Annotated in this window: 61 protein-coding genes, 4 tRNA genes and 1 pseudogene (2 of these 66 running past the window's edge); 14 read left to right on the forward strand and 52 right to left on the reverse strand. The window is 42.6% G+C overall.

The window, feature by feature from the left end:
- On the reverse strand, window positions 1-863 hold the 5' portion of the coding sequence (gene gndA, locus KFT32_RS01700; protein ID WP_211745362.1) for an NADP-dependent phosphogluconate dehydrogenase. Its footprint begins 550 nt before the window's first position; only the first 863 of its 1,413 coding nucleotides appear in the window; it begins with the start codon at window positions 861-863; its stop codon lies beyond the left edge, outside the window.
- Between the two features lie 267 nt (window positions 864-1,130).
- Window positions 1,131-1,730: a hypothetical protein gene (locus tag KFT32_RS01705; protein ID WP_211745363.1), complete on the reverse strand. Its 600-nt coding sequence runs from the start codon at window positions 1,728-1,730 to the stop codon at window positions 1,131-1,133.
- 331 nt (window positions 1,731-2,061) lie between these two features.
- On the opposite strand from KFT32_RS01705, the gene KFT32_RS01710 reads away from it, so the two are divergent.
- On the forward strand, window positions 2,062-2,694 hold the full coding sequence (locus KFT32_RS01710) for a YktB family protein (RefSeq protein WP_211745364.1): 633 nt from the start codon (window positions 2,062-2,064) through the stop codon (window positions 2,692-2,694).
- A 103-nt stretch (window positions 2,695-2,797) separates the two neighbouring features.
- Window positions 2,798-4,273 (forward strand): aminotransferase class I/II-fold pyridoxal phosphate-dependent enzyme, encoded by a 1,476-nt coding sequence (locus KFT32_RS01715; protein ID WP_211745586.1) that lies wholly within the window; start codon window positions 2,798-2,800, stop codon window positions 4,271-4,273.
- A 150-nt stretch (window positions 4,274-4,423) separates the two neighbouring features.
- Here KFT32_RS01715 and KFT32_RS01720 read toward each other — a convergent pair whose 3' ends face one another.
- The 6 genes from KFT32_RS01720 to KFT32_RS01745 all read right to left on the reverse strand — a co-directional run bounded on the left by KFT32_RS01720 (window position 4,424) and on the right by KFT32_RS01745 (window position 7,192).
- The gene (locus tag KFT32_RS01720; protein WP_211745365.1) at window positions 4,424-4,723 is read right to left on the reverse strand and encodes a DUF1292 domain-containing protein; all 300 of its coding nucleotides are present in this window, start codon (window positions 4,721-4,723) and stop codon (window positions 4,424-4,426) included.
- Window positions 4,724-4,840: 117 nt separating this feature from the next.
- Window positions 4,841-5,398, reverse strand: a complete 558-nt coding sequence (locus tag KFT32_RS01725; RefSeq protein WP_211745366.1) for a copper amine oxidase — start codon at window positions 5,396-5,398, stop codon at window positions 4,841-4,843.
- A 155-nt stretch (window positions 5,399-5,553) separates the two neighbouring features.
- Window positions 5,554-5,748 carry a hypothetical protein gene (locus KFT32_RS01730; protein ID WP_211745367.1) on the reverse strand — a complete coding sequence of 65 codons (195 nt, stop codon included), beginning with the start codon at window positions 5,746-5,748 and terminating at the stop codon, window positions 5,554-5,556.
- A 213-nt stretch (window positions 5,749-5,961) separates the two neighbouring features.
- A complete protein-coding gene (locus KFT32_RS01735) occupies window positions 5,962-6,201 on the reverse strand; it encodes a DUF3892 domain-containing protein (RefSeq protein WP_211745368.1) in 240 nt (79 codons plus the stop codon).
- Window positions 6,202-6,351: 150 nt separating this feature from the next.
- Window positions 6,352-6,795: a GNAT family N-acetyltransferase gene (locus KFT32_RS01740; protein WP_211745369.1), complete on the reverse strand. Its 444-nt coding sequence runs from the start codon at window positions 6,793-6,795 to the stop codon at window positions 6,352-6,354.
- A 181-nt stretch (window positions 6,796-6,976) separates the two neighbouring features.
- Entirely contained in the window at window positions 6,977-7,192 is a 216-nt protein-coding gene (locus KFT32_RS01745; protein WP_211745370.1) for a hypothetical protein, read from the reverse strand.
- Window positions 7,193-7,325: 133 nt separating this feature from the next.
- On the opposite strand from KFT32_RS01745, the gene KFT32_RS01750 reads away from it, so the two are divergent.
- Window positions 7,326-7,398 (forward strand) — tRNA-Val (locus KFT32_RS01750).
- A gap of 147 nt (window positions 7,399-7,545) precedes the next feature.
- On the opposite strand, the gene KFT32_RS01755 is transcribed toward KFT32_RS01750, so the two are convergent.
- Together KFT32_RS01755 and KFT32_RS01760 are read right to left on the reverse strand one after the other, a co-directional pair.
- Entirely contained in the window at window positions 7,546-7,737 is a 192-nt protein-coding gene (locus tag KFT32_RS01755) for a MerR family transcriptional regulator (protein ID WP_211745371.1), read from the reverse strand.
- Window positions 7,730-8,203, reverse strand: a complete 474-nt coding sequence (locus KFT32_RS01760) for an ArpU family phage packaging/lysis transcriptional regulator (RefSeq protein WP_211745372.1) — start codon at window positions 8,201-8,203, stop codon at window positions 7,730-7,732. Before KFT32_RS01760 ends, KFT32_RS01755 begins: the two co-directional genes overlap by 8 nt.
- Before the next feature lie 44 nt (window positions 8,204-8,247).
- On the opposite strand from KFT32_RS01760, the gene KFT32_RS01765 reads away from it, so the two are divergent.
- A complete protein-coding gene (locus KFT32_RS01765; protein ID WP_211745373.1) occupies window positions 8,248-8,496 on the forward strand; it encodes a hypothetical protein in 249 nt (82 codons plus the stop codon).
- On the opposite strand, the gene KFT32_RS27555 is transcribed toward KFT32_RS01765, so the two are convergent.
- The 3 genes from KFT32_RS27555 to KFT32_RS01775 all read right to left on the reverse strand — a co-directional run bounded on the left by KFT32_RS27555 (window position 8,488) and on the right by KFT32_RS01775 (window position 10,664).
- Window positions 8,488-8,766 (reverse strand): hypothetical protein, encoded by a 279-nt coding sequence (locus KFT32_RS27555; protein WP_349304838.1) that lies wholly within the window; start codon window positions 8,764-8,766, stop codon window positions 8,488-8,490. The genes KFT32_RS01765 and KFT32_RS27555 overlap by 9 nt on opposite strands.
- 108 nt (window positions 8,767-8,874) lie before the next feature.
- Window positions 8,875-9,276, reverse strand: a complete 402-nt coding sequence (locus KFT32_RS27560) for an ATP-dependent DNA ligase (RefSeq protein ID WP_349304839.1) — start codon at window positions 9,274-9,276, stop codon at window positions 8,875-8,877.
- Between the two features lie 200 nt (window positions 9,277-9,476).
- Window positions 9,477-10,664 carry a Kelch repeat-containing protein gene (locus KFT32_RS01775; protein WP_211745374.1) on the reverse strand — a complete coding sequence of 396 codons (1,188 nt, stop codon included), beginning with the start codon at window positions 10,662-10,664 and terminating at the stop codon, window positions 9,477-9,479.
- A gap of 452 nt (window positions 10,665-11,116) precedes the next feature.
- On the opposite strand from KFT32_RS01775, the gene KFT32_RS01780 reads away from it, so the two are divergent.
- From KFT32_RS01780 to KFT32_RS27135, 4 genes and pseudogenes are all read left to right on the forward strand, one after another.
- Window positions 11,117-11,314, forward strand: coding sequence for a helix-turn-helix domain-containing protein (locus KFT32_RS01780; RefSeq protein WP_349304840.1), 198 nt, complete (start codon window positions 11,117-11,119; stop codon window positions 11,312-11,314).
- A 14-nt stretch (window positions 11,315-11,328) separates the two neighbouring features.
- Complete coding sequence (locus tag KFT32_RS01785) at window positions 11,329-12,168, forward strand: site-specific integrase (RefSeq protein WP_211745375.1); 840 nt, start codon at window positions 11,329-11,331, stop codon at window positions 12,166-12,168.
- Window positions 12,144-12,323: pseudogene (locus KFT32_RS27645) on the forward strand (hypothetical protein); the annotation flags it as partial. The gene KFT32_RS01785 and the pseudogene KFT32_RS27645, both read left to right, overlap by 25 nt.
- Window positions 12,324-12,335: 12 nt before the next feature.
- Complete coding sequence (locus tag KFT32_RS27135) at window positions 12,336-12,473, forward strand: hypothetical protein (RefSeq protein ID WP_249344830.1); 138 nt, start codon at window positions 12,336-12,338, stop codon at window positions 12,471-12,473.
- 481 nt (window positions 12,474-12,954) lie between these two features.
- On the opposite strand, the gene KFT32_RS01795 is transcribed toward KFT32_RS27135, so the two are convergent.
- Entirely contained in the window at window positions 12,955-13,227 is a 273-nt protein-coding gene (locus tag KFT32_RS01795; protein ID WP_211745377.1) for a hypothetical protein, read from the reverse strand.
- A gap of 368 nt (window positions 13,228-13,595) precedes the next feature.
- Between KFT32_RS01795 and KFT32_RS01800 the strand changes: the two genes are divergently transcribed.
- From KFT32_RS01800 to KFT32_RS01810, 3 genes are read left to right on the forward strand one after another with little or no spacing between them, the layout of a single operon-like run.
- Window positions 13,596-15,041 carry a spore germination protein gene (locus tag KFT32_RS01800; RefSeq protein WP_211745378.1) on the forward strand — a complete coding sequence of 482 codons (1,446 nt, stop codon included), beginning with the start codon at window positions 13,596-13,598 and terminating at the stop codon, window positions 15,039-15,041.
- Window positions 15,038-16,195 carry a Ger(x)C family spore germination protein gene (locus KFT32_RS01805; RefSeq protein ID WP_211745379.1) on the forward strand — a complete coding sequence of 386 codons (1,158 nt, stop codon included), beginning with the start codon at window positions 15,038-15,040 and terminating at the stop codon, window positions 16,193-16,195. Before KFT32_RS01800 ends, KFT32_RS01805 begins: the two co-directional genes overlap by 4 nt.
- Window positions 16,196-16,214: 19 nt before the next feature.
- Window positions 16,215-17,327, forward strand: coding sequence for a GerAB/ArcD/ProY family transporter (locus tag KFT32_RS01810; protein WP_211745380.1), 1,113 nt, complete (start codon window positions 16,215-16,217; stop codon window positions 17,325-17,327).
- Between the two features lie 8 nt (window positions 17,328-17,335).
- On the opposite strand, the gene KFT32_RS01815 is transcribed toward KFT32_RS01810, so the two are convergent.
- The 11 genes from KFT32_RS01815 to KFT32_RS01865 form a co-directional block, all read right to left on the reverse strand.
- Window positions 17,336-17,653 (reverse strand): SurA N-terminal domain-containing protein, encoded by a 318-nt coding sequence (locus KFT32_RS01815; protein WP_211745381.1) that lies wholly within the window; start codon window positions 17,651-17,653, stop codon window positions 17,336-17,338.
- 90 nt (window positions 17,654-17,743) lie between these two features.
- The gene (locus tag KFT32_RS01820) at window positions 17,744-17,905 is read right to left on the reverse strand and encodes a hypothetical protein (RefSeq protein ID WP_211745382.1); all 162 of its coding nucleotides are present in this window, start codon (window positions 17,903-17,905) and stop codon (window positions 17,744-17,746) included.
- Window positions 17,893-18,432 (reverse strand): accessory gene regulator B family protein, encoded by a 540-nt coding sequence (locus KFT32_RS01825; protein WP_211745383.1) that lies wholly within the window; start codon window positions 18,430-18,432, stop codon window positions 17,893-17,895. The genes KFT32_RS01820 and KFT32_RS01825 overlap by 13 nt, the downstream gene beginning before the upstream one ends.
- A gap of 129 nt (window positions 18,433-18,561) precedes the next feature.
- Entirely contained in the window at window positions 18,562-18,690 is a 129-nt protein-coding gene (locus KFT32_RS01830; protein WP_211745384.1) for a YjcZ family sporulation protein, read from the reverse strand.
- A 110-nt stretch (window positions 18,691-18,800) separates the two neighbouring features.
- The gene (locus tag KFT32_RS01835) at window positions 18,801-19,205 is read right to left on the reverse strand and encodes a WGxxGxxG family protein (protein WP_211745385.1); all 405 of its coding nucleotides are present in this window, start codon (window positions 19,203-19,205) and stop codon (window positions 18,801-18,803) included.
- Between the two features lie 240 nt (window positions 19,206-19,445).
- The gene (locus tag KFT32_RS01840; RefSeq protein ID WP_211745386.1) at window positions 19,446-19,871 is read right to left on the reverse strand and encodes an LSm family protein; all 426 of its coding nucleotides are present in this window, start codon (window positions 19,869-19,871) and stop codon (window positions 19,446-19,448) included.
- 15 nt (window positions 19,872-19,886) lie between these two features.
- Window positions 19,887-20,555: a uracil-DNA glycosylase gene (locus tag KFT32_RS01845; protein ID WP_211745387.1), complete on the reverse strand. Its 669-nt coding sequence runs from the start codon at window positions 20,553-20,555 to the stop codon at window positions 19,887-19,889.
- A gap of 92 nt (window positions 20,556-20,647) precedes the next feature.
- Window positions 20,648-20,733 (reverse strand) — tRNA-Leu (locus tag KFT32_RS01850).
- Window positions 20,734-21,013: 280 nt separating this feature from the next.
- Window positions 21,014-22,312 carry a glycosyltransferase family 2 protein gene (locus KFT32_RS01855; RefSeq protein ID WP_211745388.1) on the reverse strand — a complete coding sequence of 433 codons (1,299 nt, stop codon included), beginning with the start codon at window positions 22,310-22,312 and terminating at the stop codon, window positions 21,014-21,016.
- A 165-nt stretch (window positions 22,313-22,477) separates the two neighbouring features.
- Complete coding sequence (locus tag KFT32_RS01860; protein ID WP_211745389.1) at window positions 22,478-23,353, reverse strand: GGDEF domain-containing protein; 876 nt, start codon at window positions 23,351-23,353, stop codon at window positions 22,478-22,480.
- 212 nt (window positions 23,354-23,565) lie between these two features.
- Complete coding sequence (locus KFT32_RS01865) at window positions 23,566-24,063, reverse strand: hypothetical protein (protein WP_211745390.1); 498 nt, start codon at window positions 24,061-24,063, stop codon at window positions 23,566-23,568.
- Between the two features lie 525 nt (window positions 24,064-24,588).
- Between KFT32_RS01865 and KFT32_RS01870 the strand changes: the two genes are divergently transcribed.
- Window positions 24,589-24,819 (forward strand): hypothetical protein, encoded by a 231-nt coding sequence (locus tag KFT32_RS01870; protein WP_211745391.1) that lies wholly within the window; start codon window positions 24,589-24,591, stop codon window positions 24,817-24,819.
- 185 nt (window positions 24,820-25,004) lie between these two features.
- Entirely contained in the window at window positions 25,005-25,226 is a 222-nt protein-coding gene (locus KFT32_RS01875; RefSeq protein WP_211745588.1) for a DUF2905 domain-containing protein, read from the forward strand.
- 10 nt (window positions 25,227-25,236) lie between these two features.
- Here the strand turns inward: KFT32_RS01875 and KFT32_RS01880 are convergent, their stop codons facing one another.
- The 9 genes from KFT32_RS01880 to KFT32_RS01920 form a co-directional block, all read right to left on the reverse strand.
- On the reverse strand, window positions 25,237-25,536 hold the full coding sequence (locus KFT32_RS01880; protein WP_211745392.1) for a hypothetical protein: 300 nt from the start codon (window positions 25,534-25,536) through the stop codon (window positions 25,237-25,239).
- 13 nt (window positions 25,537-25,549) lie between these two features.
- Window positions 25,550-25,750, reverse strand: a complete 201-nt coding sequence (locus tag KFT32_RS01885; RefSeq protein ID WP_211745393.1) for a hypothetical protein — start codon at window positions 25,748-25,750, stop codon at window positions 25,550-25,552.
- A 131-nt stretch (window positions 25,751-25,881) separates the two neighbouring features.
- On the reverse strand, window positions 25,882-26,484 hold the full coding sequence (locus KFT32_RS01890; protein ID WP_211745394.1) for a type 4a pilus biogenesis protein PilO: 603 nt from the start codon (window positions 26,482-26,484) through the stop codon (window positions 25,882-25,884).
- Complete coding sequence (pilM, locus tag KFT32_RS01895) at window positions 26,465-28,000, reverse strand: pilus assembly protein PilM (RefSeq protein WP_211745395.1); 1,536 nt, start codon at window positions 27,998-28,000, stop codon at window positions 26,465-26,467. The genes KFT32_RS01890 and pilM overlap by 20 nt, the downstream gene beginning before the upstream one ends.
- Before the next feature lie 12 nt (window positions 28,001-28,012).
- On the reverse strand, window positions 28,013-28,762 hold the full coding sequence (locus KFT32_RS01900; RefSeq protein ID WP_211745396.1) for a prepilin peptidase: 750 nt from the start codon (window positions 28,760-28,762) through the stop codon (window positions 28,013-28,015).
- 128 nt (window positions 28,763-28,890) lie between these two features.
- The gene (locus KFT32_RS01905; RefSeq protein WP_211745397.1) at window positions 28,891-29,343 is read right to left on the reverse strand and encodes a prepilin-type N-terminal cleavage/methylation domain-containing protein; all 453 of its coding nucleotides are present in this window, start codon (window positions 29,341-29,343) and stop codon (window positions 28,891-28,893) included.
- Window positions 29,344-29,387: 44 nt separating this feature from the next.
- Complete coding sequence (locus KFT32_RS01910; RefSeq protein WP_211745398.1) at window positions 29,388-30,593, reverse strand: type II secretion system F family protein; 1,206 nt, start codon at window positions 30,591-30,593, stop codon at window positions 29,388-29,390.
- On the reverse strand, window positions 30,593-31,636 hold the full coding sequence (locus tag KFT32_RS01915; protein WP_211745399.1) for a type IV pilus twitching motility protein PilT: 1,044 nt from the start codon (window positions 31,634-31,636) through the stop codon (window positions 30,593-30,595). Before KFT32_RS01915 ends, KFT32_RS01910 begins: the two co-directional genes overlap by 1 nt.
- A gap of 17 nt (window positions 31,637-31,653) precedes the next feature.
- Complete coding sequence (locus tag KFT32_RS01920; RefSeq protein WP_211745400.1) at window positions 31,654-33,321, reverse strand: GspE/PulE family protein; 1,668 nt, start codon at window positions 33,319-33,321, stop codon at window positions 31,654-31,656.
- Window positions 33,322-33,711: 390 nt separating this feature from the next.
- Here KFT32_RS01920 and KFT32_RS01925 point away from each other — a divergent pair, with 390 nt between their 5' ends.
- On the forward strand, window positions 33,712-38,187 hold the full coding sequence (locus KFT32_RS01925) for a choice-of-anchor A family protein (protein ID WP_211745401.1): 4,476 nt from the start codon (window positions 33,712-33,714) through the stop codon (window positions 38,185-38,187).
- A 76-nt stretch (window positions 38,188-38,263) separates the two neighbouring features.
- Here KFT32_RS01925 and KFT32_RS01930 read toward each other — a convergent pair whose 3' ends face one another.
- From KFT32_RS01930 to KFT32_RS02010, 18 genes are all read right to left on the reverse strand, one after another.
- The gene (locus KFT32_RS01930) at window positions 38,264-39,997 is read right to left on the reverse strand and encodes a hypothetical protein (protein ID WP_211745402.1); all 1,734 of its coding nucleotides are present in this window, start codon (window positions 39,995-39,997) and stop codon (window positions 38,264-38,266) included.
- Window positions 39,998-40,005: 8 nt separating this feature from the next.
- Entirely contained in the window at window positions 40,006-40,566 is a 561-nt protein-coding gene (locus tag KFT32_RS01935; protein WP_211745403.1) for a PulJ/GspJ family protein, read from the reverse strand.
- On the reverse strand, window positions 40,550-41,131 hold the full coding sequence (locus KFT32_RS01940; RefSeq protein WP_211745404.1) for a PulJ/GspJ family protein: 582 nt from the start codon (window positions 41,129-41,131) through the stop codon (window positions 40,550-40,552). Before KFT32_RS01940 ends, KFT32_RS01935 begins: the two co-directional genes overlap by 17 nt.
- Before the next feature lie 221 nt (window positions 41,132-41,352).
- Window positions 41,353-41,426 (reverse strand) — tRNA-Ile (locus KFT32_RS01945).
- A gap of 53 nt (window positions 41,427-41,479) precedes the next feature.
- Window positions 41,480-41,553, reverse strand: a tRNA-Met gene (locus KFT32_RS01950).
- A 69-nt stretch (window positions 41,554-41,622) separates the two neighbouring features.
- Window positions 41,623-41,787, reverse strand: coding sequence for a hypothetical protein (locus tag KFT32_RS01955; protein WP_211745405.1), 165 nt, complete (start codon window positions 41,785-41,787; stop codon window positions 41,623-41,625).
- A 199-nt stretch (window positions 41,788-41,986) separates the two neighbouring features.
- A complete protein-coding gene (locus tag KFT32_RS27390; RefSeq protein WP_283246398.1) occupies window positions 41,987-42,118 on the reverse strand; it encodes a hypothetical protein in 132 nt (43 codons plus the stop codon).
- 31 nt (window positions 42,119-42,149) lie between these two features.
- Entirely contained in the window at window positions 42,150-43,622 is a 1,473-nt protein-coding gene (locus KFT32_RS01960; RefSeq protein WP_211745406.1) for an ABC transporter substrate-binding protein, read from the reverse strand.
- Between the two features lie 23 nt (window positions 43,623-43,645).
- The gene (locus KFT32_RS01965; RefSeq protein WP_211745407.1) at window positions 43,646-44,500 is read right to left on the reverse strand and encodes an ABC transporter ATP-binding protein; all 855 of its coding nucleotides are present in this window, start codon (window positions 44,498-44,500) and stop codon (window positions 43,646-43,648) included.
- A gap of 1 nt (window position 44,501) precedes the next feature.
- Window positions 44,502-47,429 (reverse strand): ABC transporter permease, encoded by a 2,928-nt coding sequence (locus tag KFT32_RS01970; protein ID WP_211745408.1) that lies wholly within the window; start codon window positions 47,427-47,429, stop codon window positions 44,502-44,504.
- A complete protein-coding gene (locus tag KFT32_RS01975) occupies window positions 47,429-48,535 on the reverse strand; it encodes a permuted SH3 domain-containing protein (protein ID WP_211745409.1) in 1,107 nt (368 codons plus the stop codon). Before KFT32_RS01975 ends, KFT32_RS01970 begins: the two co-directional genes overlap by 1 nt.
- Window positions 48,498-49,211, reverse strand: a complete 714-nt coding sequence (locus KFT32_RS01980) for an ABC transporter ATP-binding protein (RefSeq protein ID WP_349304844.1) — start codon at window positions 49,209-49,211, stop codon at window positions 48,498-48,500. The genes KFT32_RS01975 and KFT32_RS01980 overlap by 38 nt, the downstream gene beginning before the upstream one ends.
- A gap of 316 nt (window positions 49,212-49,527) precedes the next feature.
- On the reverse strand, window positions 49,528-50,169 hold the full coding sequence (gene pyrE / locus KFT32_RS01985) for an orotate phosphoribosyltransferase (RefSeq protein ID WP_211745411.1): 642 nt from the start codon (window positions 50,167-50,169) through the stop codon (window positions 49,528-49,530).
- Window positions 50,169-50,900: an orotidine-5'-phosphate decarboxylase gene (gene pyrF, locus KFT32_RS01990; RefSeq protein ID WP_211745412.1), complete on the reverse strand. Its 732-nt coding sequence runs from the start codon at window positions 50,898-50,900 to the stop codon at window positions 50,169-50,171. Before pyrF ends, pyrE begins: the two co-directional genes overlap by 1 nt.
- Before the next feature lie 112 nt (window positions 50,901-51,012).
- The gene (gene carB / locus KFT32_RS01995; protein ID WP_211745413.1) at window positions 51,013-54,231 is read right to left on the reverse strand and encodes a carbamoyl-phosphate synthase large subunit; all 3,219 of its coding nucleotides are present in this window, start codon (window positions 54,229-54,231) and stop codon (window positions 51,013-51,015) included.
- A gap of 1 nt (window position 54,232) precedes the next feature.
- Complete coding sequence (carA, locus tag KFT32_RS02000; protein ID WP_211745414.1) at window positions 54,233-55,375, reverse strand: glutamine-hydrolyzing carbamoyl-phosphate synthase small subunit; 1,143 nt, start codon at window positions 55,373-55,375, stop codon at window positions 54,233-54,235.
- Between the two features lie 100 nt (window positions 55,376-55,475).
- Window positions 55,476-56,798: a dihydroorotase gene (locus KFT32_RS02005; RefSeq protein WP_211745415.1), complete on the reverse strand. Its 1,323-nt coding sequence runs from the start codon at window positions 56,796-56,798 to the stop codon at window positions 55,476-55,478.
- A 120-nt stretch (window positions 56,799-56,918) separates the two neighbouring features.
- Window positions 56,919-57,509 carry the 3' portion of an aspartate carbamoyltransferase catalytic subunit gene (locus tag KFT32_RS02010; RefSeq protein ID WP_481856291.1) on the reverse strand. It continues 321 nt past the right edge of the window, so the window shows 591 of its 912 coding nt (coding positions 322-912); its start codon lies off the right edge, out of view; it ends in the stop codon at window positions 56,919-56,921.

Raw genomic sequence — 57,509 nt, forward strand, 5'->3', positions numbered from 1 at the left:
AAACGGGAGAATACCGATTCGGTAATCATAGACAATGGCACACCAAGATCCAATGCGCTTTGGCTCGTCCATTTTCCTGTACCTTTTTGTCCTGCTGCATCCATGATAACATCTACCATTGGTTTGCCTGTTTCTTCATCATATTTGGAGAAGATATCAGCAGTAATTTCAATCAAGTAACTATCAAGCTCGCCTTTGTTCCACTCAGAGAAAATTTGATGGAACTCTTCTGCAGTAAGACCAAGTACGTCTTTCAGCAAGTGGTATGCTTCACCAATTAGCTGCATATCTCCGTATTCGATACCGTTGTGTACCATTTTTACATAATGTCCAGCACCATCTGGACCGATATATGTTGTGCAAGGCTCTCCATTAACTTGAGCCGCAATAGAAGTTAAGATTGGTTTTACCAGTTCATAAGCACTTTCCTGTCCGCCTGGCATAATGGATGGACCTTTCAGTGCGCCTTCTTCACCACCGGAAACACCTGCGCCGATGAAACGGAAACCTTGCTCTTCCAGTTCCTTGCTGCGACGAACGGTATCAGGGAAGTAAGCATTACCACCATCAATGATGATGTCTCCTTTATCCAAATGAGGAACAAGCTGCTGAATCGTCGCGTCTGTCGCTGGTCCTGCTTGAACCATGATCAGAATTTTACGAGGAGATTCAAGGGATTCTACAAACTCTTCAATAGAGAAAGTCCCTTGCAAATTTTTACCCTCTGCTTCTTTCAGAAGGTCATGCGTTTTCTCCGGAGAACGGTTAAACACAGACACCGTAAACCCCTTGCTTTCGATATTCAGGGCTAAGTTTTTGCCCATTACAGCTAGGCCAATAACACCAATTTGTTGTTTCGCCAATATGTTCTCCATCCTTTGCTACGTTATTTTTTGCCTAATCTTTTGTTACTAGAGCCGTCCAATTAAGGTACTTGTCCACAAGTAGACAATACAAAGCATTCCTTAATATATGTAAGCAAAAGAAGGACGCCCTAACATTAATCCTATTCTAACGCTTTTGCTATTGGAAGTGAACCCCTGCAGAAGTGTAAACAAGGATAAAACACCTCTTTTCATGAGGTGTTCATCAAATACTCATATAAAATATAGTATGGTTCTCTTCGCCATTTACCATTCAAGCATTAACATCCGATCCTGCATTTGTTTCAAATAGTTACGGCAAGTCTCCGCTTTTGCTTCGTCTCCGTTATGGATTGCGGTATGAAGCCGTTCAAGTTCATCATCCACTTCCATCTGCAAAAGCAGCAGCCTCATCTCTCCTTCCCTTGAAGAGAACATTTCTTCCATTTCTTCTATGGTAGGAGTCGGACCCTTCTGGTAAATGACCCTTTGCTTAAATCCCGTTACTTCTACCAGGCGAATGACTTCGCCGAACAATATATTTTCAACAACGATGATGTGGTCCTTAAACCTGCGGACAACCGCATGGCCTCGTGTGTCTCCGATTAATTTTTCTATGAACTCGGCAAGTTTAGCATCTTTAATAATATAGTCACCAATCAGCTTGTAGTCGCCTGTTCGCATGAGTTGAAATTTCAATTTGACCAATTTACGACCCGTTCTCACGGATAAAATAAATAAACTTTCATCTTCACTCCAATACAGCGAATATCCTTCCTGAATCAAGTCTTTGATGAGCTGTTGGATATGCCGACGGTTAAACCGGAGCTCTAGATTGCAGTATTCCACTTCATAGCTCTTGTTCACGGCACTTCCTCCTCCATGCCGGATGATGATCCGGAGTCTTATTATGATGACTTGCCGCCATGGCCCTTATGATCTACGTTCCACCATAAGTCGGCTTACCCTATTTTATACGTTTTCAAGGGTAAGGGTACGTAGTTATTTGACCATTTTTAGACATGAAATCTTCATGAACAAAACAGCTAAAGGACAGGGTATAGTGAAGTGCGAACTGAGGTACCTGTGTTATAATGAGTCCCGTATTGTTTTTGTATCCTATTATATTGGCCAGCGATAAGGTTCATGCTTATATATATAAAACTTGTCCATCGCATTCTAAGGAGGAATAAACCAAATGACTACACTAACCTACCCTTCATTTACATCTGAAGATTTTGATGTTTTTGATATACCGGGCCTAGAACCCCGTATGGAATTATTAATTGATCGAATCCGTCCAAAACTAAATGAAATCGGCACAGAAACAGCTCCTTTTCTAAGCAATCTTGTCGGAGAGGAAATGTTTGTTCATGTTGCTAAGCATGCACGCCGTACCGTGAATCCCCCAAATGATACTTGGGTGGCGATAGCTAATAACAAACGTGGTTACAAAGCTCATCCTCATTTTCAGGTAGGCATGTTTGGAACTCATGTATTTGTCATCTTCGCCATCATTTACGAAAGTAATAATAAAGAAGTTTTTGCAGAAGCCTTGTCCAGGCAGATCGAGGATGTTCAGGAGCAAATCCCTAATCATTTCTACTGGTCAACCGATCATATGGTACCGGAAGGAACCCTTCATAAGGACCTCTCAAAGGCTGATTTCGAGAAGATGGCTGAACGACTAAAAACCGTTAAAAAATCAGAAATCTTATGTGGTTTGCGAATTGAACAGGATGATCCATTGCTCCGTGATGGAGAAGCTTTTGGGCAGAAGGCTCAGGAAGTTTTTTCACAGCTTGCGCCGCTTTATAAAATGGCTTTTTAATGAAGTGACTTTCATCACAAAAAATTCGTTACATTCCCTTTCCATTTTGCTATACTCATTTAGGTTTGATTATTTCTAATAGAGAAAGGTTGTGACAGAATCCATGGATCACCGTCGTACGCCGCTTTTTACTGCCCTCAAAACACACGCGGCTAACAATCCGGTACAGTTTCACATCCCTGGTCACAAAAAAGGACTTGGAACGGACTCTGAATTCCGCGAATTTATAGGGGACAATGCCCTTTCCATAGATTTGATTAACATCGCGCCGCTTGATGATTTACATCAACCGACAGGTGTCATTGAGGAAGCCCAGATGCTTGCAGCTGACGCTTTTGGTTCGGACTATACGTACTTTAGCGTACAAGGGACAAGCAGTGCTATTATGACCATGATTCTGTCTGTATGCGGCCCTGGTGAGAAAATCATCGTACCGCGTAACGTACACAAATCGGTTATGTCTGCCATCATTTTTTCGGGTGCAAAACCTGTTTTCGTCTCTCCGGTGAGTGATGAGAATTTGGGTATTGATCACGGTATTACAGTAGGCTCGGTTCGCCGTGCTCTAGAGCGTCATCCCGACGCTAAAGCTGTGCTTGTTATTAATCCTACGTACTTTGGGGTATGTGCCAATCTGAAAGAAATTGTGGATCTTGCTCACAGTTACCAAGTTCCTGTACTTGTCGATGAAGCACATGGGGTACTCATTCATTTTCACGAGGATCTTCCGATGTCTGCAATGGAAGCGGGAGCTGATATGGCAGCGACTAGTGTCCATAAACTTGGTGGTTCCATGACGCAAAGTTCTGTACTAAACCTAAACACCAAACATGGATTTGTGAATCCGCAGCGAGTTCAAACCATCATTAGTATGCTGACGACTACTTCAACTTCCTATATCTTGCTCTCTTCCCTTGATACGTCCAGACGTAATCTTGCGCTCAATGGACATTCGATGGCTCAAAAAGCGATTGAACTTGCTGAATATGCGAGACGTTCGATCAATGATGTGGAAGGGTTGTATTGCTTTGGAGCAGAAATTCTCGGTGGAGAAGCGACGTATAGCTATGATCCGACCAAAGTTACGGTCCATGTACGTCATCTAGGCCTCACCGGATACGATACGGAGAACTGGCTTCGTGAGCACTATAATATTGAAGTGGAAATGAGCGATATGTACAATATCCTCTGCCTGATTACTCCAGGAGATAATGATGATACGGTAAATACGCTGCTTGATGCGCTTCGTGAGTTGTCCAAAACTTTTTATAACGTCAACACAGCGAACGATCTGATTGTCAAAATCCCAGAGATTCCACAGCTGATGTTAACACCGCGCGAGGCATTTTATGGGGATACGGAAGTGATTCCTTTTAAAGAATCCGCAGGACGCATTATTGCTGAATTTATTTATGTATACCCGCCTGGTATTCCTATCCTTCTTCCAGGAGAAGTTATTTCCCAAGAGAATATTAACTATATTACGGAGCACGTTGAAGTAGGATTGCCTGTCAAAGGTCCTGAGGACCGCTACATTACGAATGTAAAAGTAATTGTAGAAGCAGATCCAATCTTCTAGTCGATCTCTTTCTCTTACATTTTATTTATACGTTAGGGACTTGTTTAGCTTACTGCTGAACAGGTCCTTTTTTGAACAATCGCTCGCATTGATTCCGGGCAAAAAAAGAAAAGCCTCTTCATTCAAGAGACTTTTCTTGCTTCAACCTTCTTATTCCTGCTCTTCAACCATTTTGTTAAATGCAGCTTCTACACGTTTCCACTCATCTTCATCTTCGATCTGGTAAAGGGATACTTCATCGTTCTCTTCTTCAAAGCGAAGAATAAGACCGTCCTCTTCCGGATTGTTGCGCTCAACGAATACAGCGTATTCCTTATCGTCAACATCAAAGGTTTGTACCAAAATCATTTCAACCTCTTGACCGTTCTCATCTTCAAAGATAAGCACCTGAGGTTCGTGGTCGTGATCGTGATTGCAGTTCTCATCATGTACGTGGTTATGATCGCTCATTTCATCTATACCTCATTTCATCTATATTTGTGTTGTAATCATACGCTCGTATAGTAATCATACCGAAGTATCGTAACACTATTAAAGCATAAAATCAATTGAGTGATTGTCTGTTAATTAATCAAGCGCGGTAATTACTTTTTCAGATACGAGAAAGAACGAATTGCCTCCAGAAGGCTTCATATAGAACCCTACTTTATATTTCCCGCTTTTTTTAAAATCATAAGTAAAATCATTGGTTTTGAACCAAAAATTGTCCTTAGATCCGCTTCCCAACTTCTCCGATTGTATATCTTTTACTTTTCCAGAAGGATCAGTTATGGCAACTTTGACTTCCGATACCTTTCCATCCAGACTATCAACCTGACTCAGGACATTAAACTTCAGTTTACCCACATTCACATTCCCGAAAACTGTATCGCCTTTAAACAACGTAATATGAACATTCGGTTGAATCACCGTCACCTTCTTACTTCCTGCATCCCAAGACGTCAGTCCGTTAATTTCACGGACAGGAGCATAGGTTGTCCCATTAATATAATAACCGCCACCATTGACATCATTGCCATTGATTACGACACGAATTTTTTCGGTAACCGAATCAGCGAACAACATGGATCCACCGCCCACGAGAGAGAAGACAAGTACCAGGGCCAGTGTTCTTTTCCATTTCATAATCGTACATTCCCTCCAGCTATAAAGTAGTATGTATATTTATACTTCATCCGGCAGGACAAGTTGCGCAAAATAGCAGAGAATTTTACAGATTCCTTAAAAAACAAATAAAACCGCGCTATTCCCATCTCAGTGAGAACGACGCGGTTTTGATGCTATCCCTTCGGTTTGGTTAGGATACAAGGAACTCCTTTGCCTACAGCGCCTGGCTCTCGCATACGTGCGGCATAGGCCATCCCTATGTCACAAGGCGTCTTGCATGCCTCACAGACTTCGGAAGTGACAATTCTCATTCCTCCCCGAACTTTCTCTTTCTTTGCCACTGTTTTTTTCCCTTTTCCTTTTACCATCGCCTGATTCCCCGCTTCCCTAGTAATGCATAGAATTCTGGCATTCCGGCAGAATCCTTGCCTCGGTAATGCATTGTATGGGGATTTGCGGAGAAGGTGCAGATGGTTAAACGATTTGTTTTTTTAGCAAACACTCTACCTTGTAGGCATGCAAAAAAGGAGCCTCTAGGGGCTCCTTTTTCATATATATCCGGTTCCACCCGGCTCATCACATTATTGGAATATCGGCAATTGGTCAAGGTTATTCGTTGGATCTCCGTCAGCGTCTCCACGGATCCGAAGGGATCCTCCTTTTGCCTTAAATACATTCGCTCCAGCAATTGTTCCGGATTGAATTTCATTCAACGCCTGATTGTAATCAAGAACACGACCGGAGGAAGTTTTAAATGCGGTTAAATCGCCATCTCCGTTTTTCTGAACAGCGACAAAGTGCTCGCGCGTGTTATTTTCCATAAGAACAACACTCCTTTTTGCACTATATTTAGTGTACTACTGGTGCCGAGTCAGAAGAAAAGTGATCATCAATAAGTGCTTATATCCACTTTCCTTGCCCGACCATCCTAGTATGTCTCAAAAAGGAGCTTCCTATGTAAGTGATATGAATTACAATGCTTTCTGCATACGTACGTGTAAAATACCTGCATCATAAAAAGGCTCATCTGAAATCACTTCATATCCGAGCTTTGCGTAGAATCCTTCCGCCTGAACCTGAGCATCCAAAATGGAATACGTAAGTCCAAGCTCTCTTGCGCGCTCTTCTAGTGCCATGATCAGCACACGTCCATAGCCATGAACGCGATGGGTTTTCAGAACAGCAACACGCTGTAGCTTGGCCGTATCTTTTTTATAATAAATGAGGCGTCCTGTCGCCACCATTTGCTGTCCATCTTGAATAAGAACATGATGCACATCGGGAGAAATAACATCATATTGGTCGATTTCTTCTTCTTCCGGAACGTTTTGTTCCTTTACAAACACCTCTTTACGGATGTTCAGGCCCTGTTCCAATTGTTCCTGTGTGGTTACATTAATAATTTCAGCTGGCATCTATATCCCCCTCTGCTTTGGCTCTTTGGTGTTTTAACTTGTTAAAACTCAGGTTATTATACAATAGAAGCATGGCCTAGTACAGGAGCAGCACATTAATGTTAAGTTCAACCCATCAGAAAAAAGCCAGCCCCCTTCAAAGGACTGACTTATGATAGACGTTATGAAGGAATTCGAAGAATTAAGGAGTCAGTATTTCATCTTGAGTAGGAGAATAAACTTCATCTCTTACCGAAGGACGATAGACTTCATCAATGATGGGAAGTTCGGATTCAGGCCCCAGCATCTCCTGCAATTCTATAGTTTCCTGTGACGGCTCTAGCGTACATCCAGCTATGGTGAACAGTAATGTTGCGATGATACAGCTGGATTGAATTATTTTACGTATATTTTCCATGGGATGACGATCCTCCAGATGATTGTTCTTCCTTTTTAGGATGTGTCAATGAATCGGATATTAAACATGAAATATTGAATTGACAGCGTAAAACAAGCCTGATAATATAAGATTATTCCTTTAAAAATATTATGATCTGTTAGCTCAGCTGGGAGAGCACTATCTTGACAGGGTAGGGGTCAGTGGTTCGAGCCCACTACAGATCATCACTGAAAACCCTTGAGGCTACTCGCTTCAAGGGTTTTCTTCTTTTTACTCAATGGTGCCCATGGTGCCACAAACTTAATTGGTGCCATTTTGGTGCCCTTTATCCTGCTAAAACAAAAATGGTGCCGATGAGGGCACCATTTCTTTTATCCTTCTAACCATTTGATAAACACATCTTTCGATACTTTTTTTAATCTTCCAACCTGTACAACATGGAACTGACCAGAGTTTAGGAGTTCGTAAGTTTGTCGTTCTCCTATATCCAATATCTTTTGGATGTGCTTGGCATGAAGTACCGAAGGGTAGTCTTCCTTACTCTTGAATTCAATCTCAGTCATCTGCCTCAACCTCCTCTGATTTTTCTACTATTAAGTTCATATTAAGCGCGAGCTTATAAAATGCCTTCCATCTGATCTTTGCATAGGTCCCAGCACTAATCGGGGGCTTGAATTTATGGTTATAAACGTTTTGATCTGTAATGTAATCATGTTCGTTCGTCATATATCTTTCTTCTATTAAAAGACGTTCCTGTGCAGGCATCCTCTTCACTGATCGCTCTACTCGATCACAATAGTCCTTTCGAAAAGCATTTGTATCTACATTGAAGATGGCGATCCTTGCTGTTTGATCAGTTGTTACATTAGTTGGGCTACTCCTCGGACTATCATCATAGCCTGCTGTGATACTTGCTTCTCTTTCTTCGAAAGAAAGGTACTTATAAATCCTGTACTTCGCGAGAGCAGCCTCTACATTAGCCTGGGTTTGTTCTCTGTCAATCTCCGGTAAAAAGCTCTGTTGCCCCACCTCTTGTTGTTAGATTCCCCGACCGAAGCCGGGGCTGTATGATTATGAATTGTATTAGAGCGAATCATCTTCTTCCGGCAGTGGAGGCAATTCTTCTTCGTCCTCTTCTTCCAGTGCTTGTGCAGCTGCCTCAATTGCTTCCTCAAGCTTCACTTGGTTTGGATCGTCTTCTTATCAACAGTTCCATCATTGTGAATCGTGCCCCGCTTACCTTCTCTCGGTTCCTGTTGCTGCTGTTGTTCTTTGCGACCGGCCGGCATCCTCTCTATACAAAAAAGCCGGCATTAAGCTAGATTTACAAGAGTATCAGTATATTTTACAAACACCGGATCTCGAAGCTTTCCAGCCCTGGTCCAGTTTCTTATTTTAACCTGAGCTCCAATAATGGGCTCAAGGTATACATAATCTTTCGTCTCACCATTCTTCAACTTGCTGCTGATCTGGTAGAACTCCCTTTTGTTGTCTGAAGAAACACCGAACCGGATCAGTCCAGCATAAGTTACTTCACCGTTCGGCTGCCGGATCCTAGCTAACCAACCAAACTCCCCTTTACGGTAACCCATGATCACCACATCAACGTAGGTTCAGTTAATGACCTTCAGCCAGTCTGCGGATCGCCTACCTACATAAGTGCTGTCTAAAACGCTTTCCGACCATTCACTCCATCTGAGTTAGCTCCATTTGCTCAAATAAAGCCTCGCCAGCTCCTTGTACATATGGAGTCTTTCCCATCCTAGGATTGTTGAATGGTTCTCCTGCAGCAGGGCCTTACGTTCGTGTAGCGGAAGCTTACGAGTGTCTTGGCCGTCACAATGGAGGATATCGAACACTACGTAAGTAACTGGCAGCGTCCTAGTCATAAGATTGATCTTATCTTCCTTGCGGGCTAGGAACCGTTTCATGACCAACTCAAAGTCCACACGCCCTGTTTTTGGATCTACACATGCTATCTCACCATCTAAAACAATGTCCTTGTCAAATGGATTCTCTAGGAGCTCAGGGTACTGTCTCAGGCATTCAGTACGATGTCTGGTGTATAGTTTGGTCTTTCCTGATTGGTTTGAATAAATCAAACGGTGACCGTCAATCTTTGGCTCAAATATATAATTATCGTTACTGAAAGGTGGTGTGCTGTTTCAAGTAACATCGGAGTAATGAACATAAAAACACCTCAGATTCAATTATAGCGTTACTGTAAGGAGTTGAACTAAGGTAAGTCCTGGTATGTTTAATAAAAATTAAAAGCAGCCGAGGTTTCCCTGGCTGCTTAATACTAGTATTCATTTACTTCAAACATCACAATACTATTGAATGTTATATAATCAACTCGTTTTTTAAATGGACCTAAGTTGTTATTGTATTTATTTATTCCAAACTTAGAAGTACCAATTCCACTATCATAATTATCATACCAACTAATAAAATTGTTAATGTCGTCTGCTGGGAGGTCGTATTCTTTTATACTACCATTAGTCAATGTAATAGTTAAAATAGCACGATTTGAAAATGATTCCCCTGGGTTACCTGGTTCAGTAGGTGGTACACTATTTAGTGTATATTCCTCTACAGAATTTAAAATTCCCGCTTCGGAACGGCCGCCCATAATATATATCTTCCCATTTACAACAGCTGCAGCAGGTGCCTCCCTGTAGACAGTTAAATCACTTTGATATTCCCATTTCTTGGTTTCGATGTCGTACGAAGGAAAATTTTTCGTTTTCACATTATAACCATTGGCATCAAGCTCATAGCCTCCCAGGAAGTAAACTTTGCTTCCTAATATAACAGTTGCAGAGTCAAGTCTTTCTTTTGGCATGCTTCCGTCCATTGTCCAAGTATTTGTCTCAGGATCAAAAACCTCTATATCTGTAACATATCTTTGTCCACCAAAGACGTAAATTTTTCCGTTATATACAACTGAAGAGTGCTTATAACGTGCTACATTTAAACTAGGCCCTTCAGTCCACGAGTCAGTTTTTGGATCATAAATTTGCACTGTATTCTTAGCAGTAGGACTTGCATTTGTATTTCCACCTATAACATAGATTTTGCCATTTAGAACTGATGTACTAAAGAACTGCTTTTCATTTAACATATTAGCTTTCTTTGTCCATTTATTAGTTGCTGGATCGTACTCTTCTAGACTTCCTTTAGACATTGAATATATTTTTCCATTTACTACAGCAGCTCCATTTCTTTCTCTTGCAACATTAGAAGGGGCTAGCGTAGTCCAACTATTCGTAATAGGGTTAAATTTGTATAGTGTGTTTAAAGTACAACAGTTACTACTACCATTGACAACGTATATTTCATCGTTATAAACAACCGATGATGTGGTATAGACCATTCCAGGCATATTAGCTTTCTGTTCCCATGAATTTTCTGCTGCACTTGCAGAAAGACTTCCAAGTAAATGTGTGAAAAACAAAGTGAATACAGCCGATAAGATGAACTTTTTCAATTTTCAATATCCTCCATGTTATAATTTTTTAGCAATAATAAACTATAAATCAAAGACCCTTCCAGCTTATAATTTTTTTTCAAATTCCTCCCATATGTATTTATTAGTCTAATAGACCTATTTTTAAGGACCAAAGAATTATATCGGAAAACACTCAAGGAAATATTAGGATGTACGGGAAAATAGAGAAAAATATTTTGCACCCCTAAATTTAGGGTTAGATCTGGACATATTACGTCGTTCAGGTCTCGTTGGTGTCCTCTTCTCGATTTCCTATGATATAAATTTACCACGTCTAAAACCTAATGGTTCACACCACTTTTTCAAAATCCAGTCAATTTTTCCACAAAATATTTTCATTTATTTGATTTGTAAATATGCCTAATATTTTGATATTATGAAGATTAAATTTAGCAGGATAAAGAAATGCTTTAAAAAGGACGTGTTAAGTCGTGGGATTTAATTATAAACCGCTGTGGATGCTGTTGATCGAACGTGATATGAAGAAAGAAGATCTTAAGATCCAGTTAGGATTGTCCTCTGCGACTATCGCAAGGATGGGCAAGAACGAGTACATTTCGTTTGAAGTGTTAGACAAGCTATGTGACCACTTCGGAGTTCAACCGAATCGTATCATCGAACATATATAGTGAGGTGAACATGAATGGCAGTTACGAAAGATAAAACTTTAAAAGAAAATCCTTGGTATTTTACTATTGAAGTAAATGAAAATGGAAAACGTAAAAGAATAAAGCGACGTGGGTTTAAAACAAAAAAGGCTGCTACAGAAGCCCAACAAGAATTACTCGCTGAGTTAAACAAAGGTTTCGATTTTGATGGCTCCAGAGTGATCTATCGTGATTTCATGAAGGACTGGTTAAATGATAAGAAGACCAAAGTTAAAGGAAGCACATTAGATACCTACTCTTGGCTTGTTAATACACACATTCTTCCTGTTCTTGGAGACATTAAACTAGGAGAAATTACACCACGTCACATTCAAAACTTCTATACTAAATTGTTCAAATCTGGACAACTAGCAGACGAAAACATTCAGAAATGCCACACCATTATAAATGAGTCTCTTAAGAAAGCAGCTGGGTGGGATATGATAATAAAAAATTCAGCAGCTCTCGTGGATTGTCCACGTTCTAGGAAAAAGGAAATGCTGTACTGGACAGAAGAAGAATCCCATCGCTTTCTTAAGGTTGCCAAGGAAGATCGATATTATCATGCATTTCTCTTAGCACTCACTACAGGAATGCGACAAGGTGAGATTTTAGGGGTTCGTGTTAAAAAGGATCTCAATCTCGATCAAAGGATGATATCTGTTTCTCAGATACTTAGTCATGATGGAAAGACTATTCAAGTAGGGGCTAAGTCTGATGCCGGTAATCGCACAATCGGATTAGATAAAACAACTACAGAAGAATTACGCAGACTCCTGCAACGCAATAAGAAAAAATTAATGCCGGTTCAATGTACCAGGATAATGACTTACTGATCTGCACCAAACTTGGCACACCAGTAACTCCTCGTAATTTGAATAGATCCTTTTACCGACTTATCGAAGAAGCCGGAGTTCCGAAGATTAGATTTCATGATATGCGTTATACCCATGTTGTAATGCTTTTAAAGGCCAGGGAAAATAATAAACGGATTGCTGAACGCATGGGTTGGTCCAGTGTGAAAATGATCGACAGATATGCGCACATCATGCCGAATATGCAGCAAGAAACTGCAGATCTCTTCGGGGAGATATTTTATAAGAATGGTGCCGAAATTGGTGCCGAAAAAGAGGTGAATTGAGTTTTCTAGGGGAAGTTAGAGGAATAATAAATATGGACAAGATCCTTGATACAGTAAGGGTTTGGCGGTTTTAGGAAGTTGACGGATGAATGCGCCGATGTCTTGACAGGGTAGGGGTCAGTGGTTCGAGCCCACTACAGATCATCACTGAAAACCCTTGAGGCTACTCGCTTCAAGGGTTTTCTTCTTTTTCTAGTTACTGATTCAATCTTTAAAAATACCCATTGATACGAATTTGATACGAACACCTCCTCGATGCGAAAAAGCAGCGGTCACTCACCGCTGCTTTCGTTCGTTTGGAAGGTATCATTATTAACTGCTTCATTTGTTCATTTCTGCAATAGCTTGTTTACGGCCTAAAGAATGCTTAGTTGTCAGTTCGATTCCAACCATATATAGGGTTCTACTTACTGTCGCTACCCATATTTATCATAAAAAAGAAGCCTTTAATAACATCTACAGGCTTCTTTTTCAAATCATCTTATTTTTCAATTTTCAAATGGTTTTCGTAATACGCTGTTGTTTCACTCATAAGTTTTGCATAGACCTTATCAGCTATCTCAATACTATCTTTATTCAGATTCTCGAGCACATAGGATACTTGGCCAGTTAAAAAACTCCTATCATCATTACTCCTAAAATTGTTGTCTGTAAAAGTATGAAAAGACTCCTCTAACGCCTTTACCATTTTCAATAAGCTATGCCCATAATCTTGGTGTGAATTATTATTACTTAAAATTAATATTTGACTCATGCCCTCTATCTGCTTTATTTTCCCATAACTCTGAAAAACAGGAGAAGTAGAGTCATTAAGTTCATCTTTAATACTCTGGAGTATCTGAATCTGTTCTTCAAAGTATTAATCTAAATGAAAATAATAGCAAGGAAACTATTAACTATTAACACCTGAAATTTTAACATAAATAAGTCATTCTCATCTCTGCAGGTAATGTTTTCACGATCTTACCTTTTCGTATGTAATGAAACAGGTTACTGAAAACCCTTGAAGCTACTCGCTTCAAAGGTTTTCTTTTTTGTTCTTTAGAGTATGCCAGTATAAATTTATCTTGATTTGGCAAAATATAACCGAATTATTATTCATTACTATAAGGAGGCGAGATAATGAATCAAGATATTTTCAAAGTGGTCAAAGAACACCTAAACGCCTGCCCAGATGTTATTTATAAATCTTTTATTATTCACGAACGGTCTTGCGCATTGATCTATATCCAATCCATTGTTGACAATGATACCCTTCAAAAATACATCTCTTCTCCCTTACTACTTGAAGGCTCGTCCGATCGTAATTGGGAGCAATTTTGCAAAAGACTGGATCAGGGGCTTACTTTTTCGGTCCCTTATCAATCTACATCAGACGCTAAAGAAGCCTCAGATCTTGTGGTCCAAGGAAAAGCCGTTCTTTACATAGAAGGAATATCTGCTTTTTATTATTTTGATACGACACAATATCAAAAACGATCGATTAGCGAATCACAGAATGAACTGGTCGTCACCGGCCCTCAGGAAGCATTTATTGAGGATATTCAAAGTAACCTCTCGTTAATACGTCACAAGATCAAGCACCCAGATCTTAAAATGAAAGAATACATGATTGGTGACTATACCAAAACATCGGTATATGTCATCTATATTGATGGGCTTCAAAAGCCAGAGATTCTACATCAAATTGAAGAACAACTACAGAACATATCCGTTGATGGGATTTTTGGTATTAGCTACTTAGTCGAGCACTTTAAAGAAAAATCCAGTCCATTTCCAATCTTCCAAGATACAGAGCGTCCTGATGCGGTAGCAGCTTCCTTATTAGAAGGTCGCATTGGTGTATTAATGGATGGAACCCCAACCGCAATTATTGCCCCTGTAACCTTTTTTTCACTATTACAGAGCGCAGAGGATTACTATCAAAATTACTATGCCGCAAGTTGGATCCGGTTGGTTCGTATATTTTTTACCATTGTTTCGGTACTCCTTCCTTCTATGTACGTAGCCGTAACTACATTTCATCCACAAGTGATTCCAACCAGTATGCTCATTACGATTGCTGCCGCGCGTGAGAACATCCCCTTTTCCGCGTTAACTGAAGCAATTATTATGGAACTCACTTTTGAAGCGCTCCGAGAAGCAGGCACTCGGATTCCTAAGCCGGTAGGGCAAACAGTGTCCATCATTGGGGCAATTGTTATCGGCCAAGCCGCAGTTCTTGCAGGTATTGTGTCTGCACCGATGGTCATTGTTGTTTCGATTACAGGCATTGCATCTTATATTATCCCTCACCTTGAACTCGGACTCATTTTGAGGTTGCTCCGCTTCCCTCTTCTTATATTGGGAGGAACTATGGGTCTTCTAGGCGTGTTTGTAGGAACATTTGTCATTTACGGGCATCTTGTAAGCCTCAAGTCTTTCGGCACTCCCTATATGCAGCCCGTAGCACCGCTTGTCCTGTCTGATTGGAAAGATACTTTTTTGAGAGTACCTACACCTTTAATGAAAAATCGAAGTACTGCTTTTTCAAAAATCCGTAATAGGAGGAGTTCTTCTAAGCCATGAGAATATCAATCCTAAAAATAGGAATCATGCTGTTAATCCTGCTAAGTACAACCGGATGTTGGTCTAAAGTGGAGCTAGATGAACTCGTGTTTGTGAACGGATTATACGTAGATGTCGGTGAAGAACCCGATACAATTGAAGTAACCATCAGCACTCCGCTTCCTAATCGGCTTGTATCTGGTCAGTCCAGTGGGGGCAGTAGCGGTGGCAGTGATAAACCTTATTTCAATTTATCAAAAACATCTACCAGCATAGGCAAAGCGCTCGAGATGCTGCAAAAAGATTTACCACGGCAACTGAATCTCTCCGAAATAAAAGTAGTGATGATCGGAGAAAAATATGGCCAAAAAGGAATGGGGGACCTGCTTGAATGGGCCAAAAGAGAACCTTCTGTACCTGTTGGAACCTACGTTGTCGCAGCTTCCGGAAAAGCCAAAGATGCTGCACAGCTAACTCCTATTTTTGAGCAATTCCCTATCAAGGTTCTAATGAGTTTTGTGGAACATCGTTTAATGTTCGACACGACGATCAGAGACTTTTTAATCTCGGAGGCTGCAGACATGGGGGTTGCGGTTACCCATTTAAATTATGAATCCATTGATTCTGCATTCAGTGGAAGCAATAAAGAAACTTGGATAGGCATTCAAGGAGCCGCTATGTTTCAGAATGATAAATTAAAAGGCGTTCTAGGTACAGACCAAGCCAAAGCATTAGCTTGGGCAGACGGATATATAAAGACACCGATATATTCAGTGAAATGGGATGATGGGAAAAGCAATGCGGATCTTAGGTTCACTCGTGCCATGGGCAAAAGTACTGTCAAGATGACAAATAAGGGACCTGTTTTCACGATTCATTTGAAAGGACGAGCCAGTCTTATTTCTAAAAAAGATGAAATGAATCGCAGTACACAAGATGTGACAAAGGTCATCCTAACGGAAGTACAAAAAACCATTGAAGATGACTTTAGAAACGGCATTCAAACGTCACAAAAAGAGGGAGCAGACGTTCTCGGACTTGGACTTTTATTAGAATGGAATTATCCTTCCTTTTGGAGGAATATCCAAGACAGATGGTTGGATTATTACAAAAATGAAGCGAAAATCAATGTGATTACTGATATCAAAATGAATGATTACGGGAAAGAAAATTAGCTAGAAGGAGGAAGATACATTGCGTAAAACAGATTGGCAGTTGGCTAGATTTGCGTTTGTTTATTTTAACTCCCAAACCTCCGTGTTTCTTGTCCCAAGTCTTCTTTCAAATTCTAGTTATCAAGGGTGGATAGGGATTCTCTGCGGTTCCCTCCTCAATTGGCTAATGATCTTCTTCACTGTGTTTGTCGGTAGATTTCGACCCGATGAAGCTTGGGTTGATTTTGGAAAAAAAATTATGGGCATACACAACTGTATCGTCTTTTTGTTCCTAGCATGGTGTGTGTATTATGCTTCGTACGATATTGAAAGTTTTGTCTTATTTTTCGGGGCAAATTATTTAAAGGCGACCCCACCGTGGTTTATGCAGTGTGTTATTGGACTTGTAATTATATACACGATTCGTCTTGGATTAAAGACCATCGTCAACATGTCAGACGGGCTTTTTTTAATTTTCGCCACATCCACATTCATCATGTTCTTATTTTTGGAAAAAGCAAACTTACAGATGCTACCTGCGTTAGTAAGGTATTTTGACTACCCTACGTTTGTGAAAGATACGCTAACCTCTTTTTCATGGTTTGCTGAATGGGTCGTCTTTCTATTCATTGCTCCCGACTTTAAAATGGACTCTACTCTTTTCAAAAAATTCACTTACACTGCAGCGGGTATTACGTTTCTGGTTATGGGAGGCTGGCTTCTGACTTTACTCAATTTCGGGATTCACTTAGGTAAGCAGCTTCAATTCCCCTACATAGATATTGTTCGAAATATGGTGAATGCAGGATTATTAGGGAATACAGCTCCGCTACTGATAGGAGTATGGACAGCATCCATGTTTATACATAGTACTTTTCTTATCTATGCAGCAACCAAATGCATGACTTATTTTACAAAAGGAAAGGGACAAAAGTATATTGTACCTGCTCTTGTTACGGTATCGGTTGGGATCGCATTTTACTATTCCAATCATTTATCTATTTACCATACCCATTTTTATTCCTTTACGACGGTGCTGATCTGGATCGGTATAGAATGTATCCCGATGTATTATGCCATCGTTGCCATGATCCGCTTTCCAAAAAAGAAAGCCAGTAAAAAGACAAAGCTTTCACAAAAGAAAACCGCCTAAAAGGCGGTTTATTCTTCTTCCTCCGCCATTTGGCTGGATTGTTCTATCTGATGAAGTACAGCCCTTTGAAACTTAAGCTCTTTCTCGATTTCATGTAATTCATCTCTTAATGTCTTGACGTTCTCACTCGACTCATTCAAATAATTCTGTTTGATAAAATTTATTTGTTCTTCGTCTTCAGCAAATTGATTCATAGCATTGCTCATGATTTGATCTTTGTATTCCGCTTTTTTGATTCTCAGTCCCAGTTTCTCTGCTTCTTGTTCTAGATAATCAACGCGGCTGCTGATTTCTCTTTCCCAAACACCCAGCTCTTCCTTATCCATCTTGATCACCCTTTCTTAGTGCACCTTCTTGCCAAGTATATTTAAACCAATGAACCTAATAAATCACTGCTTTTGGGGTTCAGGTAAAATTTATTTATTATTCTCTTCTATTTTCTGATCTGCTAAAAGTTCTTGAGGTGGATTACCTTCGTATATGTACAACAAACTTGCTTCATTATTGGCAGCAGATCGTCCATATTTGGTAAGCAAGGTAATTACTTGATATAAAAAACGTTGTTTCATTTTTTCCATGCTGAGTTCATCCCCTTACGCTTAATGAGAGTCAAACTTTGAACAAAAAAACTGGCCGCAAGCGGACTCGATACGAAAAAGAAATTACTACATACAAGCAGCATCGAAATCAATGTAAGCCATGGATAATATTTTTCCCGCACGTTATGTTGCCTTTTGAAATTGGAAGGAGCGTACGTAGCTACAAGAAGGAGCGTAAGAGCTGTTAGCAAATGGATAGGGTATGACTCTCTTGCATCAAAAAAGGAAATCAGTGTGAACAACGCTGTACTCACTACCGCACAACTCGTCCCGGACTTGAGATGAAGTCCTCCTGAAAATTGTCTCAACAGTGAAAAAGAGAGCAGAATCACTACAATTTCCGTCGTCCGGCCGGTGAACAAAGACAAGATTATCGAACCGGCAACAATAAAAGTCACGTTTAGGAGCATCGCTATGGAATACTCTAAAACTGCAGCAGATGAGGGATGATGTGGGACTTGTTTTTTTAAATAAACACTGCCTTTGTGGGCTAGACTTTCGATCATGAATTAGCTCCTTATGAACAAGGTGGATATCTCAGTTATACGACGGATCCAATCTATTGTACAGGACTGAATTCACAAATAAAAAAAGAGGGGCCAACGGTCAGAAACCGATGCCCCTCTTCCACTTCCTTAGTAAAGAATAGTTTTAGAAATGATAACGAGCAGGATGAAAAGAACAAGGATTGCTCCAATCGAAGTCCATCCTCCGCCGAAGCCGCCGCAACCTCCGCCATATCCGTATCCAGATACTTCACTCATTGTTGTCTCCTCCTTATCACTAAGGTATGAGATAATATATGACTAAAGCGGAAATATGGCAGGGCAGGAGTCCATTTCTTCATGAAAACTTTTCCTTACTCCTATTATTGCTATTTCGCGTGATGTGGTGTACCTTCATGCTTCTCTCTGCGCATACCTGCCAAACCAAAGAGACCTAGCAAGCCAAGCCAACCCCATCCCGTACCGCGGCTAGTCGTCGCATGTGCATTTACACTGTTAGTTCCATACGTTCCTGTACCATACCCGTTGTAACTATTTGTGTTATACATATTGTCGTTCATACTGCGTGAACGAGACATGTTGTTGTATCCGCCCGGAACGGTTTCATAATTGTTATAGGTTCTTGAATCATAATGACCTTTGGTCATGTTCATCTCGTTAACATGATCCGTTGTCGTATTGGCTTTCACATGACTGCTTTCAGCCATTGCGGGTACTGCAATTACCATAGAAATACTTGCTGCTGCAAGCATGGTTGCCATTTGTTTTTTCATAACAGTCCTACACCCCCGAATAAGTTTTTCGTTACCCTTGTAGATTCCCCTTCGGGAAAAAAACTTATTCGGTATAACAGTTGGATGATAAAGGACACATAAATACACAAAAAACTCACCGTTTGCAGCCGGTGAGTTTTTTCTATATATCCACATCTTAAGGGGGGAACTGTAATCATCATAATCCTCCACCCTTAAAACAATATGATAAAAATATAAAAATAACATTAAAAATGCTACTTATCGATGCCCTCTGCGGGAACGAACAACAAAAGTATACAGATCTTTTTCAAATATCTGTCCATCTTCCAGTTCCACCTGAAATTGATCATGTGATGTAATCGTTGCCCGGTATGCAATCAACTTCGGACCTTTCCATATGGTGACCGCTGACCTGAAATAAATGGCATTATCAAATTGGATCGACTGTCTCATAATATAGCCTATCGAATGTAGTGAAGATCGCGCTTTTTTCTTCCCACGACCGTGTGCATCTTCTGGAAGAGTCTGAATTCGGGCAATTTGTGCAAAAGGAATTTTGATCCGCTTAGCGCCTACAACGATAAGCTCAGCCTCTTCATCCCATTTCAGCAATATTCCTTGAACCGGGTCCTTTCTTCCATCCATACGGACAACCATAACCCTACGTCCTATCCAGTGCTGCATCGTTCACCCTCCCTTCTACCCTTCAGGAATTACCCAATTGATCGGTTCCATTCCTGTTGATTCCAGAAATTGATTAGCTTTGGAAAATGGTTTGCTTCCTATAAAACCACGGCGAGCTGCTAGTGGACTTGGGTGAGCAGATTCAATGACCAGATGACGAGAACGGTCTATATAACAACCCTTTTTCTGAGCATGACTTCCCCAAAGCATAAATACAGCCGGCTGTTTGCGTTCATTTATTTTTTCGATGACGGAATCTGTAAAATGTTCCCATCCGATCCCTTTGTGAGAATTGGGCTGGGCTTCTCGTACGGTTAGCACGTTATTTAATAATAATACCCCTTCTTCAGCCCAATGTTTCAGCGATCCGTGAGAAGGAATAGGTATACCCAGATCCGCATGTAATTCTTTATATATATTTCGCAAGGAAGGGGGAATCCTAACCCCTTTTTTAACAGAAAAGCTTAATCCTTCTGCCTGTCCTTGACCATGATAAGGATCTTGTCCAATAATAACGACCTTGGTATTCTCATAGGAAGTTAACTTTAAAGCATTAAAAATTTCCTCTTTTGGAGGGAATATAGGCTCTGTTTTGTATTCTATGGCAAGCTTCGTGTGAAGCTCTTGTATATAATCCTTGTTCATTTCATCGTGTAAAATATCGTCCCAATCATTATCGAACATGGATGATACTCCCTTCCGCAATAAGGCACAGATTGAACTTTGTAAAAAAATAGGCTGGTCTCCGCTAAGGAGCCAGCCTATTTTGTATAAGATGCCGAGGACCGGGATCGAACCGGTACGGTAGTCACCTACCGCAGGATTTTAAGTCCTGTGCGTCTGCCAATTCCGCCACCCCGGCATATAAAGCGCTCAACTTGCGCATATACACCGATTTTCGAGTTATCTATGTAACTTATAACTTCAAAAAATCCTGCGAAATTGATTATAACATGCCCGTCCATAATATTCAACATTTATTTAAATTTTAATTGAACAAGGGATTCACAGGATGATATAAACAGTCGTATTACCTTAGTTACAGTCTAGTTCCAAGCGTTTAAACATAAATAAAAAGGCCATTTGAAGGGCCTTTTTAGCTTTTTATTCAATTACAAAGTTTTCCCTCTCTTAGCTCTAGCTCATCCGAAGCGCTGGGTTTTGTACCATTTGGACTTCCTTCTCAGCACTTTATCTAACAGAATGGATACAAATGCCTTTAACGAGATCAATAAAAATAGCTGAGCATACGTAAAATAGGAAACACAGGCGAGTATGAAATTCCGTGTGTTACTTTGTCCAAAATCTGCAGCTAGTGCTAAGTTAATTTGAAGAACGTACAGATAGTACATAAGTCCCCAGGCAATCATTAAATAAATATATACATCAGAAGAGAATTGAAAAGGCATGACAACATCCATACCAAACACGGAAAGCAATTGATACACAATATTGATTACGAAAATAATATCAGATACTAAGATGGCAAGTAGAAACCAAAAATAACTGGTCCCGTAATAAAGCACCTGCACTTTAATTCTCCAGCTGGAAGAAGGTTTAAACAGCTCATGAAAATGATCCATCACGACGCTGTAATTCCCTTTCGCCCACCGTTCGCGCTGCTTCATATATACTTTTAAATCTTCAGGTTCTTGTTGATATGCTTCAGCCTGAGGAGCAAGGGCAATCAGCTGACCACGAGACAGAATATCAAAAGAAATCGCTGTGTCTTCGGTTATCGCGTCTTCATCCCAACCTCCAATTTCACGAATCAGTTCTGTTTTGATAATGAAATTGGTCCCTGGTATCGTGCCAAGCTTAAACAACTCCCACATTCCCGTATGGTATATTCGCTGTGCCGTTACAAGTTCAAGATTGATACATCTCGACAAGAAATTTTGCGCCCGATTCCGCGCTTTATTCCGACCAAATACCGCCCCATAGGATTCTGGGTTTTCCAGCGCTTTTTCAATTAAAAAAAGAAGTGCATTTCGCTCAGGAGCAGCATCTGCATCATAAATACAAATCCAATCTCCTGTTGCGTGCGGCAGAGCGTCATTTAAAGCTCCCGATTTCCCTCCTGTACCCGTCCGCTCCATAATCATGAAATCGCGCATACGGTACGAATGATTATTTTTTAGCTCGTGTAGTTTTCTAGCTGTGTCATCCGTACAATTATCCGCAATAACAATAACCTGTAATTTATCATGCGGGTAATTCATAGCTAAAATATGCTCAACCGTTGCTTTAATGACGAGCTCTTCATTATGAGCAGGAACTATTACTGTCACTGGAGGAGCTTGTTCCGTAATTTGCGGTATGATAAGTTCTTCTTTGCTTTGACGTCTAATAAAACGCTGTGCACCTACCATCATAAGAATAGATATAAAAACAGAAATCCAGATGCTAATGATCGATAGAATAAGTAAAAGATCAGCCACTGATTTTTCTCCGGTCATATTTATTCGTAATTTTCTTACGCAGTATCAAGGTATTTATTGTTATCATGAAAATGGCCGTACCGAATATCATGCTGACAAGGATACAGAGCGGAACAAACCAACTGGTATAAGTCATACTTTTTTTTCACCATTCCTTTTTTACAATTAAATGTACTCACCTATTAAATCCGTCTCTGCATTGCGCTCCAAAGCAGCAATTACCGCTTCTAAATCTTCATAACCGCTAAACTGTTCTTTTGAAAAAACAAGCGCTCCTGAACGAATAATGAGGTTTAATTCTTGATCTTTCCGGTTTGCGAGCTTAACATCCATAAGAGCAAGTTTGATTCGATCGTTTAATGATTTGAGATATTCATGTCGAGTGAGGGGTAGTAGAACAACGAATCTCCCTTTGTCCACATAAAATTTATAATCTTCGTATCGTATATGCTTTTGGATCGTTTCTGATAATTCCAAAAGTAGTTCTGAATACCCCTGCGATCCAAGTCTTTCTCGAACTAAAGGTAAAAATTCGATTTTAAACATACTGACACAAAAGTGGTATTTGTCTTCATATCGATTTGCGAGGTTTGCATGTTTTACGAGTGTTTCCTTCAACGCCCCCTTATTCCCCAATGTTGTATCAACATCAATTTCAGGATTTCGATAACGCAAGACTTCCATTCGCTCCATTAACCGATGTTGCTGTATCAAGCCTTCCCGAATGACAGAAGCAACGACCATACTTCCAGGTATCCATAAGAACGCTTGTAACGATACAAAATCCACCTCAGCTAAAGTCACTAACCAAACAAAATAAGCTACCATAAACACAAAGACACTGACCGCAGTCACACCGCTAGGGACCAAAATACCGAATATTAGTGCGGTAAGCGATAAAATACTTATTAATAAATCCATTCCTGTATAGGTCTGTGTTTGATAGACATGTATGAATATCCCCACTTGCTGCAGTATCATAAGAAGGGTTAGTATGACATAGCCAACGGTCGTTTTGTAACGAATAAATACATTTTTCATTCTGTTTTCTCCAAACTACATATTAACATTTTCATATTTCTGCAAATTATTATAGGCAAAACTATTAATAATCAACAAAATTCTACAAGATTATACATTCTGTTTTCGTATTTTACAACTCGAGTTACTAGAAAAAAATAAAAAAACGCCCACTAGAATCTAGTGAACGTTGAAAAAATAAGAAGAGGTTCTAACCTCTTCTTCGTATGCAATTAATCGCCTATCCGAACAGCCTTGTACATTGATCCTTGATGCTCCACAAGAACGACCTCATTAGCATCGGCTTTTTTAAGCTGATAAATAGAAGATCCTTGCTTAAGATAGTTACTTTCCCCATCGATCCGATCAAGTTTTTGGTAAGTTTGACCTTCCTCAAGGCGTCCTACTTCTTCCTCGGTTAGTGTAGAAGACACTGCGCCTAATTTTTTTCCGATTAGCTTGTTTGGAAGAGCCTCATCCAAAATTATCTTAAATGTGCCTCCGTTAGCCCATACGAGAAAAGGATAGGCAGAAAACTCATTCTCAGCTTCCATCTCTGTGCCATCCTGATCATTTCCCACTGCATGATCGGACGTACCTTCCGTTTGATTCGTCGCGGGATTTATTTTATCCTGATCTGATGCATCCGGTACTTGGCCGGATCCACAAGCCGTAATAATGAACAATAAACTCAACATCGTTGTGATTTTACATATTTTAGACGTATTCATTTCATCTTCCCTTCACGTTGTCCATGATACAGATATCGAATGTTTCATCTTAAGGGTTCTAACAAATAACCATGCTATGTAGCTGGACCCTTGTCCAGAAAGACCTTGTATAAGGGACCGTTATTCTTCTTTATAACTTTTCTTTCTGCTCGCCATACGCATCCACCATGCAATTCCACCAATGCCCAGCGCAATAATTACAGCAAACAAAATGATATACCATCCGTGTATATTCATAAGTCATACCTCCTCTTAGTCATTTTATAACCAAGTATGCCCTATTTTTAAACTTTCCTCCCCATTATTAACGACCGTATAAACGTATTCTGGGTCCTGTTTAGAAACAGGACGAACGGTTTAATTTAACTTCAAGATATTTTTGGATATTTGTAGAAAAAATAAACTAGTTCTGTTAGACTATTCGTAGAGATGAAAAATAAACCGCATGTGCACAAAGTATCTTTTTTAAGATGCTCGAAGACCTGTATTATGTACTTATTATGATCTGCATAGGAGAATAGGCTTATGAACAAAGAAGCGGCGATTGCCAACAAACGAAATCAACAAATTATTGTACAAAGTAAAAACGGAGAAACAATCACTGGCTTTCCTGTGGATACGGACCATCCTTCTCGTCTTATCCTTCGTACAACGTTCGGTCCTGTGTGGATTCCTCATGAGGAAGTAGAACAGGTCACCAGAATTATCAGTATCAAGCGACCTAAAAAAGTATTTCAAACTTGTACTCGTTATTAAAAACGACATAGATGATTGTATTTTTCAAAATAAAGTCGGGGGTCTCCCTCCGGCTTTATTTGTATTCTGAGATTTAGAGATAGAAAGAAACACATGGTGTTGCATAGCGCATAGAAGTTGATGGATATGCTAGACTGGAATTAACAGTAAAACCATCGTATAGAATCGTTAAAGGGGAGCCCATGATGAATAATGTACCCAAACTGCTGATCGTTGCAGGTATCGTACTCATTACAGTAGGCGTCATCTGGATGTTTGCAGGAAGATTTATTTCTATCGGCCGATTACCAGGTGATATTTACGTGGACAAAGGTAATTTCAAGTTTTATTTCCCAGTGGTTACCTGTATTATCATCAGTGTTATTCTTACTGTTATTTCCTGGATTGTTCGTCATTTCATGAAATAAGCATCGATTTTCAATATTGAGTCCAGTAGTCAAGTTCACTTCCTCGTGTCATCGGCTGAGTTCGCTTTGGCTTGGCCTGATGAACTTCCTCCTGCGGTTCCCAGCCCTCAATAATAAGGATTCCATGGGTACTCGACTTATCTTCCCATATAATAAACTGGTTCCGCTCCAGTTCTACAAGCGCCTCTCGAATCATAAGCCGTGACTTTCCTGTCTTTACTTCTAGCTCAGTCATTAAGGGCATTCGACCACGCTGTCCACTATAGTTATACAAAATCCGCAGTAGTTTACGCTCAAAATCTGGCAACATCTTTTCCATCTCCTTATGCTGTTCTTGCTGTTCTTATGGGCCGAAAAGCTAGTACATTCTCTTCACTAAAAGTGCGGGGAGCTCCTGAATGAAGACAAGTCGAGTGAATTTTTCCATTATATATCCGGTGAATCTCAATATTGCGCTGGGTTACCTTACCTAATCGATCCAAATAAACAATCTCAACAACCTTACCAACATATTTATGCGGCATTCCATCCACCTCACCAGAACATTTGTTTGCTTTCATTATATAAGAACAAATGTTCTTTATCAATCTCCTTATTTTTACAATAAAAAAAATATCCACTCCATCTTCAGCCATGAAGATAGGTGGACATTTATTTATTTCGTATTCTCAGATACTGCTTCGTAATAACTAGTAAAAACCAAGGTTGCTGTCATCACGGGATTATTATCACCGCCTGCTGACTCACTTCGCCGCTGAATGTTAAACGAATCTACCTTCATTAACCTCGGGAGCATTTCAAGTTCTTGCATCCAGCTCTCGATCTGTGAAACGGTACCTTCTAGCTCCGCATTCATCTTAATTTCATGAATATAAGGATAGACTCCCTCTTGTTCTTTCAACATGAGGTTAAGCTCATTACCTTGGGTAAGACTGAAATCAATCGATTTCAGTGTAGCTTCCGAACGCGCTGTTACCGCCCTTACATCTAATATCAGCTGATCTGCCAGGTCACTCTGCGGCAGAGCATCCCATTCCTGATCTGAAGATTCCTGCCCTTCAGTCGTTCCTTTCATCTCATCCAGTTTGTTTTGCAGCAGCTGCTTTTCTGCTTCTATTTGCGCCAGTTCACGACTCTGTTCATCAAGTTTTCCTAACGCAGGAGAGAGACCAAGCGAGTAAAAAGCAAACAACAAGACAAATCCAAGGAGCAAAGCTAGTACGATGACAGATCTGTACCTATTCATCCGTTCCATCATCGCTAATCCCCCCCTCATTTTCTAACGTAGATAAACTTGTTCCTGCATCTAAATCAACTTGATAAACTGCAGTGAACTGCTCCTTATCCTGACCCGAACCAAAGGGATTCACCTGACGCTTCGTAAGGCTGGCAATCATCGCTTCTTTTGTAAAAGACATGTCCCTAAGCGAAGTTAGATATTCGGATGCCTGTTCCATCTGCGGTGTATATAGTGTGATATCTATTTTCGAGCCAAAGGTATATCCAGCATCTTTTAGTAAGGTTCCTTCCGGCATATGGGCTTCTAGTTCCTGAAGTATGGATACGGGACTATTCCGATATTCTCTTATTTTCTGGATTGCCTCTTTGCGTTCAGCCTGGCCGAGACCTGAGACGCTCAATAACCGAAGTTCCTCTTCTACACTTTGCCTCTGATCCTGAAGTGCAGCTATTCGCTGTTCCTGATTACTTATCTCTCCATGATTTAATACATAAAAAGTCCCGGTTACAACCACGCCCACCATCCAAATTCCAATTAACATCATGGCAATGTAGGGAAAGTAAAAGGCTTCCTTATCCTCTCGTGGAAAAAGATCAATTTTATAACCCCCGTAAGGTTTAAACGCGGCCCCAACCGCCAATCGATAATCGTTATAATCCGCCCCTGCACTTATTTCTGCGTCTATCCGAAGGAAAGCTTCTTCCGTAACCCGAGTTTCTGGAAGTGATTCCGTGAGCTCACGAGCCAGTCCCTGTCTAATATGCTCATGACCCGTAACGATAATTTCCTGAATGCGAGCGACCCCATCATGAAGAGTATACTGATAAAAATTGAGCATCCTTGAAATTTCAGCTGAAATTTCTCCAAGTTTCAAGGAAGACATTTCGCCCTGTTGATCACCGAGATCATATAAATTCATTGTACGCATAAAAACAGGATGACCATTATAAAACATATATACGTCCAGATAAGAAGTTTCGAGCTGAATTAGCATCGTTTCTCCAAAGTCTTTGTTACACCCAATGGTAATAAGACGGGAAAGTGCTGTTCCAGAAATTTCAACACCAGCTACCTTCAGGCCAGCTTCTTCCACCACATCTACATAGGTCTGAATGACTTCACGAGGAGATGCAAAAATCAGCATTTCTGTGTTCTCATCTCCGGTGTTTGTCACCACATAATCATACACAGGATGTTCAAAAGGTAGATGTAATCCTGTTTCCACTTCCAGTTGAATTAATTGGTCCAGTTGTTTACTGTTCGTTGCCGGAACGGACAGTTTACGAATAATCATCTGAGTGGGGGGAACCGATAAAAACACCTCAGTTCCTTTTAACCGACCATTCGAGACAGCTGCTTTCAACTCTGCACAGAGGGCGTCCCGATCTCTAATTTGATTACCTTCCATAACCCCCGGTTCAAGAGGAAGAAAAAAATGTTTGTCGATGTCCTTCGTTTTCTTGGAGAGACGGACATAGCGAACACCGGATTGTTCAATGGAAAGGCCCGCTAATTTCTTCATGCTGCCCAGCATAGTTATATCCTCCTAAAAGATTAGTGAAAGGTATGCCTTGATGATTTGTGAACCATAGCCATAAGCAATCAATGTCGCGATCATTAGCCATGGGCCAAACGGAATCGGTTGTTTGCGTGACACTCGCCCTACCAGCATCATTCCCCCTCCAACTACAGTCCCTAATAGACACGCAATCAGAAAAGCAAGGATGAGCTCTGGGACTCCCAGAACTAAGCCGCATAAGGCAAATAATTTTACATCTCCCATTCCCATTCCGCCTCTTAGGGCAAATATCAGTATGATCCCGCCTCCAAGCAGTGCGCCAAGTACATGATGCCACCAAGGACTGGAAGGAAAGAACCCTACTCCAAGTAGCAATAATGGTGTAAAGAAGAGGAGAACCTTGTTTGGAATTCTCATATATTTAAGATCAGATAGCGACACAATAACCGTCATACTGACCAGCAGGAGTCCAATCCCCCCCTCTGGTGTGATCCCAAAACGCAGTACTACCCAAAGATAAAGGAAGCCCGTGATGGCCTCTCCAGCCGGATATAAAAGGGACAGCGAGTCACCGCAATACCTGCATTTACCACGCGAGACAAGGTAACTCGCAACGGGTATAAGATCCATCGCACGCAGTCTCGTCCCGCAATTACCGCAACTAGAAGGCGGATTGATAACTGATTTGCCGACAGGTACTCGCAAGGCAACCACGTTAAAGAAAGATCCAAATACGAGACCAAGTATAGAAAAATAGATCGCTATCAACATTGTCATGGGGATCGGTTCACTTTCCACGCTAAATTTGAAACAGGAACCAGGGGATGTTGCCCGTGGTTCCTGTAGGGGTGTTGAGATTGAATTTGCACTGATAAATTGAAAGTAAAATATGAAAGCTCATGAACTTATTTGCCAGTAGTTTCTTTAGATCCAAGGATTTCGGACGCAGTATAGGTCTTACTAATTGAACTTGAAGTACCTAAAACTACTTCCTTTAAGCTGCTATCATCACCAAAACTAACTTTTGTGCTTTCTTTGTCCAATTTTAATTTCGTGCTAGGTAATACAATGTCTTCTTCAATATATTTACCTGTTTGAAGCTCGGCTAGCGAGACTGTTTTAGTTTTGAATTCTCCATTCTTCTCTCCAATAACATACAATCTTGCTGCATCATAAATTTGACGTGCCGTTGCTACATCCCCTTCTGCTTTAGACTTATCAATGACATTACCAATTAGCGGAATTGCAATAACAGCGATAATAGCCAAAATAACGATTACAGCGAGTAACTCAATCAACGTAAAACCTTTCTCATCTTCAAGTCTTGCTTGTCTTGCTTTCAGTGCTTTTGCTAACATGGGAAATCCCCTTCCATAACTCAAGTTATTTTTAATATATCAATCTATAAATTGCCGTAGATGCTAAACATCGGAAGCATAATAGAAGCTACAATAATGCCTACCACGCCAGCTAAAAAAGCAATGAGCAACGGCTCCAGCAGTGATTTCATCCGATCTACCGTATTCTCTACATCCATCTCGTAAAAATCAGCTACCTTTTCGAGCATCTGATCCAGTGATCCCGTCTCTTCTCCTATCGCAATCATTTGCGTGACGAGGGGTGGAAACACCCATGCACTTTTTAGAGGCTCAGAGAGCGGTTTCCCTTGGCGGAGTGAATCTCCGGCGCTTCGGATATATTTCCCGATCACTTTATTACCTGCAATATCTTCAACGATGGCCAACGATTGCAACACCGGCACCGAACTTGCGTAAAGGGAGGCAAAGGTCCTCGTGAACTGGGCGATCGAACCTTTTTGATTTAACTTGCCGAATACCGGCACTTTCAGTTTGATATAATCGAGCAGATATGCCCCTCGTTCGGAACGTTTACACACCTGATAGATCGTGATAAGCACCAAGATTGCTAGCAGCCACATGTACCACTGACGCTGAATGCTTTTACTGAGCAGGAGAACCATTTGTGTAATCATAGGAAGCTCGGCATCCATGGACTCGAACATGGCTACGAACTGAGGCACAATAGCCCATAGCAGATACACGACTGCGGCAATGGCCATCAACCCCACGGTCACAGGATACGTCAGTGCAGACTTGATCTTCTCGGTGGTGCTGTGCTGCTTCTCATAATAAAGCGCAAGACGATCCAGCGTGCCTTCCAAATCACCCGCTTCTTCGCCAGCACGGATCATGCTCACAAATAAAGGCGGGAATATCCGCTTGTGTTCCTGTACCGCTTGTGAAAACGAAATGCCTCGAAGTAAACTGGAGTTGACCTCAAAGAGTGCTTTCTTCAGCGGTTTGCTCTCTGTCTGTTCGGTAAGAATCTGATTCGCATCTACGATCGATACGCCTGCTCTAATCAAAGTGGCAAACTGCCTGCAATAAATAATAAAATGAATCGGCTTTACAGGATTTCCGATATAGATATCCATCTGCAAAATATTTTGCTTCGTTTCTTCCAAGGAAAAGACGGTCACTTCTCGTTTACGCAGCTCTTCCATGGCTGTCTTTTTGTCTGCGGCACTAAGCTTTCCTCGGATCTGCTTGCCGCTATTTGTCTTAATTACATATTCAAATTGCCTCATCAGGAACTCACCTCTGCCATATAAGATCTGGCACTCGCAGCAAGTACTTGTCCCTCTTTGACGAGATCACGTACGGCCATTTCCATCGTCTGCATACCTGATGCTTTTGCTGTTTGCATGACACTTTTGATTTGATGTGTCTTGTCACTCCGAATAAGATTTGCCACGGCGGGCGTATTCATCATCACTTCCGCTGCGCATACCCGTCCCTTACCCTCCGCCTTTGGAAACAAACGCTGTGATATTACAGCAACGAGAACCGCTGATAGTTGCGCACGAATCTGAGCATGCTGGTGACCGGGAAACGCATCTACAATACGATCAATGGTTTGGGGTGCATCCGTGGTATGGAGTGTAGAAAGAACCAAATGTCCCGTTTCTGCCGCAGTAACGGCTGCTGTAATCGTCTCTAAATCTCTCATTTCCCCTACTAAAATGACATCAGGATCTTGACGCAGCGCAGCTCGTAGTCCATTTGCAAAACTCTTCGTATCACTGCCCACTTCTCTCTGATCGACTAAACTTGATCCGTGTGCATGTATGTACTCAATTGGATCTTCCAAGGTAACAATGTGCTTACGTTCATGACGATTGATATGGTCAATAATCGACGCCAGTGTAGACGACTTGCCACTTCCCGCTTTTCCTGTGACCAGAATGAGACCTTGCGATTTCTCGGTCAAAGTATGTACAACAGGCGGTAAACCAAGCTCATCTAATCCCTTTACATGGGATGGAATGAGGCGCGCTGCAATACTGACCTCGCCGCTCTGCTTGTACACATTCACTCGAAATCGGAGTCCATCTTCCAGGGAATAAGCAAAATCCACTTCTCCCTGTTCTTCAAACGTCTCCCTCTGTTCACTGCCGAGAAGGAAATCGGTCATCCCCCAAGCTTCTTCGGAAGAAATTACCACACCCTCCACAGGCAACAGAAGACCATCGACACGCATGACAGGAGGTGAATGAAGTGAAATATGCAGATCCGAAGCGCCCGATTCATATGCAAATCTGAGCAGTTCTATAATATGGCGACTATGCATTTCGCTGCCTCTCCTCCTCAGCCATGTGAAACCGACTCCCGCATGATCTCTTGAATTGTCGTAATCCCTTTGCCTACTTTCATAATGCCATCTGTCATTAGATGAATAAGCCCCTTCTTCAAGGCCATGGTTCGAATGTCTTCTACCGAAGCGGAGGATGCAATCATCGCAGCAAGTGCATCGTCGATCTTGAGTACTTCGTGAATGGCTACCCGCCCGCGGTAACCTGTGTTATTACAGTAACCGCAGCCTTTCCCTGCATATAACTTGTCCGTTTCAAGTCCATGATTCTGCATAATGATCGATTCTTGAACAGAAGGCAGATAAGCTTCTCTACACTCGGTACATATCTTCCGAACAAGACGCTGAGCGACGATCCCTAGCAAGGAAGAGGCGATGAGATACGGTTCAATCCCCATATCCCGTAGTCTCATGATCGTACTAATCGCATCGTTGGTATGCAGCGTCGATAAAACAAGATGACCGGTCAAGGAAGCTCGAACTGCAATTTCTGCAGTCTCCGTATCCCGGATTTCCCCCACCATAACAACGTTCGGATCCTGACGCAGGATTGAGCGGAGTCCTGCAGCAAAGGTAAGTCCTACCCCTGTATTCACATTCACCTGATTAATACCTTCGAGCTGATACTCCACTGGGTCCTCGATAGTAATGATGTTGACATCCTCATTGTTCAGATGATGCAAAGCAGAGTACAACGTTGTTGTCTTACCACTGCCTGTCGGTCCTGTTATGAGCAAAATCCCGTAAGGACGATCAATCATCTGTTTGAATAATTCGCTATTCGTCTCACTAAAACCGAGATGTTCAAGCGATTGTACACCTGATGACTGATCTAGCAGTCGCAGCACCATTTTCTCACCGTGCATCGTAGGCAGTGTAGAAACCCGGATATCAATCATTCGGTAATCCATCTGCATTTTCATCCTGCCATCTTGAGGTAGTCTTCGCTCTGCTATATTTAATCGAGCCATGATTTTAATTCTTGCCGTAATAAATCCTTGCATCTGTTTGGGAACCTGCCGTTCCGTTCTCAATGTTCCGTCAATCCGATACCTAATCGCTAAGTGATCTTCACCGGGGTCCATATGAATATCCGAAGCACGGAGCTGCACTGCCTGCTGAATCATCTGGTTAACCAGTCTGACAATCGGCGAGGCTTCATCCGTAATTTCCGTTTCTTGAAATTCTTCCTGATCAGGAATCTCCACCATCATCTGACTCATGGAGTCACGCAGTCCGTAATGCCTCGCGATAGCCCGCTGCAGTTCATCCCGCGTAGAAATAGCAGGTTCAATTCGGAATCCAGTTGTCATGCGCAAATCTTCAATAGCGATATAGTCTAGCGGATCGACCATCGCTACTATCAATTTTCCTCCTTCTTTCATGAAAGGGAGAACCTGATGTCTTTTGGCCATACTTTCCGGAATAATCTGAGTAATCGCTGGATCAATATGGTATTTGAACAAACTGACATGAGGAATACCGAGCTGGAATTCCAACACTTCAATCAGCTGCTGCTCTGTAATGTAACCATGGGAAATAAGTAGATCCCCTAGCTTCATCTTTGTATCCTGTTGCTGTGCAAGCGCCTCTTGAAGATGCTGCTGTGAGATAATCCCATTCTCGACAAGCAAATCCCCTAGCCTTTTTTTAATGATGGTCAATACAGATCACCCCAAGTACCATAGCTTGTATTCTGACAAAATAATGAGTAAGGCGTTAGTCGACAGAAAAAACGAGTCCAACCACTTACATAAGTCCTAAGATTCATGAATGAATCTACCAAAATAATAATACTTTAATCCTATTAACATATTGATTAGATATGTATTTTGTCCTAGAATGATATATAGCATAGTTTGGAAATATTTACAATGTATTATTTGAAAGAATGAAGATGCTAATTCTCATAAACAGCAGATTACAACGATCTAATAACAACCATGAAAATGATGAGGATTCGTATTTTCCCATGATATATCAATCTTTTTCCAATCAAACGAGGGGAGTTCACAATGATGAACGGGAAGATTCAGAGGAGCAAATTAATAAGCATGCTAGTATTCATTTTGATCATCGCTTGTTTTTCGACTCTACAAATCAAGGACTTTTTTACTACAGTAGAAGCGAATCAATCGTCATACAAAATCAGGCTGCTCGAAATAACCGATACCGGGACATCGGACCTATCTTCTCTCAAAAGAGAACAAACGGGGATTGCTGTAGAAACAATGAGCATGAAGAAGTTTGTGGCATTACGGACAGATATCGACGGATTATACGATGCAATATACATCGGTTCTGGTACGTATAGCACAAGTAGTGTGCAGGGGAAAGACCATAACACGAAGATGGTTATGAATGATATTACGAAATTGAAAGCAAACGATATCATAACAAACTACATTAATAAAGGATTATATGTTTTTATACATACACAACCTTTTCAAGAACAACAAGGCGGAAAGCCGGGAAATTTGTATACATACTTTGAAAAATACCGATCGGAATCGCCGAGTCCTAATGTCGTATTTGTAGACAACACCTCTTCTTCACAGTTAGTAACAGAGCTTAACGAAGGCCAGTCTCCATACCTAACTTATCTGAAGCAGAGACCTAGACTCAACATAACGAATAAAGATGCTATTATCGATTATCAGGTTAACCCAAACCACATCTACAATATCGGAGATGAACTAAACTTCGAGTTTGAAGTGTCTAACCGGCAAAATTTCGCAGATCGTCCCATAACCGCAAATCTGTATCTAACAGTCGATAAATCCGTAAAATTCGGCAAAGAACAAGTGGTTGCTACAACCACACTGAAAACGGGGTCACCCGGGAAAATTGCATACAAATTGCCTAAAACTTACTCGGGTCTACTTTACTGGAGACTTGAGATCATCGATCAACTGAACCCTAATCAGCTCAAAGATTATGATGAAGGTACGATCCGATTTCGAGGTAAAAAGACACTCGTTCATATTTTGCAAGTGCTTCCGTCTGGGGAAAGCAGCCGTACCAGCAGCCTACTAAACACAGATAACATGAACCAGAGCTTTTTGAAAAATGAAGATTATGAGCTCGACATTCAAACAAAAACGATTACTCAGTTCAACGATTATGTAAAAGCTAGCTTCGATGCCAAACGGGGTTACGGTCTAAACGGGACCTATGACATGCTGCTATTCGGATTTGCCGACATCTATAACACAAGAGCAGCCATTAGCGCCCTTGCAGCCGATGCCGTAGTGGAATTTGGTGAGCAGACGAAACAAAGCGTTATGTTTACACACGATACGATTTACGCAAGTGCAGCCCAGTGGAGAAGTAAATTTCAGAAAATGACCGGCCAAGTAGAACCGGAAACGAATCTCGGTTTAAATGCGCCTAATAAATCGAATACCGTCGTTGCTGTAAATAGCGGACTACTAACCGAATATCCATTTTTACTGAATAAAACCGATAATCCACAAACAAAGCCACTGTACCGTGTTGCCCAAACACATAACCAATATTTCACGCTTGATCTAGAAGATGAATCTCTTGTTTCCTGGTATAACATTGTGGGAGACGAGCGAGATACGAATGACAGTTGGAATCATTATTACACGTATTCGAAAGGAAATATCACCTACTCGGGAACAGGTCATATTTTTGTTGACAACAATACAGAGAGGTTTCCTGATTGGGAACAGAAATTGTTTGTAAACACCATGTACCGTGCTTTTACAGGAGCGAATCACGCTCCCGAAATTACCGTTCTCTCTCCACAAAACAACAGTACCAGACCTTCGTACCAGAAAGAATTGGCGGTCAGTTATACGGTGGACGACTGGGATTTCAAAGACCGGAATCTAACGACCAACATCCGTTTTAAGGCGAACAACGTTGCTTTGCCTAACTTATCGGTAAATAACAAATCCATTGTTTCCGGCCAGACTGTCACACACGCTTTCAAAAACCCTCTTCCAGACGGGGGGCAATTGGAGATTGAAATTACGGCTCAGGATCGACAAGGGGCAAAAGCAGTACAAACCATCTTCCTTACGATCGAGAAAAAATCCGTTCTACTGGAAACAACAAGGAGTCTGTCATCCAATGTCATTAACAATGAACTTAAAAGAAATGAAGAGGTCAGCATTATCTATAACATCACACCTAAGGCTATTCCTTACAATGAGGTTGATGTAGGGTTACAAGGCAAAAACACGCTTGTTCTGTCGGACCTTCAGTATTCGGAGACGTTTCCTCCTCAGCTGGAAATCGGCAGCACACCTACTGGCACAATAAAGACTGGAACGATTTCATCCGGTTATCATCTACGTTTACCACTCGGCAATATCACGTATCAACTAACAGAGCAAAATGGAGTAAAGCTGTATGTTCCGAGCAAACAGGAACCTGTTACGTATACCATCAAGGCCAACCCTTTGAGTAAAGGAATGTATCTTCTCGATCAGTCGCAGCTAGAGTATGAGGATCTACATTTAGCACCGGCAGATTCGGAGAACTCAGGAAAGAAACTCTCTGAACTTTTTAAGGACATGGGTCCTCTATCTCCGCTTGGACTTCCTGCCGATCTCTCTCTTTATGCGCTAAATGATGTCAAAAATTCAGGATTTACGTTTGACGGGAGAGTCATTGCTGGCGGAGATATTACCTTAAATGGTTTTGGTGTGGGTATGAAATTAGGCGACAGGGCCAATTCTTCCTATTCCATAGTAGCCCAAAAATCTTTACATCTCGGAAATGGTTCTATTGCTTACGGCAAAGCGGCTTACGGAAAAACGCTGACCACTCCGCAATATCACAATTACCGGATTGAGCATGAACCTGATTTATATATTGACGATGTAAACCAACATCTAACGACAATATCAGAGCAGCTTTCACAGCTTCCAGCTACAGCTCAGCCTGTAGTTACGAATCAAGATCCTGCCGGTTGTCAGCTTAAACTAGATGGGAAAGATAAGAAACAAAATATTTTCCATGTGACACCAGAAGTACTTGCGAAATCAAGATCGACATGTATTTCTGCTCCTGCAGGCTCTACAGTCATTGTTAATGTAGGAGGAACGTCAGCAACGATGACGGGTGGTCTTACTCTTTCAGGTGTAGATTCAAATCATGTCCTTTATAACTTTTATAACGCCTCCTCTGTTTCAACGACAGGAATCAAAATATTCGGCTCTATCCTAGCTCCAAAAGCCAACTACAACCTTCAGGGTGATGTTGTCGGTACTGTAATCGTCCAAAACATGTCGCCGGGTGGAGGGTTCTCCATCCAGACAGGCCCGTTTCAAGGTGACATTGGCGTCACACCTACAGAACCAGAAGAACCGAATCCTGATCCGATCTCCCGGGTTACTGCACTTTTCCCGGAATTGTTATTCAAAGCCGTTGTTAAAGTACAAAATATCCAAGCTGAAGGTGCAACGATTCTAGTTGATACAGAGGTTAAAATCACACCACATGTTCTACCTGAGGATGCTGATAATCAAACTTTGCAGTGGAAAAGCCTGAACCCGGATGTGGTTTCAGTTTCCGATCAAGGGCTTGTTCGGGGGCTAAAAGGAGGCACCGCACGAATTGAAATATCGGCAACGGACGGAAGTGGAATTACATCCATCGTTCCGATTACGGTCATTAACCGCAGCTTAACGATCCTTGGCCCGACTACAGCAAAAACGAAAGACACGATTTCGCTCGAAGCTATCTTTATTACAGCAGGCGAAAATGTAACCGGGTTCCGTTGGGAGGTCAAACGTGTCAACGGTCAAAGTGATTCCGATAGGGTAACCTTGCACCCGAATCCTAACGAACAAGGAAAACTAGATGTCACCCTGATGAAAAAAGGGACCGTCACCCTCATTGCTACGGCCCTGACAGACCGGTTTCCAGAAGGGGCCTTATCTAGGGAGCATACCATCACGATTACCGAGTCCATCAGTGAAATCTTCATCGATGGCCCCAATCAATTGATGGTCGGAGATTCAGTCGTCCTTTTGGCGGGTACCCTTCCAGCTAATACGGATGCATCTAATTTTACATGGTCTCTTGGTGGAGATGGACAAAGTTATGCTACCCTTTCTCCTTCTCAGGATGGGAGAAGCGCTGTTCTCACTGGAGTCAAGCAAAATGATCGTGTTGAGGTAAAACTGTCGCTCAGTGATCATGGTGGATCTCCTCCTTTATCCGCTGTGAAATCGATACGTATTGATCCAAGGTTAGAAGGTCTGCATTTATCTGATACTACCGTGGATATTGCCGGTTCCGCGAATCTACTTCTGCATAAATTAACCGTCTTCCCTACGGATTTTGACCCTTATCTGCTGAATGGACGACTGACTTGGATGAGTAGCGCTCCTTCCATTGTCACGGTGAATGAATCGGGTATCGTCACGGGAATGAAGAAGGGTGCCGCAGTCATTACGGTTACTTATGTTCATCCACAAGCCGGACAAAAAAAGATAATTGCCAAAGGCACAGTAAAAGTAAATGCCAAAATTAGCAATGACCGATATTAAATAAAATAACCCCTAGCCGGGAGCGGAATATTCCACTTTCAGCCAGGGGTTTTCTTTTCACCTCTAAGACTCTTTCTTATTTCAGTTTAATGGCACCCACCTGAACACTCATCTGATTCACCCTTGGGAGTCCCTCTTGCTGTTGTCTGTACACTTCTTCATTATACTCCGCCGAGAAACGAACGAGATCCGTTCCAGGTGTTATGTTAATAACCTCATCTCCCGCAGACGTCTCCCCTCTTACCGCATTGACGCTTAAGTCACCTTTGGCGAAAAAACCACCGCTCAGCGCAAGGATAGAACCTACACCATATAGCTCTGCCGTTGAATCTGTATAGAAAAAAGCATTCAACACCTCGGTATTGTTCTGAAATGCATCAAGCCGGTTAATGAGCACCGGTCCCTCTGACATAACAACACCCGAACCACTTATAGAAGCATCTTCCACAAGGGTAGAATACGCCTCTGTTCCTGACGGACCCAGCACCAGAATAGTGGAATCCAGCTCAACATTTCCTCTGATCTGCAGTTTCCCCGTAACCATCATATTGGCACGAATAAAAATGGGCGTATCCTGATAGTTGTTGATCGTTAAGTTCCCATCTACAACAAACCACTTGCCTGCTTTGGATCCATATTCTATGCCTGAAAGTTCCACACCATCATAGGTAAGGTCACCGTGGTATACAAAAGACTTCGTAGGATGGGTGAATCGTAGGATCTGTCCTCTGTATATGTCCCACGCCTCTTGATCCTCCGGTTTCTCTGATTGTTCAGGCACAATCGGTTTTTCGGGAATTTCACTCGGTGCATCATAGAATACAGGATAATTGCTTAGAAATTGTCCCAACGTACCGCTGTTAATCTGAGTTCGAACAACAGATCGATCACTAGTAGAACCAGACAAAGATTCTATAATTTTATCAACAAAAGACTCTCTCACGTTCAGCTGTACAAACTTACGGTGACTTCGGATACGCAGCTGTTTTTCAGGAATAATGAATTCGCTGCTAGCTTCTTCACCCAATAATTCTTCTGCGTTTTTGGTCGTATGATTCAAGGTATAGATTACTTGTTTGAGTGATTGAATATGTGCTTCACCTTCTAATTGAAAAGGAGATGTGGGCAAAGTATGAGCATTTCCAGACTGATAGTAGTATTCGGCCTCATCTCGGATCATGAGCTCATTTCCAGCGTAGATATTTCCTTTAATATAGGGAGACCCATTAATGATTAAGTTGCTTTCTGAACCTAGTGTATATTTAAGAAAATCAGGGTATGTATCAAAAATGATTTCTTGAGTAAGCTCACGCTTAACTCCATTCACTTCTGCTTCTACTGTCAAAACAACCTTATAACCTGCGTCCTGGTGTTGATACGCGATTTTTTCATATTCAATCTGGAGCAATTTCCCTGTCGCATTAGACAGCTCCGTACTCGTCATAAGCCCGGAATAAGAGCCTCTTTCCAAACCAGACAAATAAAGATCAATCTCTCGTTCCAATTCCTCTTGCGTATCGTTTACACTTTTCGTGACAAGAGATTGAAGGTTCGAGGTGATCGCTGCGATTACCTCCTCCAGTGTTTTTTCTGCTAGATGCAAACTTTGCACATCATTCTCACGCGTTTCTGCTCTTTGACCACCTCCGACGGCAGCACTTAATACAGCTACCCCCAGAATGGTAAGTAACAATGCGATGAACATGACGAGTACAAGCGCAGAACCACGTTCCAATGAAGGATCCTTTTCGGACTTAACCGTTGGCAGAATCGGAAACCCTCTACCTTTTTTCTTGAAAATAGACATCATCTGTTCTCCTAAAATCCAAATTTACTCTCAAGTATAAGTGAATAGTCACGGCTATTCTCCTGCCTTTGCAAGACGAGCTTGATATAGATCAGACCGCTGTCACAGTAAGCCGTGTTCTGGCAAAGTCTTTCGTCCGGTGTTTTGGCCATGATCACAGAATGGTCTAGTGTGGCTCTAATTGCAGTGGGAGAAGCGCTAGAAGCAAGGGTTTCATCTTCTGCTGAAACTGTAGAACTTTGTGGTTCCCCAATAAATAAACTTCCATTACGGATGGCAATCTCTCGAACTTCCCGGGCAGCTCCTTGCCCTTTACTCAGAACAATCCCTGCATCACTGTTTTCGATATACTCTGGTGCGTACGTGTACAGTTCGGTCATGATAGAAGACATCACGAGATCCCCCTCGTCCCGCAAAGCGTTCTCCACAGTAATTCGGTCATATTCGCGGAACCCGGCGAAAGTCACTGCCGAAACGAGGCCAACAAGAATAGCAAAAATTGAAATTGCCGCAATGAGTTCAATAAGGGTAAAACCCGCTTCCTGACGCGAGCCATCATCTAATTTTTTCATCTGTAATATAGCCCTCCACCACCACTTCACTTCCATGACCTCTTGGTCCCCCGGGACCCGTAACGGTAACTTTAACAGGCAACAAATAATTTGCAGATCGATTTAGATCGGAAACAAGCTCACTACCTGCGGATAAATCCAAACTTTTCAGATTTGTTCCATTTTCCAACTGGCGATGAAGCTCGGACTGATATGAAATAACAAGTTCATACTGTACGTTATTCACTGTTGGATTCAACACTTCTGGAAGGGAGCCTGCATGAACAAACAGGGAACTATACTCACATGTACTTACCTCTAAGCAAGAGCTTCCTTTAATTAATTGTTCTGATTCTTCATCTGCCCTAAAATATGTATCCATCTTGGTAAAATCTTGCTTCTCCAAATAAAATAAAGCATTACGCGCTAGATTCACCATAACCGTCTTATTCTGATTTGATTTGGCATACGTAAGTGCATTCATAAAATAGGAAACAACGACGAGCGAGACAATGGATAAAATAATAGTAGCTGCAAGTACTTCCACAAGCGTGAATCCTTGTTCTTTTTGCATCTGTGCTTTCAAGGATCGATACCCCTCACAATCTTTAACAGTCTTACTTGTATTTAGATAACTACATATTCGATATATAGGACTATATTCCTGCTTCTAAAGACACAATATTATGGAATTAAGTCATTGATATTAGATAAAACAATAAAAATAACCTGTGCACTTCTACACAGGTTATCGATAAAAACAAAGAGAACCCCCTTGCATCTCTGCAAGGGGGTTCTCTTCTCTAATGGGCCCTGAGGGACTCGAACCCCCGACCAATCGGTTATGAGCCGACCGCTCTAACCAACTGAGCTAAGGGCCCTGATCATTTCAATTACACTCATCAGTAAATCGATGAACGCTGTTGTATTTCAATTGCGGGGGCAGGATTTGAACCTGCGACCTTCGGGTTATGAGCCCGACGAGCTACCGAGCTGCTCCACCCCGCGTCAGTAAATAATTAAAACAGCGACATCTAATAATATACACGATGAGTAATAGAAATGTCAAGGCCCTTTTTACGGAATAAATCGAACGCCGTAACGCCCTTTACGAGATTGATACACTTCAACCTGTTTAGGCTCGTCATGACCATAAATCCATCCGTCCTGCTCCATCCGTTTAGCGAGGCATCCTGCCTGAAACTTGGAGACATACAGTCTAGAGTAATAGATCCAGTTCATACTCTCCATCTTCCTTTAACTCTTTGATTCATTAACTCTTTATAAGCATGCCCCTATCGCGTTAAATTAACCCTCCTAGCCCAAAAAAATCAAAAAAGCCCCTGAACAACAGTCAGAAGGCTGCTGCTCAGAGGACCCATAGAATATCGATATAAAAGATTTTTAGCATTAACGATTTCAAAACAATGTCCAATCCCGCTCAGCTTACTGCCCCTTGAAACTCATGAATTGCGAGCAATACCATAGCAACCAGCTGAACAAGATAAAACAGAAAAAATACGATCAATATAGCCCACAACAGCCAGATAAGCGACTTCCGGATGATTTTCATAAAATTAGACCTGACATATTGGACTGGCTCATTACTTCAGCTTATCTTCAAAAGAAGCTTTTGGATCTTTTTTCAGCTTGAGCAGCATTTCGTTGCCTTCCTTCTCCCACTCCGCCAAAGCCTCTTTTGGTGTCTTCTTGTTATCAATCACTTCACTAAAATACTTCTGCCCTACCTGATCTACCTGCCACAAGTTCGGCATCGTTTGATATAACTTATTGGTATCTATACTTACAGGCGGAATCGGTTTAAGAGCATAAAAGGCTCCAATGTTATAATCAAGGCCTTCCTTCGGCTTGATATAACTTTTACGAGAAACAAGCTCATAACTACTTCTTGCTCTAACCTTCGCCCACTCTTCTCCGTTCAGGAATTTGACAAATTCCCAAGCATCTTCAGGGTTCTGAGCGCTGCTGTTAATCGCCATCAGATTACTGAGATACACATTTCCACCAACGCCTGGTTTCTCCTGATGAACCGGCGGAGTAACGACATCCCAGTCAACTGGATCAAACTTTTCGTTCTTCTCCGCATACTTGTTATCATTAATCAATCGAGTTACATAACCATAATCGGCAATCACCATGGCTACACGGCTTTCCATAAATAAGTTCCCCTGAAACGGATTAAATTCCTCGGTTGCTCCTCCAGAAGTAACATTCATGGCTTCTTGCCCAGCAATAATTTTGTCACGTGATAACTTGGAGATCGTAGACCACACTTTTTCCCACGAATCATTATCTACCGTCATCTTTTCTGCCTTTTCATCAAAAGTACGCAATTGCAAAGGTGCAGCATACGTCTGTGCATCATAAAACGGATCACCGGACCATTGATTCATCGATATCCCATAGATTCGGTCCTTGCCTTCACCACTTGCAACACGACGAGCTTTTTCAAAAATATCATCCCATGTCGACCCATCGACAGGCGGCTCTACGCCGGCTTTCTGGAAGATCGCTTTATTATAGAACAAAGCGGAAGAAGAAAATGTCGGAGTCAAAGCATAGATGCTGTTATCCCCAATATCCTTAATTCCATCAAGTACGGTCGGCACGATATCAGTTGTATCAAATTTGTCTTCTGCAATGAGAGGATCCAGCTGTTTCACCATATTTTCTTGGACCAAAGACTTCAGCATGCTTACATCCCCAATGATGACATCTACAGGATTATCGCCTGTCAGGAGCTTCTTCACCGATGCAAGGGTATCCGGCTGCTCAGGTTGTTCCTTTTGAGTATAGTCATAGTATTGATATTCGCTCTGGTCAACCGCAGGTACGATCTCGATAGTGATATTATCATGAAGCACTTCGAACACGTCCGTATACTGCTGACGGAAGTAGGAATCGTCGTTATTGCCGTAAAGTGTTCCAATTCGTAGAACCCTTTCGGTATCATCAGATGGTTCTGCTGCTGTACAACCAGCAATCGCTGGTGCAACCAGTGTCATACAAGTAAGCAGCGTTACAACAGGACGAGCGAACAAAGATTTCTTTTTCATGTAGAAAATCTCCCTCTCTATGGTTACTTGGGCTGCGTAATCACGATACGTTCTCCATCAAACTCAAGCGTCGCCCGCTCACTGATGGACAGTGCTTCCAAATATTCTCTCGGTACCTGCAATCTTCCCGCACGATCAATGATGACAAAAGCCTCATGCACCTCATTACTGCCAGAAACACGTTCTGTATCTAGACTTGCATTCCGTTTCACAAACTCGGTGCTCGTCAGACCATCCCGAATGGCAACAATCCGATCCACTTTGTTAGCTAGCTGCAAGTCATGAGTAACAATGACAATACTGACCCCAAGTTCCTGATTCATTTTGCGAAAAATATCCATGATGCGATCACTTGTCTCACTATCAACAGATCCAGTAGGCTCATCCGCAAGCAGCAGCTTAGGCCTATTAGATAAAGAAATCGCAATAGCGACCCTCTGCTGTTCCCCTCCGGATAGTTGATAGAGCCTTGAATGCATACGATCTTTCAGACCAACCCATTCAAGCAGTTGTCTAGCATACTGACGATCGTATTTACCTCCAAGCATCATGGGCGTCTCTACATTCTCAAGGGCTGTCATGTAGGGGAGCAGATTACGTCCGTTATTCTGCCAGATAAACCCGACCGTATGGCGCTTATACTCTACGAGCTGTGGTTCCGTCATTTTGAGCAGGTCCCAATCCCCAACGACGGCGGTTCCCGCAGAAGGACGATCCAGCCCGCCTAATATATTCAGCAGTGTTGATTTGCCACTTCCGCTGTTACCGATAATCGCCATCATTTCGCCGTCTTCCACCGTCAGGTTGAGTCCTTGCAGGGCGACCACTTCGACTTCACTCGATTTATAGATTTTGACCAAACCTTCACAGTGAATCATCTTACCGCTCCTCTCCCATTTTGACGGCTTGATGCACCTTCAGCCTGCGGATTTGCCATAGCAGCATTCCCGCACCGATGATCAGCATAACAAGCGTCACAGCATACAGCTGGAGGGTGTCACTTGCTTCAAAAACGATCCGAAAAGGAGGTACTTGCTGTTTTACATTGTCTGTCGTCTGAAGGAAAGGCAAGAACAATCGGCTTGCGAGCTCACCAATCCCAATTCCGAGTACAATAGACAACCCCGCGGTAAAGATCTGTTCCAGCAGTAACATACCGCTGAGTTGTGCACGAGGCAGTCCCATCGCACGAAGTACCCCAAACTGAACCACACGACCTGACAGGTTAAAAAACCAGTACAGTACGTATCCGATCAAGGAGATCAGAATCGAAACCAAAAATCCCAAACTTAGAATGCCGAATACGCCCCCTCTTGAAGGGTGCTTCCCTTCGGCCACGAGTTCAGTCCGTACATCTTTCACCGAGGAAAGTTCAATGCCTTCCCGGCCAAGTCGTTCAATAAGCGGTGCAACCAGTGCATCCGGCTCCATTTTGAGCCATACTTCATATGGAATCATTGGAACTTGATCATAGATATAATCCAGATTGGTGATAAAAAACGGCGTCTCATCTGGATATTGTGCCGGCCAGTAAGGTAAAATGCCAAAAACAACAAACTCCATCATTTGTTCCTGCAAGGCAATGGATATAACATCTCCGCTCTCGAGTTGATATTTCTTAGCAAACCCAGATGGAATGATAACAGCTCCCTCATAATGACCGAGCAGATCTAGGTATTTATTCGGATGTGCAGGGAACAAGTCATTACGGAACCAAGCGACCTCGGCAAAATCCACGTTATCAATGCCGACTACCATACCTTGACCTACTGATTTGCCCGACACTACCACATTCCCCTTCGTTTGCAGCACTCTGGCGGCATGTTCTACACCAGGAAGCTGGCGAAAAACTTCAAACGGAGGTTCGGAGTAAATAATTTTGCCTGGAGCAGGCGAACCAGAACCTCCACCGCCGGCTCCACCTCCAGGGTTCCCCCCGCCAGAATTGCCGCCTCCGGCGCCTGGGTTTCCACCCCCAGTACCTGGTGATCCAGAACCCCCTCCACTCCCTGAATTTCCTCCACCGCTTGGTAACGTCTCCGCTGTCCCTTCCCATACCGTCTGCATCACGACATCTGTGCCATATCGATACAAGGTTCGTTCAGTCGAGTTCAGGTCAATGGTCCTCGCTGCGGATGCATTGTAGACACCCAGACCGAGTGTTAAAACAAGCAGAATCATCAAAGGATAATATGAAGAAGAAGAGCGTGAAAGCTGTGTTAGCGTAAGATAGATAGGCACCGGAAAAATTTTACGTCCCATCCATCCCAGTAACCGAAGTATCCATGGGAAAATGCGTAAGAAAAACAATCCAGCTGCAAAAATAAACAAGGCAGGCACAAAAAATAGAAAAGGCTGTACTTGCAGCTGATCTGTGGTCATCCCTGTTTGAAATGTCAGCATCTGTCTTTCATAGAACAGGTAATAGCCATAACCGGCAAGACCCAGCAATAAAATGTCAATATACCAACGTTGCCAGACTGGTTTCCGGTCACTTCTCGCTTGCCGGCGTTTCGCATCGACGATCGTAGATCTGGCATAGCTCATCGCTGGAATTACGGAAGCAATAATAGAAGCTATTACAGCAACAGCACCGAGTAAAATCGCATCTTGCGTAATACCAATCGGAATCGATTTGCGATCTACAAAAGATAGGAACCCACTCGCAGAGCCGATGCTTTTTGCCATAAACCAGCCCAGGAATGGCCCTGCAACCATCGCCACTGCTCCGAGGATGATCCCCTCTAGTAAATAAAGGATGACAATTTGTCTGGCAGAAGCCCCGCGGCTGCGAAGAACCGCAATATCACTTTCCTGCTTTTGCAATGACTGCCTGGCATTCATAACGATAAAATAAAACACCATCGCAATCATCGGAACCGCCAGCGTAAACAGCATCGTTTGGAGCTGCAAGCTTTGCTTTCGAAAATTAGCAAGCAAATCACCAAAAGAAATATCCACTTTTGTATCCTTTAGCTTCTGATAGAGTTCCACATCCAGACGCTCCAGCGTATTTCCGAGAGAAGGAAGCTGACTCGTCTTAATTTGACTAAGATCAAAAGCGTAATACCACTTAGACGTTTGTATAGGAACGCCCTTATCAGCGAGCAGATAAGCATCAAACAAGGCCGGGTCTACATAAAATCCGTTCATCATCCCTTCAAAGCCTTGGACCCAGTAAGGATCGGCCATGTCATCCGGCGTAAATGCACCGACAATTTTGACGCGGAGCGTGAGATCGAGACCACTGTAAACGGGATATTCCAAAATATCTCCGACATGAAGATCATTCCGGTACATTCCTTCTTCTAACATGACCGCTTCAATGAGATTTTCCTGTGCCTGATTTCCCGGAAGCACGCCTTGGTTCATCGTTACATGACTTTTGAGATCGCTCATCGAACCTATCGTCATTGAACGAATTCGGCTTGCATCTACTTTCTCCGGATCTTCAGGACTTACTTCCGTACTTCGAATGGATCTAATATTGACATACGTATCATAGTCAAAACCAATCTTGGCGGGGATATCCTGCTGAATAAATCGATCAACTTCTTCGAGTGACCGCAAATCCGTCTTCGTCCCCCCAGGAGCCTGGTAACTCATAAGTAAGGAACCGGCAGGCATTCCGCTGCTTTCATCCTCAAGTGACTGAGCAACAACCCGCTTCAGTGCACCATCGGCGTACATGGGAATACTCACTGTAAAGCCAACCGCTACAATAAGGCCAATCAGGGTACTCAAGGTCAGCCAACGTGTGTTCCATATTTTACGAGACAACAGTCGTAACAAAGGTAGTCCTTTCATTACCTTCCAACCACCTTCTGCCCTGGCGTAAGCCCTTTGAGAATCTCCACATCCGTAGATGTCTGCTGTCCTACTTCAACATCCACTTCCCGTTTGCTTCCATCGCTCTCTACCACTTGGACATACGTTCTTGATCCAATAGAGCGAAGAGCTGAGATCGGAATAAGAATAGCATCCTCTTTGCGCTTCGTTACGACACTTACCGTTAGCGGCGTACCTCTGTTTAGTCCCTTAGGCCACTTATCCATTTCTACAATAACGTATTTATCAAGTGATTCTTGTGCAGGAGGTGTTCCTTCCCCTCCGTTATTTCCACTACTCGAGTTTGAATCCAGATTGACAGGCATGACTTTAATAGCACCCTGGTGTACACCAGCTCCGTTAATGTCTATCTCTGCCTTCATCCCTGCTGCAATAACCTCAAGATCTTCCTTCGCAAAAGTAGCTGCAACTACTAGATTAGAAGTATCAGCAATGGTAGCAATCGGATCATATGCCTTGACCGCTGCCCCTTTTTCAACTTCGACACTGAGTACCGTACCGCTAAAAGGAGCCCCTAACGAAGACTTGCTGACCTGCTCCTCTAGATCCGTCAACTCCTGCCTCTGTTCTTCAAACGTTATGACCGCTTCTTCATACTCGACAGGATCCATTTCTTCCTTTTTACGAAGCGTCTCTTTCATCTGCACTTCCGATTTACGAATTTGTAATTTCTTTTGACGAATTTGTTTGTTAATTTCCTCTACATCAAGCACAGCAATTTGCTGTCCGGCCTTTACCTTATCTCCAGGTTTCACGTAGAGTTCCTTTACATGCATGCCATCGAGTGTAAAATAAGCCTTCTCTTCGCGCTGACTCATCAGCTTACCCGAACCTGACACTTTGGTTTCAATCGTCTCGGTTCTCACTTCATACTCCGGTTTTTTGGAGATGGTTGGCGGTGTAATAGGCGGAAGAACTTCTTCTTCTGGCTCAGCCGGCAGTAGGGAACAGCCTGTCAATGAAAGACTAAGCGTTCCGATCAAAATAAACTGGGTCCATCGTTTGCCCGTCATAGGCAGGTGCTTGTTATGTAATAAATTTGCCGTCCACCATCTCGTAAACATGGTCTGCAACCTCCAAAATCGTAGGATCATGTGTCGTCATACAGATGCTGACGTTTTCTGTCGCAATAATACTTCGAAATACAGCCATAATTTGTGCTCCCATTTTGGAGTCCAGCTCGGCAGTAGGTTCGTCAGCTAAAAGCAGTTTCGGTCTGTGCGCAATAGCTTTGGCAATAGCGACACGTTGTTGTTCCCCGCCAGACAGTTCAAAAGGTCTGTGTTTCGCTCGCTTCGTCAAACCTACGAGTTCTAGACAATAAGCGACACGCTGGTTCCATTCTCCTTTGGGAACACCTGCCATACGAAGCGACAGCTCTACATTCTCCCAAGCAGATAATAGAGGCATCAATGCATAGGCTTGGAAAATAAAGCCGATCTCCTGACGTCTCATGCGAGTGCGGAAAGCATCTCCTGCTTCATGTAGTCCTCTCCCATCAAAATAAATCTCACCGCTCGTCGGCTGATCCAGTCCTCCAAGCATATTGAGAAGGGTTGTCTTTCCTGAACCTGAACGACCTTTCAACATGACCAGCTGTTCTGGCTGCACTTCCATATTAATTCCTTTAAGTACGTGAATCGCTCTTCCACCCGTTTCAAAACTTCGGTGTACTTCGTTTACTTGTAGAACAGGACCTTTGGGCATCTCTTCCTCATGACCTAATTCTGCATCCATCATGGGCTCATCCTTAATAAGAGCTTGTTCCTGTTCAACCGTCATCTTTGTCTCTTCCGTTTCCGAATCACTGTGTCTTTTGACTTTTCGAAAGGGTATTCGAATCATAACTCGCCCCCCAAGCAAACAAGGAAATTAATAGAATATAATTCCAATTATTTCTATCCTGCATTATAAACGACATGAATAAGGAAGAAGTTACAACCTTTTAAAGATATTTCTAGAATTTTGGCGTAAAAAAAGAGCGCCCACTTCAAGGGACACTCTTTATCTTTCATTTGTATCATTCGAATTTATATTTCGAAAGGGTGTAAGTTTGCTAGATTCCGAACGAAGATGGATCTTCTCTCCAAGAGCGAAGGAGCGCCAAATCTTCTTCGGCAATAGTCCCTTCACGCAGTGCAACTTCGATAAGTGCAGTATAATTGGACAAACTTTGAAGCGGTATTCCTGCTTCTTCAAAAGCATTTGTCGCACGATCTAGCTGATAGCTGAAAATTGCGAGTACTGCCAGTGCCTCTGCCCCAGCTTCTTGTACAGCCTTCGCTGCTTTCAAGGAGCTACCTCCTGTTGAGATCAGATCTTCGATGACAATTACTTTTTGTCCTTCTTTTACTAAACCTTCGATCAGGTTCTCCTTACCATGACCTTTTGCTTTGTCACGGATATAGATCATCGGTAGTCCCAGTTTTTGAGCCACAAAAGCGGCATGAGGAATTCCTGCCGTTGCCGTTCCTGCAATCACTTCTGTCTCTGGATACTGCTCACGAATTACCGCAGCAAACGATTCAGCAATTAGATCACGAATTTCAGGATAAGACATCGTTAAACGATTATCACAGTAGATTGGAGATTTAATTCCAGATGTCCAGGTAAAAGGCTGGTTCGGACGAAGCGCTACCGCCTCGATGTTTAATAGTTTGGAAGCGAGTTTCTCAGGGATACTTGTTAGGTTTGTCATTAGTTCATCATCTCCTCAATGATTTGCTGTGCCGCTTCACGCGGATTTGCAGATTCAGTAATGGGTCTGCCCACTACGATAAAATGGCTGCCGCCAGAAATAGCTTGTCCTGGTGTCATTACTCTAGACTGATCTCCCATACGGCTACCTGCTGGCCGGATACCTGGCGTAACCGTGTAAAAATCTGCTCCACAGGCTTCGCTTATTGCCTTTACTTCCAGGGGAGAAGCGACTACTCCATGTAGTCCTGCTTCCTTAGCAAGCTTCGCATAACGCACCACAGTGTCCTCTACTTCACCAGGAATGCCGATTTCTTCGTTCATGGTGCTGCGGTCTGTGCTTGTGAGCTGAGTGACAGCAATAATTGTAGGCAGATTAAGGTCTTCCTCTTCTGCTGCCTGCTTTGCACCTGCAAGAGCTGCAGACATCATTTCTTTCCCTCCTGCAGCGTGAACATTAAACATATCCACACCAAGACGAGTTACGCTGTGTGAACCGCCTCGAACGGTGTTGGGAATATCGTGCATTTTCACATCAAGAAAGACAGAGTAACCTTTCTCCTTGAGTTCCTTAACAAACTCGGGACCTGCTGCATAAAACAGCTGCATGCCCACTTTCATGTAACATGGAATACCTTCCAGTTCCTGTGTGAGTTTTCTTGCTTTCTCTACATCAGGGTAATCCAAAGCAACCATGAGTCTTCCAGCCATTTGTTTGTATTCTGGTGTCATTTAACGAGCCACACTCCTTTGCGTTTTTATCCGTGATAAAGGACATCAAGTCCAGCCCACTTGCTCGGGCCGACCGATGTCCTCTTGTAGAATTCACTCTAATCTATGCGGATTAGCGGTTGAAAGCTGGCATTGATTCCGAGGAGAAGTTAATGGTCTCCAACATTTGCAGGAGCGCACGTACTGTATCCAGGGAAGTCATACATACAACACCGTTTTCTACCGCTTCACGGCGGATACGGAATCCGTCACGCTGCGGCGTTTTACCTTTAGTCAGTGTATTAAAGACAAAGTTTGCTTCACCTGTCCGGATCATATCCAGAATGTTTGGCGTACCTTCGCTTAGTTTATTCACAGTTTGGACAGGAATACCTGCTTCTGTTAAGGCTTCAGCTGTACCACCTGTAGCAATGATTTTGTAACCAAGTTTATAGAATCCGCCAAGCAGGGAAACTGCTTCATCCTTATCCTTGTCAGCCACAGTAGCAATGATAGCACCGGAGGAAGGAATTTTCATTCCTGCACCAATCAAGCCTTTGTAAAGTGCTTTCGCATAAAGAACATCACGGCCCATAACTTCACCCGTTGATTTCATTTCCGGACCAAGTGTTGGTTCCACACGGCGCAGTTTTGCAAAAGAGAACACCGGTACTTTGACCGAAACATGATCACTTTCTGGCCATAGACCATCGACATAGCCTTGATCTGCTAGTTTTTTACCTAGGATCGCTTGAGTAGCAAGGTTCGCCATTGGGATACCCGTTACTTTGCTCAGGAACGGTACTGTTCTTGAGGATCTTGGATTTACTTCGATTACGTATACTTCATCTTGATAGATAACGAACTGGATGTTTACAAGTCCGATCGTTTTCAGTTCTTTGGCAATGTTGATCGTAATATTCACGACTTTTTCTTTCAGATGCGGTTCCAGATGTTGCGGAGGGTATACCGCAATGGAGTCACCCGAGTGAACCCCTGCGCGTTCCACATGCTCCATAATTCCTGGAATAAGAACGGTTTCTCCGTCACAGATCGCATCTACTTCTACCTCTTTACCAAGCATATAACGGTCAATCAGTACCGGATGGTCTGGATTGATTTTCACTGCTTGTTCCATATAGCTCAGTAGTTCACTGTCAGAGTATACGATCTCCATTGCACGTCCACCAAGTACGTACGACGGACGAACCAGTACAGGGTAACCTATACCTTGTGCAGTGACTACCGCATCATCTACGGTGGTTACTGTTTTGCCCAGAGGCTGTGCAATCGCAAGTCTGGACAGCAGTGCTTCAAATTTCTTACGATCTTCTGCTTCATCGATGCTTGCAAGGTCCGTTCCGAGAATTCTCACGCCTGCATCTGCAAGTGGTGCAGCTAGGTTAATAGCCGTTTGACCACCAAACTGTACAATGACGCCTACCGGTTTTTCCTGTTCAATGACGTTCATTACATCTTCAAAGAACAACGGTTCAAAGTAGAGTCGATCTGACGTGTTAAAGTCCGTCGATACTGTCTCTGGATTGTTGTTAATAATAACTGCTTCGTATCCAGCAGCCTGGATAGCCCATACTGCATGTACAGTAGAGTAGTCAAACTCAATTCCTTGTCCGATACGAATTGGGCCGGAACCAAGTACTACAATCTTCTCTTTAGAAGACGGAATTACTTCATTCTCTGTTTCATAGCTAGAGTAGTAGTAAGGAGTGATCGCTTCAAACTCAGCAGCACATGTATCTACCATTTTGTAGACTGGACGAAGCTGCATTCCTTCGCGCATCTCGCGTACTTCTTTCTCTGTAGTGAACGATTCTCCCGGTTGCCCTTCAGCGCGAATCTCCGCAATGGAACGATCCGTGAAGCCCATGCGTTTTGCTTGATAGAGCATTTCTCTGCTCAGTTCTTTTTCTGAACGAATCTGATCTTCAAATTTGATGATACCTTCGATCTTATCAAGGAACCACCAGTCAATTTTGGTCAGATCCTGGATCTCTTGAAGTGTATAACCACGGCGGAACGCTTCCGCTACGAGGAACATACGCTCATCGTCCGGTTTGATAAGGCGTGTTCTTAGCACTTCGTCTTCCAGCAGAGCCGCTTCTTTCAAATGAATGCGATGCGCTCCGATTTCAAGCGAGCGAACGGCTTTGTGAATTGATTCTTCAAAGGTACGGCCAATGGCCATTACTTCGCCCGTTGCTTTCATCTGTGTACCAAGTTTCCGGTTCGCAGAAACAAATTTATCAAATGGCCAGCGCGGAATTTTACTTACGATGTAATCCAGCGTAGGCTCGAAGAATGCATAGGTTTGACCCGTTACCGGGTTAATAATTTCATCAAGTGTGTATCCCATTGCAATTTTAGCTGCCATCTTGGCAATCGGATAACCCGTTGCTTTAGACGCAAGCGCGGAAGAACGGCTTACACGTGGGTTTACTTCAATTACGTAGTACTGGAAGCTTTGTGGGTCCAGTGCAAATTGAACGTTACATCCGCCTTCGATATTAAGCGCACGAATGATTTTGAGTGATGCAGAACGCAGCATTTGATATTCACGGTCTGACAGTGTTTGGCTCGGTGCAACTACAATACTGTCTCCTGTATGAACGCCAACCGGGTCAAAGTTTTCCATGTTACATACGACGATGCAGTTGTCATTCGCATCACGCATAACTTCATATTCAACTTCTTTCATGCCGGCAATGCTTTTCTCAACCAAACATTGTCCAATCGGGCTGTAACGTAGACCGGAAGCAACCGTCTCACGAAGTTCTTCTTCTGTCGCACAAATCCCGCCGCCTGTTCCGCCTAGCGTATAAGCAGGGCGAACAATAATCGGGTAACCAATTTCATTAGCAAAATCTAGAGCTTCATTGAGTGTCGTTACAATCACACTCTCAGGTACCGGTTGATCCAGTTCACGCATCAGATCGCGGAACAGATCACGGTCTTCCGCTTTCTCAATGGAAGTAAGCTGCGTACCGAGAAGCTTCACGTTCTCGCTCTCCAGAACTCCTGCACGAGCCAATTCTACCGCCATATTAAGACCCGTTTGACCGCCAAGCGTTGGAAGCAGTCCATCTGGACGCTCCTGACGAATGATTTGTGTTACAAAATCGAGTGTAATTGGCTCGATGTATACTTTGTCTGCCATATTGCTGTCTGTCATGATGGTTGCAGGGTTGCTGTTAATCAGAACAACTTCCACGCCTTCTTCTTTGAGCGCTTGACATGCTTGTGTTCCGGCATAGTCAAACTCTGCTGCCTGACCGATAACGATCGGACCGGAGCCAATAACAAGAATTTTCTTGAGGTCTGTATTTTTCGGCATGTTAATTTGCTCCTTTCACTGCTGCGGCAAGTACGGCTTGGCGCGCTTTTTTCGGATGATTTAGTTTGTGTTCACGAATCATATCAATAAAACGGTCGAACAAGTATGAATTATCTTGTGGTCCTGGTGCTGCTTCCGGATGATATTGTACAGAAAATGCCGGATATTTCTTATGTTTTAAACCTTCAACGGTTTTATCATTGTTGTTGATATGTGTAATTTCCAGGTCCGTGCCTTTGATAGACTCTTCATTTACGGTATACCCATGGTTCTGAGATGTAATGAAACAACGTCCTGTTTCCAGTTCTTTGACCGGATGATTTCCACCACGGTGACCAAATTTCAGTTTCTCTGTATCCGCACCTGCTGCTAGTGCAAACAGCTGGTGACCAAGGCAGATCCCGAAGATTGGATATTCACCTAGCAGTTCGGAGATCATTTTCACTGCATGAGGAACATCTTTCGGATCCCCAGGGCCGTTGGACAGCTGAATGCCGTCTGGATTCAGTTTGCGGATTTCATCTGCTGTCGTATCGTGTGGAACCACCACTACGTCACAACCACGTTTGTTCAGTTCACGCAAGATCCCTGTTTTTGCACCATAGTCCAGAACTACGATTCGCTCGCCAATGCCTGGGCTGCTGTATACGTGCTGAGTTGAAGTCAGCGGCACTTGATTGCGCAGCTCTTCGATCGTTGTATCTGTCATCATTTCCAGCAGTTCTTCAACCGGCTTGGAGCCTGTAGTCAGAATCCCTTTCATCGTTCCTTGATGACGAATACGGCGTGTCAGCATCCGTGTATCAATGTCGCTGATTCCTACAATTCCGTACTCTTTCAAGAGTGTATCTACGCTGTATTCAGCACGCCAGTTACTTGGTACCGGCTCATGGCGACGTGTGACAAACCCATGAACATAAGGGCGGATGGATTCAAAATCATCCCGAGTAATCCCATAGTTTCCGATCAGCGGGTACGTCATGGTTACGATTTGACCGCAGTAAGAAGGATCAGATAGCACCTCTTGGTAGCCTGTAATTCCTGTATTAAAAACGACTTCACCTGTTGTTTCTCCTTCAGCTCCGAAAGCTCTTCCGGTGAACAATGTGCCGTCTTCTAGTAACAATCTTGCTTGTGCCTGCATCCACTCTCACTCCTTAAAGTTGTCTTACATCAATTTTGGTTTATATATAAGCCCTTATAAAAGGGCTCTTTTATTCGTTGTTAGCCGTAATCGGGTTTACTTAGCTCAATGTTGAATCGGAATATACTTTCTTACCGTCAACAAAGGTCATCACAGGCCAGCCTGTAAGTTTCCATCCTGTAAATGGAGTATTGCGTCCCTTTGTAGCAAACTCATTTGGATCAACTGCACGCTCTGTGCTGAGGTCAATGACCGTAATATCAGCGGGTGCACCTTCCTCTAGGCGTCCAGTATCCAGGCGGAACACGCGAGCCGGTTCAGCTGTCATCTTTTCTACCAAGAAAGATAGGCTCCATTTTCCTGTTGCTACAAACTTCGTATAGAGCAGCGGAAACGCTGTTTCAAATCCGACGATGCCGAATGGTGCCAGCTCCATTCCTTTTGCTTTTTCTTCCTCGCTGTGTGGTGCATGATCCGTAACAACCATATCCAGTGTTCCATCCTCAAGCCCTTGAATACAAGCTTCTACATCACGGCGTGAGCGCAGTGGAGGATTCATTTTCCAGTTAGCATCCAGACCTGGGATATCTTCATCCGCTAGAATCAGATGGTGCGGACATACCTCAGCAGTTACTTTGATTCCAATCTTTTTGGCGTCACGGATGAGACGAACGGATTGCTCTGTGCTTACGTGACATACATGATAATGTACGCCTGTTGCTTCAGCGAGTAGAATATCGCGTCCAACATGGATGGCTTCGGATTCATTCGGAATACCTTTCAGACCATGTTTCTCAGCAAAAGCACCTTCTGCTACACATGCTCCTTCAACCAAGGAGTTGTCTTCGCAGTGAGCAATAACCGGCATATCCATCGCAGCTGCTTTGTTCATTGCATCTTTCATCATTTGAGCGCTTTGTACACCGACTCCGTCATCGGTAAATCCGATAGCGCCTGCTGCTTTGAGTGCTTCAAAATTAGTCAGCTCGCGTCCGAGTTCATTTACTGTAATTGCTGCGTATGGAAGAACTTTAGCAAGACCTGCTTCCTTTGCTTTATCCAGTACCAGTTGTACCGTTTCTGGATCGTCCGTTACCGGTCTTGTGTTCGGCATGCAAGCGATGGTTGTAAATCCGCCTTTTACAGCAGAACGGCTGCCTGATTCAATTGTTTCTTTATGTTCAAATCCTGGCTCTCTTAAATGTACGTGCATATCAATCAGACCAGGAACAACGAGTTTGCCTTCTACATCAATTTCTTCAATTTTTACATCGCCAGGGTTTGTTCCTTCTTCAGCAAACAGGGTGAAACCCACGTTCACATCAAGTATGCTTAAAATTTTCCCTTCGGAAATGACAATGTTCTTTTGTTCGAGTTCCCCATCCTTATTCAGTACACTTGCATTTTTAATCATTTGTAACATGTAATATCCTCCGCTCCGATCCGTCAAACTGTTTAATAAGAATGACGACATCTCCGATTATTGTGTGTTTTGACTTTTCGCAACTTGTGATCAGCCGACGCTTTTCTCGAGTATCTTCTATTATAGAAGTAAGGCTCTTTCCATAACTGCCATTCGGATAGGAACCCCATTCGCCATTTGCGGGAAGATCCGGGATGCCGGACTTTCAACTACTGCATCGTCAATCTCTACATTCCGGTTTACCGGAGCAGGATGCATAATGATCGTATTTGGATTAAGTTTTGTTGCGCGATCTTCCGTAAGTCCATACTTCTCGCGATATTCATCAGCCTTCATATCGATCCCTTTATCATGACGCTCTAGTTGAACACGAAGCATCATAACAACGTCTGCCTTCAGCGCTTCCTCTAAGGTAGTGTATGGAGCCAGTGTTTCGAGCTCAGGGGCTTTCATACTCTCTGGTGCACAGAAGCTTACGTTCGCGCCAAATTTTTGGAGTGCGTACAGATTGGATCGTGCCACTCTGCTATGTTTGATGTCTCCGATGATCGAGACGTTTAGTCCGCGTAACTCACCGAATGTTTGACGCATGGTGTATAGGTCAAGAAGTGCTTGTGTTGGGTGTTCATTATTTCCGTCCCCTGCATTTACAAGCGGTACCTTTACTTTCTCAGCAAGCTCTTGTAGAACGCCTTGCGGTTTCAAGCGGAT

Origin of the sequence: Paenibacillus sp. Marseille-Q4541 (assembly GCF_018310695.1) — a bacterium.
GTDB lineage: Bacteria > Bacillota > Bacilli > Paenibacillales > Paenibacillaceae > Paenibacillus.

Bases quoted from the DNA above. Each gene is read 5' to 3' on its own strand.
- KFT32_RS01710 (WP_211745364.1), top strand. From the start codon at position 2,062: ATGACTACACTAACCTACCCTTCATTTACATCTGAAGATTTTGATGTT.
- KFT32_RS01715 (WP_211745586.1), top strand. From the start codon at position 2,798: ATGGATCACCGTCGTACGCCGCTTTTTACTGCCCTCAAAACACACGCG.
- KFT32_RS01720 (WP_211745365.1), bottom strand. From the start codon at position 4,723: ATGAGCGATCATAACCACGTACATGATGAGAACTGCAATCACGATCAC.
- KFT32_RS01725 (WP_211745366.1), bottom strand. From the start codon at position 5,398: ATGAAATGGAAAAGAACACTGGCCCTGGTACTTGTCTTCTCTCTCGTG.
- KFT32_RS01730 (WP_211745367.1), bottom strand. From the start codon at position 5,748: ATGGTAAAAGGAAAAGGGAAAAAAACAGTGGCAAAGAAAGAGAAAGTT.
- KFT32_RS01735 (WP_211745368.1), bottom strand. From the start codon at position 6,201: ATGGAAAATAACACGCGCGAGCACTTTGTCGCTGTTCAGAAAAACGGA.
- KFT32_RS01740 (WP_211745369.1), bottom strand. From the start codon at position 6,795: ATGCCAGCTGAAATTATTAATGTAACCACACAGGAACAATTGGAACAG.
- KFT32_RS01745 (WP_211745370.1), bottom strand. From the start codon at position 7,192: ATGGAAAATATACGTAAAATAATTCAATCCAGCTGTATCATCGCAACA.
- KFT32_RS01755 (WP_211745371.1), bottom strand. From the start codon at position 7,737: ATGACTGAGATTGAATTCAAGAGTAAGGAAGACTACCCTTCGGTACTT.
- KFT32_RS01765 (WP_211745373.1), top strand. From the start codon at position 8,248: ATGAATTGTATTAGAGCGAATCATCTTCTTCCGGCAGTGGAGGCAATT.
- KFT32_RS27555 (WP_349304838.1), bottom strand. From the start codon at position 8,766: ATGGGTTACCGTAAAGGGGAGTTTGGTTGGTTAGCTAGGATCCGGCAG.
- KFT32_RS01785 (WP_211745375.1), top strand. From the start codon at position 11,329: ATGGCAGTTACGAAAGATAAAACTTTAAAAGAAAATCCTTGGTATTTT.
- KFT32_RS27135 (WP_249344830.1), top strand. From the start codon at position 12,336: ATGGGTTGGTCCAGTGTGAAAATGATCGACAGATATGCGCACATCATG.
- KFT32_RS01795 (WP_211745377.1), bottom strand. From the start codon at position 13,227: ATGAGTCAAATATTAATTTTAAGTAATAATAATTCACACCAAGATTAT.
- KFT32_RS01800 (WP_211745378.1), top strand. From the start codon at position 13,596: ATGAATCAAGATATTTTCAAAGTGGTCAAAGAACACCTAAACGCCTGC.
- KFT32_RS01805 (WP_211745379.1), top strand. From the start codon at position 15,038: ATGAGAATATCAATCCTAAAAATAGGAATCATGCTGTTAATCCTGCTA.
- KFT32_RS01815 (WP_211745381.1), bottom strand. From the start codon at position 17,653: ATGGATAAGGAAGAGCTGGGTGTTTGGGAAAGAGAAATCAGCAGCCGC.
- KFT32_RS01820 (WP_211745382.1), bottom strand. From the start codon at position 17,905: ATGGAAAAAATGAAACAACGTTTTTTATATCAAGTAATTACCTTGCTT.
- KFT32_RS01825 (WP_211745383.1), bottom strand. From the start codon at position 18,432: ATGATCGAAAGTCTAGCCCACAAAGGCAGTGTTTATTTAAAAAAACAA.
- KFT32_RS01830 (WP_211745384.1), bottom strand. From the start codon at position 18,690: ATGAGTGAAGTATCTGGATACGGATATGGCGGAGGTTGCGGCGGCTTC.
- KFT32_RS01835 (WP_211745385.1), bottom strand. From the start codon at position 19,205: ATGAAAAAACAAATGGCAACCATGCTTGCAGCAGCAAGTATTTCTATG.
- KFT32_RS01840 (WP_211745386.1), bottom strand. From the start codon at position 19,871: ATGCAGCACTGGATAGGACGTAGGGTTATGGTTGTCCGTATGGATGGA.
- KFT32_RS01845 (WP_211745387.1), bottom strand. From the start codon at position 20,555: ATGTTCGATAATGATTGGGACGATATTTTACACGATGAAATGAACAAG.
- KFT32_RS01860 (WP_211745389.1), bottom strand. From the start codon at position 23,353: ATGAAAAATGTATTTATTCGTTACAAAACGACCGTTGGCTATGTCATA.
- KFT32_RS01865 (WP_211745390.1), bottom strand. From the start codon at position 24,063: ATGAATACGTCTAAAATATGTAAAATCACAACGATGTTGAGTTTATTG.
- KFT32_RS01870 (WP_211745391.1), top strand. From the start codon at position 24,589: ATGAACAAAGAAGCGGCGATTGCCAACAAACGAAATCAACAAATTATT.
- KFT32_RS01875 (WP_211745588.1), top strand. From the start codon at position 25,005: ATGAATAATGTACCCAAACTGCTGATCGTTGCAGGTATCGTACTCATT.
- KFT32_RS01880 (WP_211745392.1), bottom strand. From the start codon at position 25,536: ATGTTGCCAGATTTTGAGCGTAAACTACTGCGGATTTTGTATAACTAT.
- KFT32_RS01885 (WP_211745393.1), bottom strand. From the start codon at position 25,750: ATGCCGCATAAATATGTTGGTAAGGTTGTTGAGATTGTTTATTTGGAT.
- KFT32_RS01890 (WP_211745394.1), bottom strand. From the start codon at position 26,484: ATGATGGAACGGATGAATAGGTACAGATCTGTCATCGTACTAGCTTTG.
- pilM (WP_211745395.1), bottom strand. From the start codon at position 28,000: ATGCTGGGCAGCATGAAGAAATTAGCGGGCCTTTCCATTGAACAATCC.
- KFT32_RS01900 (WP_211745396.1), bottom strand. From the start codon at position 28,762: ATGACAATGTTGATAGCGATCTATTTTTCTATACTTGGTCTCGTATTT.
- KFT32_RS01905 (WP_211745397.1), bottom strand. From the start codon at position 29,343: ATGTTAGCAAAAGCACTGAAAGCAAGACAAGCAAGACTTGAAGATGAG.
- KFT32_RS01910 (WP_211745398.1), bottom strand. From the start codon at position 30,593: ATGAGGCAATTTGAATATGTAATTAAGACAAATAGCGGCAAGCAGATC.
- KFT32_RS01915 (WP_211745399.1), bottom strand. From the start codon at position 31,636: ATGCATAGTCGCCATATTATAGAACTGCTCAGATTTGCATATGAATCG.
- KFT32_RS01925 (WP_211745401.1), top strand. From the start codon at position 33,712: ATGCTAGTATTCATTTTGATCATCGCTTGTTTTTCGACTCTACAAATC.
- KFT32_RS01930 (WP_211745402.1), bottom strand. From the start codon at position 39,997: ATGATGTCTATTTTCAAGAAAAAAGGTAGAGGGTTTCCGATTCTGCCA.
- KFT32_RS01935 (WP_211745403.1), bottom strand. From the start codon at position 40,566: ATGAAAAAATTAGATGATGGCTCGCGTCAGGAAGCGGGTTTTACCCTT.
- KFT32_RS01955 (WP_211745405.1), bottom strand. From the start codon at position 41,787: ATGAACTGGATCTATTACTCTAGACTGTATGTCTCCAAGTTTCAGGCA.
- KFT32_RS27390 (WP_283246398.1), bottom strand. From the start codon at position 42,118: ATGAAAATCATCCGGAAGTCGCTTATCTGGCTGTTGTGGGCTATATTG.
- KFT32_RS01960 (WP_211745406.1), bottom strand. From the start codon at position 43,622: ATGAAAAAGAAATCTTTGTTCGCTCGTCCTGTTGTAACGCTGCTTACT.
- KFT32_RS01965 (WP_211745407.1), bottom strand. From the start codon at position 44,500: ATGATTCACTGTGAAGGTTTGGTCAAAATCTATAAATCGAGTGAAGTC.
- KFT32_RS01970 (WP_211745408.1), bottom strand. From the start codon at position 47,429: ATGAAAGGACTACCTTTGTTACGACTGTTGTCTCGTAAAATATGGAAC.
- KFT32_RS01975 (WP_211745409.1), bottom strand. From the start codon at position 48,535: ATGTTTACGAGATGGTGGACGGCAAATTTATTACATAACAAGCACCTG.
- KFT32_RS01980 (WP_349304844.1), bottom strand. From the start codon at position 49,211: ATGATGGATGCAGAATTAGGTCATGAGGAAGAGATGCCCAAAGGTCCT.
- pyrE (WP_211745411.1), bottom strand. From the start codon at position 50,169: ATGACAAACCTAACAAGTATCCCTGAGAAACTCGCTTCCAAACTATTA.
- pyrF (WP_211745412.1), bottom strand. From the start codon at position 50,900: ATGACACCAGAATACAAACAAATGGCTGGAAGACTCATGGTTGCTTTG.
- carB (WP_211745413.1), bottom strand. From the start codon at position 54,231: ATGCCGAAAAATACAGACCTCAAGAAAATTCTTGTTATTGGCTCCGGT.
- carA (WP_211745414.1), bottom strand. From the start codon at position 55,375: ATGCAGGCACAAGCAAGATTGTTACTAGAAGACGGCACATTGTTCACC.
- KFT32_RS02005 (WP_211745415.1), bottom strand. From the start codon at position 56,798: ATGTTACAAATGATTAAAAATGCAAGTGTACTGAATAAGGATGGGGAA.